Source organism: Luteibacter sp. (assembly GCF_036500425.1).
GTDB lineage: Bacteria > Pseudomonadota > Gammaproteobacteria > Xanthomonadales > Rhodanobacteraceae > Luteibacter.
On record NZ_DASYCB010000058.1, the window covers coordinates 1 to 57,671 of the forward strand.

Annotated in this window: 52 protein-coding genes (1 of these 52 running past the window's edge); 40 read left to right on the forward strand and 12 right to left on the reverse strand. The window is 64.4% G+C overall.

Annotated features, from left to right (window positions below):
* The first annotated feature begins 423 nt into the window (after positions 1-423).
* The 35 genes from VGN46_RS14590 (at position 424) to VGN46_RS14760 (ending at position 32,754) form a co-directional block, all read left to right on the forward strand.
* Positions 424-1,848, forward strand: a complete 1,425-nt coding sequence (locus tag VGN46_RS14590) for a flagellin (protein WP_331644446.1) — start codon at positions 424-426, stop codon at positions 1,846-1,848.
* Positions 1,849-1,989: 141 nt separating this feature from the next.
* A complete protein-coding gene (fliD, locus tag VGN46_RS14595) occupies positions 1,990-3,348 on the forward strand; it encodes a flagellar filament capping protein FliD (RefSeq protein ID WP_331644447.1) in 1,359 nt (452 codons plus the stop codon).
* Between the two features lie 20 nt (positions 3,349-3,368).
* On the forward strand, positions 3,369-3,785 hold the full coding sequence (gene fliS, locus VGN46_RS14600) for a flagellar export chaperone FliS (RefSeq protein WP_331644448.1): 417 nt from the start codon (positions 3,369-3,371) through the stop codon (positions 3,783-3,785).
* Positions 3,782-4,078 (forward strand): flagellar protein FliT, encoded by a 297-nt coding sequence (locus VGN46_RS14605; protein WP_331644449.1) that lies wholly within the window; start codon positions 3,782-3,784, stop codon positions 4,076-4,078. The genes fliS and VGN46_RS14605 overlap by 4 nt, the downstream gene beginning before the upstream one ends.
* A gap of 22 nt (positions 4,079-4,100) precedes the next feature.
* Positions 4,101-4,661, forward strand: coding sequence for a PilZ domain-containing protein (locus VGN46_RS14610; RefSeq protein WP_331644450.1), 561 nt, complete (start codon positions 4,101-4,103; stop codon positions 4,659-4,661).
* A 285-nt stretch (positions 4,662-4,946) separates the two neighbouring features.
* Positions 4,947-6,362, forward strand: a complete 1,416-nt coding sequence (locus tag VGN46_RS14615) for a sigma-54 dependent transcriptional regulator (protein WP_331644451.1) — start codon at positions 4,947-4,949, stop codon at positions 6,360-6,362.
* Positions 6,363-6,431: 69 nt separating this feature from the next.
* A complete protein-coding gene (fliE, locus tag VGN46_RS14620) occupies positions 6,432-6,761 on the forward strand; it encodes a flagellar hook-basal body complex protein FliE (protein WP_331644452.1) in 330 nt (109 codons plus the stop codon).
* A gap of 36 nt (positions 6,762-6,797) precedes the next feature.
* The gene (gene fliF / locus VGN46_RS14625; RefSeq protein WP_331644453.1) at positions 6,798-8,507 is read left to right on the forward strand and encodes a flagellar basal-body MS-ring/collar protein FliF; all 1,710 of its coding nucleotides are present in this window, start codon (positions 6,798-6,800) and stop codon (positions 8,505-8,507) included.
* A gap of 10 nt (positions 8,508-8,517) precedes the next feature.
* Positions 8,518-9,507, forward strand: a complete 990-nt coding sequence (fliG, locus tag VGN46_RS14630) for a flagellar motor switch protein FliG (RefSeq protein WP_331644561.1) — start codon at positions 8,518-8,520, stop codon at positions 9,505-9,507.
* Positions 9,507-10,190, forward strand: coding sequence for a FliH/SctL family protein (locus tag VGN46_RS14635; protein WP_331644455.1), 684 nt, complete (start codon positions 9,507-9,509; stop codon positions 10,188-10,190). Before fliG ends, VGN46_RS14635 begins: the two co-directional genes overlap by 1 nt.
* Entirely contained in the window at positions 10,187-11,548 is a 1,362-nt protein-coding gene (gene fliI, locus VGN46_RS14640; RefSeq protein WP_331644457.1) for a flagellar protein export ATPase FliI, read from the forward strand. The genes VGN46_RS14635 and fliI overlap by 4 nt, the downstream gene beginning before the upstream one ends.
* The gene (gene fliJ / locus VGN46_RS14645; protein WP_331644459.1) at positions 11,548-11,973 is read left to right on the forward strand and encodes a flagellar export protein FliJ; all 426 of its coding nucleotides are present in this window, start codon (positions 11,548-11,550) and stop codon (positions 11,971-11,973) included. The genes fliI and fliJ overlap by 1 nt, the downstream gene beginning before the upstream one ends.
* Before the next feature lie 58 nt (positions 11,974-12,031).
* Positions 12,032-13,204, forward strand: a complete 1,173-nt coding sequence (locus VGN46_RS14650) for a flagellar hook-length control protein FliK (RefSeq protein ID WP_331644461.1) — start codon at positions 12,032-12,034, stop codon at positions 13,202-13,204.
* Between the two features lie 206 nt (positions 13,205-13,410).
* Entirely contained in the window at positions 13,411-13,902 is a 492-nt protein-coding gene (locus VGN46_RS14655; protein ID WP_331644463.1) for a flagellar basal body-associated FliL family protein, read from the forward strand.
* 16 nt (positions 13,903-13,918) lie between these two features.
* Positions 13,919-14,938 carry a flagellar motor switch protein FliM gene (fliM, locus tag VGN46_RS14660; protein WP_331644465.1) on the forward strand — a complete coding sequence of 340 codons (1,020 nt, stop codon included), beginning with the start codon at positions 13,919-13,921 and terminating at the stop codon, positions 14,936-14,938.
* A gap of 310 nt (positions 14,939-15,248) precedes the next feature.
* On the forward strand, positions 15,249-15,581 hold the full coding sequence (fliN, locus tag VGN46_RS14665; protein WP_331644467.1) for a flagellar motor switch protein FliN: 333 nt from the start codon (positions 15,249-15,251) through the stop codon (positions 15,579-15,581).
* Positions 15,582-15,590: 9 nt separating this feature from the next.
* Positions 15,591-16,007 carry a FliO/MopB family protein gene (locus VGN46_RS14670; RefSeq protein ID WP_331644469.1) on the forward strand — a complete coding sequence of 139 codons (417 nt, stop codon included), beginning with the start codon at positions 15,591-15,593 and terminating at the stop codon, positions 16,005-16,007.
* The gene (gene fliP, locus VGN46_RS14675) at positions 16,004-16,753 is read left to right on the forward strand and encodes a flagellar type III secretion system pore protein FliP (protein WP_331644471.1); all 750 of its coding nucleotides are present in this window, start codon (positions 16,004-16,006) and stop codon (positions 16,751-16,753) included. Before VGN46_RS14670 ends, fliP begins: the two co-directional genes overlap by 4 nt.
* The gene (gene fliQ, locus VGN46_RS14680; RefSeq protein ID WP_331644473.1) at positions 16,750-17,019 is read left to right on the forward strand and encodes a flagellar biosynthesis protein FliQ; all 270 of its coding nucleotides are present in this window, start codon (positions 16,750-16,752) and stop codon (positions 17,017-17,019) included. Before fliP ends, fliQ begins: the two co-directional genes overlap by 4 nt.
* Positions 17,019-17,786, forward strand: a complete 768-nt coding sequence (gene fliR / locus VGN46_RS14685; protein ID WP_331644475.1) for a flagellar biosynthetic protein FliR — start codon at positions 17,019-17,021, stop codon at positions 17,784-17,786. Before fliQ ends, fliR begins: the two co-directional genes overlap by 1 nt.
* A gap of 3 nt (positions 17,787-17,789) precedes the next feature.
* Positions 17,790-18,935, forward strand: coding sequence for a flagellar biosynthesis protein FlhB (flhB, locus tag VGN46_RS14690; RefSeq protein ID WP_331644477.1), 1,146 nt, complete (start codon positions 17,790-17,792; stop codon positions 18,933-18,935).
* A 5-nt stretch (positions 18,936-18,940) separates the two neighbouring features.
* A complete protein-coding gene (gene flhA / locus VGN46_RS14695; RefSeq protein WP_331644479.1) occupies positions 18,941-21,052 on the forward strand; it encodes a flagellar biosynthesis protein FlhA in 2,112 nt (703 codons plus the stop codon).
* Between the two features lie 100 nt (positions 21,053-21,152).
* A complete protein-coding gene (gene flhF, locus VGN46_RS14700; protein WP_331644481.1) occupies positions 21,153-22,499 on the forward strand; it encodes a flagellar biosynthesis protein FlhF in 1,347 nt (448 codons plus the stop codon).
* 69 nt (positions 22,500-22,568) lie between these two features.
* Positions 22,569-23,444, forward strand: a complete 876-nt coding sequence (locus tag VGN46_RS14705; protein ID WP_331644483.1) for a MinD/ParA family protein — start codon at positions 22,569-22,571, stop codon at positions 23,442-23,444.
* Entirely contained in the window at positions 23,441-24,172 is a 732-nt protein-coding gene (locus tag VGN46_RS14710; RefSeq protein ID WP_331644485.1) for an RNA polymerase sigma factor FliA, read from the forward strand. Before VGN46_RS14705 ends, VGN46_RS14710 begins: the two co-directional genes overlap by 4 nt.
* Before the next feature lie 30 nt (positions 24,173-24,202).
* Positions 24,203-24,604, forward strand: coding sequence for a chemotaxis response regulator CheY (cheY, locus tag VGN46_RS14715; protein WP_331644487.1), 402 nt, complete (start codon positions 24,203-24,205; stop codon positions 24,602-24,604).
* Positions 24,605-24,613: 9 nt separating this feature from the next.
* Positions 24,614-25,255 (forward strand): protein phosphatase CheZ, encoded by a 642-nt coding sequence (locus tag VGN46_RS14720; protein ID WP_331644488.1) that lies wholly within the window; start codon positions 24,614-24,616, stop codon positions 25,253-25,255.
* A gap of 8 nt (positions 25,256-25,263) precedes the next feature.
* The gene (locus tag VGN46_RS14725; protein ID WP_331644490.1) at positions 25,264-27,351 is read left to right on the forward strand and encodes a chemotaxis protein CheA; all 2,088 of its coding nucleotides are present in this window, start codon (positions 25,264-25,266) and stop codon (positions 27,349-27,351) included.
* Between the two features lies 1 nt (position 27,352).
* Positions 27,353-28,093: a flagellar motor protein gene (locus tag VGN46_RS14730; protein ID WP_331644492.1), complete on the forward strand. Its 741-nt coding sequence runs from the start codon at positions 27,353-27,355 to the stop codon at positions 28,091-28,093.
* Positions 28,090-28,983, forward strand: coding sequence for a flagellar motor protein MotD (gene motD / locus VGN46_RS14735; RefSeq protein ID WP_331644494.1), 894 nt, complete (start codon positions 28,090-28,092; stop codon positions 28,981-28,983). Before VGN46_RS14730 ends, motD begins: the two co-directional genes overlap by 4 nt.
* Positions 28,983-29,771 (forward strand): ParA family protein, encoded by a 789-nt coding sequence (locus VGN46_RS14740; RefSeq protein WP_331644496.1) that lies wholly within the window; start codon positions 28,983-28,985, stop codon positions 29,769-29,771. The genes motD and VGN46_RS14740 overlap by 1 nt, the downstream gene beginning before the upstream one ends.
* Positions 29,768-30,349 (forward strand): hypothetical protein, encoded by a 582-nt coding sequence (locus tag VGN46_RS14745; RefSeq protein WP_331644498.1) that lies wholly within the window; start codon positions 29,768-29,770, stop codon positions 30,347-30,349. Before VGN46_RS14740 ends, VGN46_RS14745 begins: the two co-directional genes overlap by 4 nt.
* On the forward strand, positions 30,346-30,795 hold the full coding sequence (locus tag VGN46_RS14750) for a chemotaxis protein CheW (protein ID WP_331644500.1): 450 nt from the start codon (positions 30,346-30,348) through the stop codon (positions 30,793-30,795). The genes VGN46_RS14745 and VGN46_RS14750 overlap by 4 nt, the downstream gene beginning before the upstream one ends.
* Before the next feature lie 118 nt (positions 30,796-30,913).
* Positions 30,914-32,251 (forward strand): HipA domain-containing protein, encoded by a 1,338-nt coding sequence (locus VGN46_RS14755; protein ID WP_331644502.1) that lies wholly within the window; start codon positions 30,914-30,916, stop codon positions 32,249-32,251.
* A gap of 80 nt (positions 32,252-32,331) precedes the next feature.
* Positions 32,332-32,754, forward strand: coding sequence for a DUF2802 domain-containing protein (locus VGN46_RS14760; RefSeq protein ID WP_331644503.1), 423 nt, complete (start codon positions 32,332-32,334; stop codon positions 32,752-32,754).
* A gap of 136 nt (positions 32,755-32,890) precedes the next feature.
* On the opposite strand, the gene VGN46_RS14765 is transcribed toward VGN46_RS14760, so the two are convergent.
* Entirely contained in the window at positions 32,891-33,058 is a 168-nt protein-coding gene (locus tag VGN46_RS14765; RefSeq protein WP_331644505.1) for a hypothetical protein, read from the reverse strand.
* Positions 33,059-33,378: 320 nt separating this feature from the next.
* On the opposite strand from VGN46_RS14765, the gene VGN46_RS14770 reads away from it, so the two are divergent.
* A complete protein-coding gene (locus VGN46_RS14770) occupies positions 33,379-34,458 on the forward strand; it encodes a M35 family metallo-endopeptidase (RefSeq protein WP_331644507.1) in 1,080 nt (359 codons plus the stop codon).
* Between the two features lie 62 nt (positions 34,459-34,520).
* Here the strand turns inward: VGN46_RS14770 and VGN46_RS14775 are convergent, their stop codons facing one another.
* The 4 genes from VGN46_RS14775 to VGN46_RS14790 all read right to left on the reverse strand — a co-directional run bounded on the left by VGN46_RS14775 (position 34,521) and on the right by VGN46_RS14790 (position 43,338).
* Positions 34,521-38,270, reverse strand: a complete 3,750-nt coding sequence (locus VGN46_RS14775) for a translocation/assembly module TamB domain-containing protein (RefSeq protein ID WP_331644509.1) — start codon at positions 38,268-38,270, stop codon at positions 34,521-34,523.
* Positions 38,271-38,281: 11 nt separating this feature from the next.
* The gene (locus tag VGN46_RS14780; RefSeq protein WP_331644511.1) at positions 38,282-40,051 is read right to left on the reverse strand and encodes an autotransporter assembly complex family protein; all 1,770 of its coding nucleotides are present in this window, start codon (positions 40,049-40,051) and stop codon (positions 38,282-38,284) included.
* A gap of 24 nt (positions 40,052-40,075) precedes the next feature.
* Positions 40,076-42,676, reverse strand: a complete 2,601-nt coding sequence (locus tag VGN46_RS14785) for a glycosyltransferase family 2 protein (RefSeq protein ID WP_414675261.1) — start codon at positions 42,674-42,676, stop codon at positions 40,076-40,078.
* A gap of 194 nt (positions 42,677-42,870) precedes the next feature.
* Positions 42,871-43,338: a Dps family protein gene (locus VGN46_RS14790; protein WP_331644515.1), complete on the reverse strand. Its 468-nt coding sequence runs from the start codon at positions 43,336-43,338 to the stop codon at positions 42,871-42,873.
* Between the two features lie 117 nt (positions 43,339-43,455).
* Between VGN46_RS14790 and hrpA the strand changes: the two genes are divergently transcribed.
* Together hrpA and VGN46_RS14800 are read left to right on the forward strand one after the other, a co-directional pair.
* Positions 43,456-47,424, forward strand: coding sequence for an ATP-dependent RNA helicase HrpA (gene hrpA, locus VGN46_RS14795; protein WP_331644517.1), 3,969 nt, complete (start codon positions 43,456-43,458; stop codon positions 47,422-47,424).
* Entirely contained in the window at positions 47,421-49,544 is a 2,124-nt protein-coding gene (locus VGN46_RS14800) for a bifunctional (p)ppGpp synthetase/guanosine-3',5'-bis(diphosphate) 3'-pyrophosphohydrolase (RefSeq protein WP_331644519.1), read from the forward strand. The genes hrpA and VGN46_RS14800 overlap by 4 nt, the downstream gene beginning before the upstream one ends.
* Positions 49,545-49,601: 57 nt before the next feature.
* Here VGN46_RS14800 and VGN46_RS14805 read toward each other — a convergent pair whose 3' ends face one another.
* Both VGN46_RS14805 and proC read right to left on the reverse strand, forming a co-directional pair.
* Positions 49,602-50,177 (reverse strand): YggT family protein, encoded by a 576-nt coding sequence (locus tag VGN46_RS14805; protein ID WP_331644521.1) that lies wholly within the window; start codon positions 50,175-50,177, stop codon positions 49,602-49,604.
* The gene (gene proC / locus VGN46_RS14810; protein WP_331644523.1) at positions 50,174-50,998 is read right to left on the reverse strand and encodes a pyrroline-5-carboxylate reductase; all 825 of its coding nucleotides are present in this window, start codon (positions 50,996-50,998) and stop codon (positions 50,174-50,176) included. The genes VGN46_RS14805 and proC overlap by 4 nt, the downstream gene beginning before the upstream one ends.
* A gap of 117 nt (positions 50,999-51,115) precedes the next feature.
* On the opposite strand from proC, the gene VGN46_RS14815 reads away from it, so the two are divergent.
* Positions 51,116-52,153 (forward strand): type IV pilus twitching motility protein PilT, encoded by a 1,038-nt coding sequence (locus VGN46_RS14815; protein ID WP_331644525.1) that lies wholly within the window; start codon positions 51,116-51,118, stop codon positions 52,151-52,153.
* A gap of 158 nt (positions 52,154-52,311) precedes the next feature.
* Positions 52,312-53,475, forward strand: coding sequence for a PilT/PilU family type 4a pilus ATPase (locus VGN46_RS14820; RefSeq protein ID WP_331644527.1), 1,164 nt, complete (start codon positions 52,312-52,314; stop codon positions 53,473-53,475).
* A gap of 149 nt (positions 53,476-53,624) precedes the next feature.
* On the opposite strand, the gene VGN46_RS14825 is transcribed toward VGN46_RS14820, so the two are convergent.
* The 5 genes from VGN46_RS14825 to VGN46_RS14845 all read right to left on the reverse strand — a co-directional run.
* Positions 53,625-53,996, reverse strand: coding sequence for a BON domain-containing protein (locus tag VGN46_RS14825; RefSeq protein WP_331644529.1), 372 nt, complete (start codon positions 53,994-53,996; stop codon positions 53,625-53,627).
* Between the two features lie 246 nt (positions 53,997-54,242).
* On the reverse strand, positions 54,243-55,991 hold the full coding sequence (locus tag VGN46_RS14830; RefSeq protein ID WP_331644530.1) for a hypothetical protein: 1,749 nt from the start codon (positions 55,989-55,991) through the stop codon (positions 54,243-54,245).
* Positions 55,992-56,067: 76 nt separating this feature from the next.
* The gene (locus VGN46_RS14835; RefSeq protein ID WP_331644532.1) at positions 56,068-56,994 is read right to left on the reverse strand and encodes an aspartate carbamoyltransferase catalytic subunit; all 927 of its coding nucleotides are present in this window, start codon (positions 56,992-56,994) and stop codon (positions 56,068-56,070) included.
* Between the two features lie 38 nt (positions 56,995-57,032).
* Complete coding sequence (ruvX, locus tag VGN46_RS14840; protein WP_331644534.1) at positions 57,033-57,452, reverse strand: Holliday junction resolvase RuvX; 420 nt, start codon at positions 57,450-57,452, stop codon at positions 57,033-57,035.
* 3 nt (positions 57,453-57,455) lie between these two features.
* A protein-coding gene (locus VGN46_RS14845; RefSeq protein WP_331644536.1) for a YqgE/AlgH family protein crosses the window boundary here: on the reverse strand, positions 57,456-57,671 show its final stretch. Its footprint extends 351 nt past the window's final position; 216 of the gene's 567 nt are visible here — the last part of the coding sequence; the start codon falls outside the window, past its right edge; it ends in the stop codon at positions 57,456-57,458.

A 57,671-nucleotide genomic window follows, 5' to 3' on the forward strand; every position in this document is an offset into this window, starting at 1 on the left:
CGCGCGATCGCGCGCAAGCGCGCTCCTACAGGGGCCTAATGGCAGAACGCGTAAGACGTTCACTATGGATGGTTTTGCCGGGCGGTCGCCACCACGCCCCGGATTCTTGCAGCACCTTGGGTTGACCTTTCCACCAACGGCACGGTTGCCGGCCGGGACCCCCTGGCCGGATTTCCACACAAGGAAGCGAAAAATGGCCCTAAACCCCGGCGCATTCGTGCCGATACCTCCCTCGACAGTGGCTGGGCAGGGCTCCTTTCACGCCCCGTCAAGAAATAACTGTTGACAGGTAGAAAAAGTTCTCAAGTTTCCTCCCGGCGTGCCGTAAACCTCTCTGAGGCGGAAGGCTTCCCTTACGGAACCCCGCCGGAATACGCCGCACCTACTCCGGCAATTCGGTTCCGCTACCAAAGGATCAAGATCATGGCTTTGACCATCAACACCAACATCATGTCGCTGAATGCTCAGCGCAACCTGACGACCTCGCAGACGAAGCTGTCTTCGGCGATCGAGCGTCTGTCGTCGGGTAACCGCATCAACAGCGCCAAGGATGACGCCGCGGGCATGGCGATCTCCACCCGCATGACCACCCAGATCAACGGTCTGAACCGCGCGGTCCAGAATGCCAACGACGGCATCTCGCTCTCGCAGACGACCGAGTCGGCCCTCGACGAAGTCACCAACAACCTGCAGCGCATCCGCGAGCTGGCCGTGCAGTCGACCAACGCGTCGAACTCGCAGAGCGACCGCGCCGCACTGGACGCCGAAGTGCAGCAGCGTCTGTCGGAAGTGACCCGTATCGCGACCCAGACCAACTTCAACGGCATGAAGGTCCTCGACGGTTCGTCTCAGAACCTGAGCTTCCAGGTCGGTGCGAACGTCGGTGAAGTCATCAACGTCAACCTGAACCAGGGCATGAAGGCCACCCAGATTGGCCAGACCGCTGGCCAGTCGATCGACCTTGCTTCCTCGTTCACCGCCGCTGTTGCCGCTGTCCCGGGCACCGCCGGTTCGGTCGAGAGCTCGGCTGCCTTCAGCCTCACGGCGGCTTCTTCGTTCAGCGTCGACGGCAAAGCCGTGACGACCGGTACGACCTACGCCGATGCGGACGCTCTCGCGGCCGACGTGCAGACCCAGCTCGGTTCGAACTACGTTGTCGCTAACGACGCAGGCAAGCTGAAGATCTCCAATGCTGCGAACGGCGCGACCTCGCCGGCGATCACCGGCACCGACGCGGCCAAGTTCGCTGCTGGCGTCGCTGGCACGGCCGACACCGCAGCTGTCCCGTCCCAGCTGGTCATCGCTGGCGGCACCGCTGGCGTCAACATCAAGGTAGGCGACACCTCGTTCAGCCTGGCTGGCACCTATAAGGACACCCAGTCGGTCGCCGACGCGATCAACTCGCACTCCAGCACCGGTATCAGCGCTTACGTGGGCACCAATGGCAAGCTGAACATCGCTTCGACCAGCGGCTATACGGTGACGGGTACCCAGGCGGGCACGATCGGCATCACCGACCAGGCCACGACTTCTGGCTCGCTCGACGGCTCCAGCGTCGCGACGGCTGACGCCGCGAACGCCACGATCGTCCGCATCGACGCTGCCCTGCAGTCGGTTTCCGACCTGCGCTCGGACCTCGGCGCGGTGCAGAACCGCTTCGATTCGACCATCTCCAACCTGTCGAACATCTCGCAGAACCTGACCTCGTCGAAGTCGGCCATCACCGACGCCGACTTCGCGATGGAGACGGCGAACATGTCCTCGGCGCAGATCCTGCAGCAGGCCGGTGTCTCGGTGCTCGCCACCGCGAACTCCTCGCAGCAGATCGTGACCAAGCTCCTCGGCTAATCGCCCGGAGCTCCGCCTCTCCCGAGGTTAGCCTCGGGGTTGGCAGGGTAATTGCTTAATTGCCACGGGTGGCCCTGTTTCCAGGGTCACCCGTCGGCAAATTGGCGCCCAGGGCAGTGAGGCGTCTTCACGGAGATTCTCATGGCCACTAATCCGATTACCCTGGGTTCCAGCTCGATCGACGTCGCGTCGATCGTTTCGAACCTTGTAGCAAACAAGCGCGCCGCGAAAGACAAACAGCTTTCCGACGCCAGCACAGCCAACACCACCCAGATTTCGGCGGTCGGCAATTTTACGTCCTCGCTGACCAGCCTGCAGAGCGCCATCAAGGCTTTGACCAACGGCTCCGCGTTCACCACGCAGAAGACCTCGGTCGGCGACAACACGATCCTGACTGCCTCCGCCGATAGCACCGCGGTCCCGGGCAACTACAACATCGTGGTGAGCAAGCTCGCAGCGGCTCAGAAGACTACCTCAACCGCCATTGCCAGCTCGACGGCTGCCGTGGGCACGGGCACATTGACTATCGCAATCGGCGACAAGTCCATGAGCCTGGATATCGGTACGACGGGCAATTCGCTTCAGGATATCCGCGACAAGATCAACAAGGCTTCCGATAACCCCGGAGTCACGGCGAGCATCGTCACCGGTAAGGATGGCGCGCACCTGGTGTTGTCTTCCTCCACCACCGGTGCTGCGAATGCGTTTTCGGTCAGTGCCAGTGGCGGCGACGGCGGCCTTTCGACGCTCGCGTTTGACCCGGCAACCGGTACCCCGACGACGAAGGCGCAGGATGCCGAGTTCTCGATCGACGGCACGGACGCGACCAGCGCCACCAATACCGTGGCAGATGCCATTGACGGCGTTACGCTTTCCCTCGTGAAGGAAGGCAGCAGCAGCGTAAGCATTACAACGGACACTTCGGCCGTGACCGCGGCCATGCAGAGCCTGGTTACCGCCTACAACTCGTTTGTTTCCACGTACCAGACCCTGACCAAGTACGACTCGACCAATAACCAGGTGGGCGCGCTGATCGGCGACGCCACGGTCATGTCGATCAAGAGTCAGGTCAGCAGTCTTCTTGGCTCGCAGGTTCCCGCCGCGAACGGCGGCCCCAGTTCGCTTAGCAACCTGGGTGTTTCCTTCCAGGTGGATGGCACGCTCGCGTTCGATTCGACCAAACTCACCAAGTTCATGGCGTCCAATCCCAAGGAGACGCAGAACCTGCTCAGCGGTGACAACGGCATCGCGCCCAAGCTCGACAAGCTGATCACCGGCTGGACCTCCAGCTCCGGCATCCTCACTCAGCGCACGAACAACCTGAATCAAAAGACGAAGGATATCGCGCAGCAGCAGTCCGACTACGACGTGCAGATGCAGGACTACACCAAGCGTCTGACCACGCAGTACACCGCGCTGGACACCATGATGACCAAGCTCAGCAGCACGAGCAGCTACCTTCAGCAGCAGTTCGATTCGCTGAACAACTCGAACAAGTAAGCCGGCAGGAACGATAAGACATGGCACTGGGATACTCCCGCGGCGCAGGCGCCTACCAGCAGGTTCGTACCGGTGGTGGCATCGAAGCGGCCGACGCGCACGGCCTGATCACCCTGCTGATGGATGGCGCCCTCGAGCGAATCCGCCTGGCGGTCGCATGCATCGCCACCGGCAATGTTGCCTCGCGCGGCGAGGCCATTTCCAAGACCATCGAGATCATCGGTGGCTTGCAGGCGGCCCTGAACCACGAGATCGAGACCTCGCTGGTCGAGCGCCTCGATGCCCTTTACGACTACATGAGCCGTCGGCTGCTGTTCGCCAACATGCACGCCGATACGCTGGCCCTCGATGAAGTGGCGACCCTGCTGGGCCAGGTGCGTGATAGCTGGGTGGCGATCCCGGCTGAACACCGTAAGGTTGCCGGGGCAGCGGTATGACTGCCATCGCGTTCTGCGACCTCGACCGCGTCCTGACCCTGACCGAGGCAATGCACGCCGCCGCCTCAGAGGGCCGCTGGGATGACCTGACTGGCCTGGAAGCCGAGCGTGATCCCGTGCTCCACGCCGGGACCATGCGTCCGGCACCGGAAACGCTGGAATCGCTCAAGTCAATCATGCTCATAGATAACCTGATCAAGGACCTGGTCTCGGCCGCCCGTGACGAGACCTCGCTGGCCCTGGGCACCTCGCGTCGGGTTCGCCAGGCGGTGGCTGCGTATACTTCGTTCTGATCTTCCCAACGGTGGCAGGCCCATGAGCGAAGAAACATGGAAAGCCTTTTCGGAGCGTGTCACCTGGGACGCCCGGTTCCACGCCACCTGCGAGCCCGGCGAGCGCCTTGCGCCCGCCGCGCTGGCCTCGGTCAATGACCGTAACGCCAACGTCCTGGTGGCGGTCGCCGCCCTCATGGACCGACGCGTCGATACGGGCGAGGACGACAACGCCCTGAGCCAGGAAGTCGGCCGGCTCGACGCCAAGCTCAATATCCTGATGGAAATCGTCAACCGGCTGCTGCTGCCGCAATCGGCCCTGCCGCCGCGCATTTCCCTGCGCTTCAACGGCCTTGGGGCGGTCCTGCCCTGGGAGGGCCTGCCCCCGGTCGGCCAGCCCGTTCTGCTGAAGCTGCACTTCGACGTGGTCCGCGCGCTGCCCCTGGAACTGCCGGGTGTCCGCCATGCCGGGCCGTTGGACGGCAAGGGTTTCGTGGCCTTCGAGGGCCTTTCGGAGCCAGTCCGTGACGAGATCGAGCGGCTGGTGTTCCGGCAGCATCGGCGCCAGATCGCCGAGGCAAAGGCCCACGCGACCCAAGGGTGACCTTTTACGTCACGTGACGTAAGAACGTCGCGTGTCTTCCTGCGTCACATTCGTGACGCGTGTCGTCAGCATTGACACTGACGCTCACCTCCGCGATTTCATACGTTGCCGAAAAGGTTTTCCCTACGCAGCAACTACCCGTTCCCTGACACGGATTTCAGGCTTCTTCCGTCGGAAATCCGACGTTGGCACGCTCCTTGATTGATATCTTGCAACGAAGGCGACGGGATTCCAGCACGGACCCGCCGAGGGGCCTTCGAACTTTCTCCACGCGAGGTATATCCGGTGAAGTCGTCCAACTTTCTCGTCGTCGAATCTGACCCGTCCCGCGCTGATGCCGTCGGTTCGGCGCTGGCCTTCCTGGGCTACCGCCCGGTGCTGGCCAGCCGCATGCATACGGCCGAAGCAGGTGAATCGTGGCGCGGCGCCTACATCGGCACCGTCGATGACGACGTGGAACTGGATGCCTTCCTCGCGCCGTTGGGCCGCCAGGGTCGCGACCTGCCGATGCTCGTGGCAGCCGATTCGCCGATCGCTACCTCGCTGATCGCCGACGACACCAACCAGAACGTTGAACTGATTGACATGCCGCTGCGCTATGAGCGCCTCTCCGAGGCCCTGCGCACCCTGCAGTCGCGGATGCAGTCGGTCCCGTCGAACCTTCGCTTCGTTGGCCAGTCCGGCCCGATGCAGCGGGTGAACGCGCTGATCCGCCAGGTCGCTCCATTCGATTCCAGCGTGCTGGTGCTGGGTGAGTCCGGTAGCGGCAAGGAACTGGTCGCACGCACCATCCATGATTGCTCGCCACGTCGCGACAAGCCGTTTGTTGCGATCAACTGCGGCGCCATCCCGGCCGAGCTGCTCGAAAGCGAATTGTTCGGCCATGAGAAGGGCGCATTCACCGGCGCCATCAGCTCACGCAAGGGCCGTTTCGAGATGGCCGAGGGCGGCACGCTGTTCCTCGACGAAATCGGCGATATGAGCCTGCCGATGCAGGTGAAGCTGCTGCGCGTCCTGCAGGAGCGCGTGTTCGAACGCGTGGGTGGCAACCGCGCCCAGCGCTGCGACGTGCGCATCATCGCGGCCACCCACCGTGACCTGGAAGGCTCGATCGAGCGCGGCACGTTCCGTGAAGATCTCTTCTACCGCCTGTCGGTATTCCCGCTGGAAATGCCGCCGCTGCGCCAGCGCCTGGAAGATCTGCCGGCCCTTATCGGCGAGTTCAATCAGCGCCTGGTCCAGCGTGGCCTGTCGTCGGTGCGTTTCACCCCTAGCGCCATGAACGCGCTGTGCCAGCATGCCTGGCCGGGTAATGTGCGCGAGCTGTCGAACCTGGTCGAGCGCATGGCCATCCTTATGCCCCAGGCCGACGTCCGTGCCGCCGACCTGCCGGAAAAGTACCGCGGCGCCACGCCGGTGGAAGAAGTATCGGGTACGGCGCTCATCGCCATGATGGAAGCCGAGCCAGACGTCACCGAGAGCTTCCGTTATGGCGGCGAAGGCGATCCCTCGGTCCTGCCGCAGGGTGGTCTGGACCTGAAGGATCACCTTGCCGGCATCGAGATCGGTCTGATCCGCCAGGCCCTGGATTCCGCCAACGGCGTCGTCGCCCACGCGGCCAAGCTGCTCCGTGTCCAGCGCACCACGCTGGTGGAGAAGCTGCGCAAGTACGGCTTGTCAGAGGCTGCACAGGCGGGTTGAATCATCTCCACCGTTGGCATGGGTCGTGCTTGAAGTGTCGGTAAGACGAATACGCGTTGGAAAACCGTCATGACCACGATCGACGTCAACAGCCTCCTGCTCCAGATGCGCCGCATCAGCGCGCAGACCGACATGCCCGCCATGCGTGGCGTGGGTGAGACCACCCCCGCCCAGAAAGGCACGTTCGGTGATCTGCTCAAGCAGTCCATCGATGGCGTCAACGAAACCCAGACGAAGGCCAGTCAGCTCTCGACCGCCTTTGAACGGGGTGACCCGGGCGTCGATCTTGCCCAGGTGATGATCCAGGGGCAGAAAGCCGACCTTGCGTTCCGCGGCATGACCGAGGTGCGCAACAAGATGGTCGATGCCTACAAAGAAATCATGAACATGTCGGTCTGACCGACTTGCCACGCATCCCAGGACTGAATTCCCACCATGGCTGATAACGGCGTCGCTAACACGGATGGCAACTCGGCTTCGCGCATGCACTCGCTGAAGTCGCTTGCGCAGACGCCGGCCGCGCGCCAGCTCTTCATGCTGGCGGGTATCGCAGGCGCCGTCGCCATCGGTATCGCCGCGGTCATGTGGTCGCGTGCCCCGAACTACGGCTTGCTCTATGGCGGCCTGGAACAGAAGGATGCGGCGGCGGTCACCCAGGCGCTGCAGACGCAGAACGAACCGTACACACTGAGCACCGATGGCAGCTCGATCTTCGTGCCGGTGGCCGATGTCGCCGCGGTGCGCCTCAAACTCGCTGGCCAGGGCTTGCCGCAGGGCTCGGCCAATGCGCAGCCGCAGGCGGATTCCCCGTTCGGCATGAGCGACATGGCCGAGCGTTCGCGTTACCAGTCGGCGCTCGAGGCCGACCTGGGCAACACCATCGCCGGGTTGCAATCGGTGCGCGCGGCTCGCGTGCATCTGGCGCTGCCGAAGCCCTCCGCCTTCATTCGCGACAACAAGCCGGCCAGCGCGTCGGTCGTGATCACGCTTTACCCAGGTCGCCAGCTCGACCAGGGCCAGGTCGCCGCGATTGCCCACCTCGTGGCCGCCAGCGTACCGGACCTGGATACGCGCAACGTCTCGGTGATCGACCAGGGTGGCAACCTGCTGACCCAGAACGACCCGGATAGCCCGGCCGCCATCGGCGACAACCGCCTGCGCCTGTCGAACCGCATCGAAGCGACGTACACCCAGCGCGTGGAAGACCTGCTGGCGCCGCTCGTCGGTGCAGGCAAGGTGCGCGCCCAGGTCTTCGCCGATCTCGACTTCTCATCCACCGAGAAGGCCAGCGAGACCTTCAACCACGACAACCCGGCGCTGCGCAGCGAACAGACCAGTAGCGACACCCGCACCGATCCTGCCAGCAATGGCGGCGTGCCGGGCGCACTGAGTAACCAGCCACCGAACGCCGGCGGTAATCCGACCGCGGCGAATCCCGCGGCAGGTAAACCGGCGGCGCCTGGCCAGGCCGCGACGACGCAGACTGCGCAGTCGCCCACGCAGCAACAGCAAAGCGCCACGCGTAACTACGAACTTGATCGCACGGTGAGCCACGTGACCGATCCGGCCGGCAAGGTCGCCCGCCTGACCGTCGCCGTAGTGGTCGATAACAAGACCGTGCCCGACAAGGACGGTAAAACCAAAAGTGTCCCGTTTACGCCGGAAGAGCTTCAGCGCCTGACCGAACTCACCAAGAACGCGGTGGGCTTCAGCTCGGCGCGCGGTGACAGCGTCAGCGTCATCAACGAACCGTTCCATGGGGTCACCGCCGAGGACGCACCGCAGAGCCCCGCGTTATGGGAGCGCCCGGGTATGCTTGACCTGATCAAGCAGGGTCTTGGCGTCATGGTGGCCTTGATCGTCGGCTTCTTCGTACTGCGCCCGATGTTGAAAGGCTTGCTGAAGCCGGCGCCGGTGACGGAGCAGGGCATGGCGCTGGCCGGCCCGATGCCTACGGTGTCGGTCATGGTCGATGATGACGACATGTCGCCCGAGCGTTCACGCGGCGGGTCCCACGTCCAGCTTGGCGCACCGGCGCTGCTGGCCTATGAACAAAAAGTCGGCCTTGCCAAACGGATGGCGGCCGAGAATCCGAAGCAGGTAGCGCAGGTCGTGAAGAGCTGGGTATCCGACGATGGCGGCTGATAAAGAGGTCCTGACGGGCGCGCAGAAGGCCGCGATCCTCCTGCTCACCCTGGGTGAGGAAGATGCGGCTTCGATCCTCAAGCATCTCGGCGCACGTGATGTGCAGGCGGTAGGTACCGCCATGGCACAGCTGAAGAACGTCTCGAAGGAGCAGGTGGAGGTTGTCCTCACCAAGCTGCAGGAAGACGTGGGCCAGCACACGGCCATCGGCGTGGGCACCGAAGACTATATCCGTCGCATCCTGGTGAATGCGCTGGGCGAGAACAAGGCCGGCGGCCTGATCGACCGCATCCTCCTGGGCCGCAGCAGCAAGGGCCTGGAATCGCTGAAGTGGATGGAAAGCCGCGCCATCGGCGAGATGATCAGCCAGGAACACCCGCAGATCATCGCGTTGGTGCTGGCGCACCTCGAGCCTGACCAGGCCGCTGAAGTCATCGGTTACCTGCCGGCGCGTACACGCAGCGATGTCGTCATGCGCATCGCCACGCTGGATGGCGTGCAGCCGCACGCGTTGAACGAGCTCGACGAAATCATGGAGCGCCAGTTCTCCGGCAATTCCAACAAGCTCAAATCGGCCACGGTGGGCGGCCTCAAGGCGGCCGCCGATATCCTCAACGCGATGGAAACGGCACGCGAGGCCGAGCTGATGAGCTCGATCCGCGGCATCGACACGGGTCTCGGCGACCGCATCGAAGAACTCATGTTTGTCTTCGACGACCTTGCCGAACTCGATGATCGCAGCATGCAGGTGCTCCTGCGCGAAGTGCCGTCGGCCCGCCTGATCACGGCTCTGAAAGGCTCCGATGTCGCCATTCGCGAAAAGATCTTCGCCAACATGTCCAAGCGCGCCGCGGACATGCTGCGCGACGACCTGGAAGTGAAGGGTCCCGTACGCCTGTCCGAAGTGGATGCGGCGCAGAAGGAAGTGCTGGCTACCGCGCGCCGCCTGGCTGACGCGGGCCAGATCAATCTCGCCGGTGGCGGGGAAGAATTCGTCTGATGAGCCTGACCTCGATCCTTTCCCGCGAGCGCATCGAACAGTTCGAGCGTTGGGAGCTGCCTGTTGTCGGCGGCTCCGACGTGCGCCACGTGGAGGATGTCGAGGAAGACGATGTCCCGCATCGTCCGACCGTGGCCGAGATCGAGGCGATCGAACGCCAGGCGCGTGAAGAAGGTTTCAATGCGGGCGTGAACGAAGGCCGTGCGATGGCCAGGCGCGAACTCACCGAAAAGGTGGCGCGGCTGGATGCGCTGTTCGCGGCAGTGGAGCGCCCGTTCGCTGACCTTGATGGTGACGTGGCAGGTGATCTCGCGGCACTGGCGACGCTGATCGCCGAACGCGTGTTGGGCTATGAGATTGCCACGCGTCCCGAAAAAATCCTGGATGTCGTCCATCAGGCCGTTGATGTCCTTCCGGCCGGCTCGCGCCATCTGAAAATTCACCTTAATCCGGTCGATGCGGCGCTGGTGCGCGAGCATCGCTCGTCGCTCGACCACGAAGGCGCAGTCATCGATGATGCCGCGCTGGAGCGTGGTGACGTTCGCCTGGAAAGCGAGCACTCGCGGCTCGATGCCCGCGTGCGCACTCGCCTGGCCGCCGTGATCGATAGCGTGCTGGTAGCCCCCCTGGTCGACGACAGCGCGAATGATAGCGATGTGGCCGACGAGAACTCGGCATCGTGAGCGCCGACAACCACAAGGCAAGTCGCACCGCGCACTGGCGTGATGCGCTAGCCGTACAGCGCGCCAATGTCGAACGGGTGCGCCCGATGCAGGCCGAGGGCAAACTGCGTCGCGTTGTCGGCCTCACGCTTGAGGCGGTTGGCTGCGAGGCACCGGTCGGTTCGCGCTGCATGGTGGCGGGCGCGGACGGCAAGCAACTTGAAACCGAGGTGGTTGGCTTTTCCGATGGCCGCTTGCTGCTGATGCCTACGGGTGAAATGCACGGCGTGCTGCCCAACGCGCGCGTCACGCCGGTGGCTTCTGTCTCGGGCGTTCCCGTGGGCGACTCACTGCTCGGCCGTGTTATCGGACCGGATGGTGTGCCACTGGATGGTATGGGCCCGCTGCTGGCGCGCGACCGTGCGCCGCTCCGCCGCGATCCCATCAACCCCATGCAGCGCCAGCCGATCGATACGCCGCTCGATACAGGCGTGCGTGCGATTAACTCCCTGCTTACCGTGGGACGTGGCCAACGCATTGGCTTGTTTGCCGGCTCGGGCGTGGGTAAATCCACGCTGATGGGCATGATGACGCGCTTCACCGACGCCGACGTGGTGGTGGTGGGGCTGATCGGCGAACGCGGCCGCGAAGTAAAGGAATTCGTTGACCACACGCTGGGCGAGGAGGGCCGCCGCCGCGCCGTGGTCGTCGCCGCGCCCGCCGATGCGCCACCGTTGTCGCGCCTGCGTGGCGCCCAGGTGGCGACCGCCGTGGCCGAGCATTTTCGCGATGAAGGCAAGCGCGTGCTGCTGCTCATGGATTCGCTAACCCGTTACGCCCAGGCCCAGCGCGAGATCGCACTGGCGATTGGCGAGCCGCCGGCGACCAAGGGCTATCCACCATCCGTGTTCGCCATGCTGCCAGCTTTGGTCGAGCGCGCAGGTAACGACGCGGAAGGCCGCGGTTCGATCACGGCGTTCTACACCGTGCTCACCGAGGGTGATGATTACCGGCATGATCCGATCGCGGACTCGGCGCGCGCCATCCTCGATGGCCATATCGTGCTGTCGCGCGACCTGGCCGAGGCAGGGCACTACCCGGCCATCGATGTCGAGGCATCGATCAGCCGCGTCATGCCGTCAGTGGTAAGCAAGGACCACATGCGTGCCGCGCAGCGCTTCCGCCAGGTCTATTCCGCCTACCGCCAGCAGCGCGATCTCATCGCCGTTGGCGCCTACAAGCAAGGCAGCGACCCGCGCACCGACGAGGCGATCGCGCTGTACCCGAAACTGTCGGCCTTCCTCCAGCAGGAAACCGACACGCCGGTCTTCCTCGATGAGGCTGAGGCTGGCCTCGTCGATGCTGCGAGGGCCGGCTGATGCCGTCGCGCGCCGATCGCCTGCAACCGGTCGTGGATCTCGCCGCCGAGAAGGCGGAGGAGGCCACGCGCATGCTCGCTACGCAGCAGCAGGCGCTGGCCGATGCCGAACACCAACTGGTGGAGCTGCGCCGGTACCGCAACGAATATGCCGAAATGCCCTCGGGCATCGGCGTGGCTGAACTGCTGAATCGCCAGCAGTTCCTGCAGAAAATCGACATGGCGATCGTGCAGCAGCTCGGCGAGGTGCAGCGCCGCGAACGCGCGCTTGAGCGCGCACGCGGCGACTGGACCGAAGCGCGTGGACGTGCCAAGGCACTGGACACCGTGACGGCGAACTACCGCGAGCAGGAGCGCAAGCAGGAGGATCGTCGCGAGCAGGAGCAGGCCGACGAACGTTCGCAGTACCGCAAACATCCCAGGTGAGGGGCCTGATGTGGACCACGCCGCGCCTCCCACCGATCGACCTTATCGAGCCAAACGCATGAATAACGCTTCGCTTCTCCTGAATGCCGCCCGGCCCTCGGCCCCCGCGCATGCCGCCTCACCGGCGGTAGCACCGGCTGGGTCGAGCGCGGCGTCGTCGGCGACATCGGCGGCGGATACCGTGGCCCCGCAGAAGCACTTCGGCCACGCGATGGACGCGGCGCGTGCGGATACGCAGGGCCGCAAGTCCGCGGGTGCCGATCACGAGGCAACGACGGCGGCGAAGGCGCCCGCGAAATCCTCGGACGACAAGGATCCCAAGGCCGCCGCGGATACGAAAAAAGACGACCCGTCCGCCACGAAGGACGATGACGCGGACACGAAGGATGCGGCGAACGCCGATAGCGACAACACCTCGCTCGCAGCCTCCATGCTGGCCCTTATTGGCGTCCCGGTTCAGGTGACGCAGATCGCGGCGAAAGGGCTTGGCCTGGCCAAGGATGTAGCGACCGGGAACGCCGGTGCGGCCCTCGCCGCGCTTACTGGTGCCAAGGGCGACACAACCGATTCGGCGGCTGCGGCGCAGGGCACCGGTCTCGACGCACTCACGGCGGCCACGGCCACTGGCGCCGTCTCTGCAGCCCCTGGCGCGGCCACGGCATCGCCGTTCGCCGCGTTGCTGGCGACGGAAGGTGCAGCCACCGCCGTGACCAAGGACGACGCCAAGGGGATCGACCTCGCCGCGGCCGGCCCGATGCCGCTCGCCCATGCACCGGCGGCAGGTGACCTCGGTAGCGTGACCCAGCTCCAGGCCACCCAGGCCACGACGTCGCCACAGTTTTCCCAGGCCCTGGGAGAACAAATCGCGTGGATGAGCTCCGCCGCCGGCGATATCAAGGAAGCCAGGATCAAGCTGCACCCTGAAGAGATGGGCAGCATGGATGTCCGCGTGAACGTCGATGGCGGCAAGGTGAATGTCGCGATCATGGCGCAGCATCCGGCCGCCGTGCATGCCGTGCAGCAGACGCTCTCGAACCTGGACAGCATGCTGGCCCACCACGGTCTTTCGCTTGGCCAGGCCGAGGTCAACCAGGGTGGCGCCCAGCAGCACAACGACAACCAGGGCCAGGGGCGGGGCAGCGGTTCGGCTTCGCCCGATGGTGGTGACGACACGCTCATGACCGCCGCCACGTCGCGCGTCTCGCGTGGCCTGGTCGACGAGGTCGCCTGAGGCCTCCGCGCGATGTGACGTAATGACGTCGCGCGTCAATTTTCCGCCTTCTTCGTCATGACCTGCCCAAGGGCGTAAACCTCGCGAAAAAAGGGGTTTACGCCGCGACAACCTACTGTGCGTGATGGCACGCCGCTTGCAACAATACCCGCGGGGCCCGTAGGGGCCAGCCATATCCGCATTCGCATCAACGAGGTTCCACCCGCATGGCCACGGCAAAGAAAGACGGCGACGAAGGTAAGAAGAAGGGCAAGGGCAAGGTGCTGCTGATCGTTGGCGCGCTCGTCCTGGTCGCTGGCGGCGCTGGCGCCTTTTTCATGCTGAAGGGTGGCCACCCGAAGAGCGCCGAGCAGGCCGCTATCGAGGCCGCCAAGGCCAAGCCTGCCGTTTACCTGCAACTGGATCCGGCGTTCGTGGTTAATTTCCAAGATGACACCGCCCTGCGTTTCCTGCAGGTGGGGGTCAACGTGATGTCGCACGACCCGGAAGCCGTTGCGGCGGCCAAGGAAGCCGATCCTGAAATTCGCAACGCGCTGCTCATGCTGTTCTCGGCGCAGGATGTGAAGACCCTGTCCGATGTGAAGGGCAAGCAGAAGCTCCAGGCGGCTGCGCTAGCGGAAGTCCAGCGCGTGCTGAAGGAAAAGATTGGCCGTCCGGGCATCGATGCCCTGTATTTCACCAGCTTCATCATGCAGTGACGGGAGCCGTCCGGCCATGAGCGATATCCTCACCCAGGAAGAAATCGATGCGCTGCTGGCGGGCGTGGAGGGCGGCTCCGTCGAGACGGAGCTCGAGCCGCCACCGCTGCCGGGCTCCATACTCGATTACGACTTCACCCAGCAGGACCGCATCGTCCGCGGCCGCCTGCCGACGCTGGAAATGGTCAACGACCGTTTCGCCCGTTATTTCCGCGCCAACCTGTTCAACGTGCTGCGGAAATCGTGTGAGGTCTCGGTGCTTGGCGTGAAGATGACCAAGTTCAACGAGTACGTCCATTCACTGGCCGTGCCGAGCAACCTGAACCTGGTCCGGATCAAGCCCCTGCGCGGCACCGCGCTCATGGTGTTCGAGCCGCGCCTCGTCTTCACCGTGATCGATAACTTCTTCGGTGGCGATGGCCGCTTTCACGCGCGTATCGAGGGCCGTGATTTCACGCCCACCGAAAACCGGGTGATCCAGATCGTCCTGGCCGAAGCGTTCGGGGCCATGGCTGAGGCCTGGTCGCCGGTGTTGAAGATGCAGTTCGAGTTCCTGAACTCCGAGATCAACCCGCAGTTCGCCAACATCGTGAGCCCCACGGAAACCGTGGTGGTATCGCGCTTCCACGTCGAGCTGGATGGCGGTGGCGGTGAAATCCATCTCACCCTGCCGTACTCCATGGTGGAGCCGATCCGCGAATTGCTGGATGCCGGCGTGCAGAGTGATCGCGCCGAGCGCGATGAGCGCTGGATCCAGAACCTGCACGAGGAGATCCTCGACGCCGAGGTAGAGGTCACCTCCATGCTGGCCGAGGCACGCCTGACCATTGGCGATTTCCTGCACCTGCGCAAAGGCGATGTCATTCCGATCAGCCTCCCGGACCTCGCGACGGTCTTTGCCGAAGACGTGCCGATTTTCCGCGGCCGCATGGCCAACGCCGCCGGCAACAAGGCGGTGCAGTTCGAATCGCACATGCGCCGGCCTTCCATCAAGAACCCCGCGCCCACGCCGTCACCGGCCGCCGAACCCGCCTGACGTACCCCTGTAGGAGCGCGCAAGCGCGCGATGGGTGCTTGCCGCAAGCCCCCATCGCGCGCAAGCGCGCTCCTACGTTCGTTTTCGGCAAGGGAAAACGTGACGTCAAATGACCGTCATGGTGACTAACTGCCGTCGAGCGTCAGGTTTCCGGCGAGCCACCGTCGAAAGGCCTGCATAGGGGAGGGTGATAACCTTCCAAGCCTATGAAATAAATAGGGAAAATCAGGGTTCCGCCACGTGCCAAAAGCATGGCACGCCGTTTGCTTCCTTGGATGGGTCATCCCAGCAACGCACCGGATACTCGGACATGAACGAACCCACCATCCTCGAACCCGTCGACGGCGCCGCCGATCTCACCAAGAACCTTGGCCTGGGCAGTGACGTCAACCTCGATGTCATCCTCGATGTCCCGGTCACCATGGCCATGGAAGTCGGTCGCACCAAGATCAGTATCCGCAACCTGTTGCAGCTCAACCAGGGCTCGGTGGTCGAACTCGACCGCGCCGCCGGTGAGCCGCTCGATGTCTTCGTGAACGGCACGCTCGTCGCTCATGGCGAGGTGGTGGTGATCAACGAGAAGTTCGGCATCCGCCTGACCGACGTGATCAGCCCGGCCGAACGCGTCCGCAAGCTCCGCTGAGGGCCGTCCATGCGCCGCATCGCCGCTGCCCTCGCGGGTGGCTTCCTCCCCTGCGCCCTGATGGCCGCCCCCGTGGCTGCCGCTCCGGCGGTGGACTCGGGCGCGGAGATCGTTCGTGTCCTGATCAGCCTGCTCGGCGTCGTGGCACTGATCTTCTTCGTTGGCTGGCTGGGCCGCCGTGCCCAGTCGCGGGTGCGCCCGGGCGGGCGGAAGATTCGTCTCATCGAGAGCATGCCGGTAGGGCTCAAGGACAAGGTCATGCTGCTCGAAGTGGGCGGCAAGCAGCTACTCGTGGGCGCCTCGCCGACCGGTGGCCTGCGCACCCTGCATGTGCTGGAAACCCCGGTCCAGGAAGACACCACCCCGTCGGATACCCCGGCGATCCGCGGTTTCCGCGACATCCTCTCCCAGTGGAAGCGTCCATGAAGTACGTGAAGTGGGGGCTGCTCTTGCTCCTCCTCCTCTCGCCGTTCGCCGCCTTCGCGGCCGAACCGCCGGGCATCCCGCTGATCAACGTGCAGCCGGGCGCCAATGGCGGCCAGCAGTGGTCGCTGTCGATCCAGACCCTGGCGCTGATGACCGCGCTGACGGTGATCCCGGCGATCCTGCTGATGATGACCTCGTTCACCCGGATCATCATCGTCCTGGGCTTCCTGCGCCAGGCGCTGGGCACCAACAGCACGCCGCCGAACCAGGTGATCCTGGGTCTGTCCCTGTTCCTTACCCTGTTCGTGATGTCGCCGGTGCTGAACAAGGCCTACGACGCGGGCGTGAAGCCCTACATGGATGGCCAGATGAGCGTGCAGGATGCGCTGCCCCTCGCGGCGGCGCCGTTCAAGCACTTCATGCTCGAGCAGACCCGCGAGCCGGATCTGCAGCTCTTCACCAAGCTGGCCAATGAGCAGCCCTACGCCGACAAGGAAGCCGTACCCTATCGCGTGGCGTTGCCGGCGTTCCTTACCAGCGAGCTGAAGACCGCGTTCCAGATGGGCTTCCTGCTGTTCATCCCGTTCCTGATCATCGACCTGGTCGTCGCTTCCGTGCTCATGTCCATGGGCATGATGATGGTCTCGCCGGTGATCATCTCGCTGCCCTTCAAGATCATGCTGTTCGTGCTGGTCGATGGGTGGACCTTGCTGCTCGGCACGCTGGCCGGGAGCTTCTACCAGTGACGCCCGAATCGGTCATCAACTTCGGCCAGCAGGCCCTGCACATCGCCATGCTGGTCGGCGCGCCGCTGCTGCTCACCGCGCTGGCGGTGGGTCTCATCGTGGGCATGATCCAGGCCGCCACGCAGATTAACGAGCAGACCCTCAGCTTCATTCCGAAGCTGATCTGCATGGCCCTCGTCGGCATCATCACCGGCCCGTGGATGCTGCGCACCATGGTCGATTTCACCCGCACCCTTATCGAAAGCCTGCCTCAGGCAGTACGTTGATGCCGCTGGATCTCGGCCAGCTCGAGGGGTGGGTCGGGAGTGCCTGCTGGGCGCTCGCCCGGATTACCGGACTGATGCTCATGGCGCCGATTTTCAGCTCCACGGTCATCCCGGTGCGTATCCGGTTGGGCATCACGCTCATGCTGACGATCGTGCTGGCGCCGTTGGCACCGCTCGCGATCCGCCCGCTTTCCGCCGAAGGCGTGGCCACGCTGGCCCAGCAAATCCTGATCGGCGCGGCGCTCGGCTTCGTACTGAAGCTGGTGTTCGAAGCCGTTTCGTACGCGGGGCAGTTCGTATCCCAGGCGATGAGCCTCGGCTTCGCCGAGGTGGTGAACCCCGGCCTGGGCGGCACCACGCCCGTCCTCGGCCAGCTGTACTCCATGCTCGTCACGCTGATTTTCCTGGTCCTCAACGGCCACCTGCAGTTGATCGACCTGCTTGCGGAGAGCTTCCGCAGCATGCCGGTCGGGCAGGGCGGCATCGGCACCGATGGCGTGTGGGGCGTGCTCACCTTTGCCTCCCACCTGTTCAGTGGCGCGGTCCGCGTGGCGCTGCCGGCGCTCACCGCGTTGCTGGTGGTGAACTTCGGCTTTGGCGCCATCAGCCGCTCGGCACCGTCGATGAACCTGTTCGCTGTCGGCTTCCCGATCACCATCTGCCTCGGCATGATCGCCGTCTGGTTGTCCTTGCGTGGCTTGCCCAGCGCCTGGGATTCGCTCACCACGGCCGCATGGGGAACCATGCGCCAGCTCATCGGGAGGTAGGCCGTGAGCGAAGGCGCAGACAAGGAAGACAAAACCGAAGCCCCAAGTGACAAACGACTTCGCGAATCCCGTGAAAAGGGCGAGCTGCCGCGCTCGCGCGAGCTGTCCACCGCCGTCGTGGTGTTCTCGGGCGTGGCCATGCTCATCGCCTCGCGCGCTGAGATGGCGAAGCACGCCGCCAACATCATGCACGTGGGCCTGAACTACGGGCGCGAAGACCTGTTCGCCGTCAACGGCCTGCAGCGGGCGCTGATGACAGCCCTGCTGGAGGCCCTGCGCATGCTGGGCCCGCTGTTCGCGGTGACCATGGCCGCGGCGATCGCCGCCCCCGCGCTGATGGGCGGGCTGAATTTCTCGTTCCAGGCGCTGACGCCCAAGTTCGACCGCCTGAACCCGATCCAGGGTCTTTCCCGGCTGGTCTCGAAGAATGGCCTGGTCGAGCTCGGCAAGTCCATATTGAAATTGTTCGTCATCGGCGGCGCGCTGGCCTGGTACCTGCGCAAGAGCACGGTCGAGATGTATGCCGTGGGCTCGGGCTCGGTGGAGGAGGGCATTGCCCACGCCTTCGGTATGTTCGGCAGCGCCTCACTCATCTTCGCCATTGCCATGGGCGCCATTGGCCTGGTCGATGCGCCCTGGCAGAAGTACAGCTTCCTTTCGAAGATGAAGATGACCAAGCAGGAAGTGAAGGACGAGCACAAGGAAAACGAGGGCTCGCCGGAACTGAAGTCAAAAATCCGCCAGATGCAGCACCAGATGGCCCGCCGCCGGATGATGGAAGACGTGCCCTCGGCCGACGTCATCATCGCCAACCCGACGCACTTCTCGGTGGCCCTCAAATACGACGAAACCCGCATGGGAGCGCCGCGCGTGGTGGCCAAGGGCATGGACGTGATCGCCCTGCAGATCCGCCAACTGGGTACCGAATCGAAGGTGCCGGTGGTCGAGGCGGCTCCGTTGGCACGAGCCTTGTATCACACGACGGAAATCGGACGTGAAATCCCCTCGGCCCTGTTCGTGGCCGTGGCCCAGATCCTGGCCTACGTGTTCCGGTTGAAGCAGGCGATCGCTATGGGCGATCTCCCGCCCGACATGCCCCAGCAGGATATCGATCCGGAGCTGATGGGCCCTTACCGCATGGATAAGTGAGACAGATGGCAGCCTCCCAGAACTTGATGGGCACGTTCCGGCAGATCGGCCGACGCGGCGTGGCCGCGCCGATCGCTATGCTGATCATGCTCGGCATGATGATGCTGCCGCTGCCGCCGTTCATGCTGGACCTGCTGTTCACGTTCAACATCGCGCTGTCGCTGGTGATCCTGCTGGCCACCATGTACGTGATGCGCCCGCTGGAACTGGCGTCGTTCCCGACAGTGGTGCTGTTCGCGACCTTGCTGCGCCTGGCCCTGAATATCGCCTCCACCCGCGTGGTGCTGCTGCACGGCCATAACGGCCCGGGTGCGGCGGGCAAGGTCATCGAGGCGTTCGCCGAGTTTGTCATTGGCGGCAATTTCGCCGTCGGCTTCGTCGTGTTCGCCATCCTCACCATTATCAACTTCGTGGTGGTGACCAAGGGCGCCACCCGCGTGTCCGAAGTGACGGCACGCTTCACCCTCGATGCCATGCCCGGCAAGCAGATGGCGATCGATGCGGATCTCAATGCCGGCCTGCTCACCCAGGAACAGGCCCGCGAGCGCCGTCAGGAAGTGCGCGAGGAAGCCGATTTCTACGGCTCGATGGATGGTGCCTCGAAGTTCGTCCGTGGCGATGCCACCGCCGGCATCCTGATCCTGGTCATCAACATGCTCGGTGGCTTCTTCATCGGCATGTTCCAGCACGGCCTCTCGGCCGGCGAAGCTGCGCACACCTACACGCTGCTGACCATCGGTGATGGCCTGGTCGCCCAGGTGCCGGGCCTCATGCTCTCGATCGCCACGGCGGTCATCGTCACCCGCGTGTCGAAGTCGCAGGAAATGGGCAAGCAGGTATTCGGCCAGCTGTTCAGCCAGCCCAAGGCGCTGGCGGTGGCGGCCGCGGTGCTTGGCGTGATGGGCCTGATCCCGGGCATGCCAAATATTCCGTTCCTCCTCCTGGCAGGCATCGCAGGCTTCGGTGCGTGGAAGCTGCAGCAGCGCAAGGATTTGCCGGCAGGCGCCACCGCTGGCACGCCGGGCGTTCCGGGTACCGAGCTGGCCGCGCTCGACGCTACACCGCCGGCCGAGCGCCTGGAACTGTCGTGGGAAGACGTGGCCCAGGTCGACACGGTCGGCCTCGAAGTCGGCTACCGCCTCATTCCGCTGGTCGACAAGGCGCAGGGCGGTGAGCTTATGGCGCGGATCAAGTCGGTGCGGCGCAAGCTCTCGCAGGAACTGGGCTTCCTCGTGCCTTCCGTGCATATCCGCGACAACCTCGACCTGGCGCCGCACGGCTATCGCATCTCGCTGATGGGCGTCCCCATGGGCGAAGCTGAAATCCATACCGAGCGCATGCTGGCGATCGACCCGGGCCGCGTGCACGGCACCATCAACGGTATCGCCACCCGTGACCCCGCCTTTGGCCTGGACGCGGTCTGGATTGAGCCGGGCCTGCGCGAACACGCGCAGACCCTCGGCTACACCGTGGTCGATCCGGCCACGGTCATCGCCACCCACCTTTCGCACATCCTGCAGAACCACGCGCACGAACTCATCGGTCACCAGGACGTGCAGCAGCTGCTCGACCGCCTGGCCCAGCAGACCCCGAAACTGGTGGAAGACCTGGTGCCGAAGCGCCTCTCGCTCGGCGCGGTGGTCAAGGTGCTGCAGAACCTGCTCGCCGAGCGCGTGCCTATCCGCAACTTCCGCGGCATCGTCGAATCGCTGGCGGAGAACGCGGGGCAGAGCCAGGATCCGGGCGTGCTTGCCGCCGCGGTACGCGTCGGCCTGGGTCGCCAGATCGTGCAGGAGATCGCCGGCCTCGGCACGGAAGTGCCCGTCATTACTTTGGCACCCGAACTCGAACAGATCTTGCTCCAGTCGCTGCAAGGTAGTGGCCCCGCTGGCGCGGCAGTCGAGCCGGGCCTGGCCGATCGCTTGCAGAAGAACGTCGCCGACGCGGCTCGCCGCCAGGAGGCCGCCGGCGAACCCGCCGTCCTGCTGGTTTCTCCTGCGCTTCGTCCGTGGCTTTCGCGCTTTACGCGGCATGTGGCCCAAAACCTGCATGTACTTGCCTACAACGAAGTTCCGGACAACCGCCGCGTCAAGCTGGTGACGGCCCTGGGACGATAGGAATGAGACACCGCTCGGGGATTTGCCCCGGCGGACGTGACAGAACAAGGTGGCGGCCCAGGGGAACCGGGCGCCGATCGATGAAGACAGGATCGAACGCATGAAAATCAAACGATTCGTTGCTCCCGACATGCGCCAGGCCATGCGCCAGGTCCGTGATGAGCAGGGTCCGGACGCCGTGATCCTGTCCACGCGCCGGATGGACGACGGCATCGAGATCATCGCCGCGCTCGATTACGACGAAGCGCTGGTGCGCGAAGCCGGCTTTGCCTTTGAGCCGCCGACCGCGGACGAAAAGGTCGAGTCGATCCGCGCCACCCGCGACCATCGCGAGGCCGAGCGCATCGCCCGGGTCGACCAGGCCCGCGCCGCCACGGCTGCCGCCGTCGAACGCGCCACCAGGGGTATCGCAGAAAACACGAACGCGCCGCAGCGCCAGTCGTCCGCCGCGCTGGCCGCCAGCGTCGCCGACGTGGTCCGCGCCGCTACGGTGGGCGGCCCGCAGAACGATGTTGCCGTCAACGGCATGCGCGCCGAGATCAACAACCTGCGCGAAATGCTGGAAGTGCAGCTTTCCGCGCTGGCCTGGAACCAGATGGATCGCGTGCAGCCGCTGCGCGCCCGGGTCCTTCGTGAAATGACCCGTCTCGGGATCGACGGTGATGTGGCCCGCGCGCTGTGTGCGGAACTGCCGGACAACATGACCGCGGAGCAGGCACGTTACCTGCCGCTGGGCATTCTCTCGCGCAACATCCGCACCAGCGGCCGCAACTTCGATACGGTCGGTGGTGGCGTTACCGCCTTCGTCGGCACCACCGGCGTCGGCAAGACGACCAGCATCGCCAAGCTGGCGGCGCGTGCGGTACTGCGCCACGGTGCCTCCAACGTCGCGCTGATCAGTGCGGACCAGTACCGCATCGGTGCTGGCGCGCAGCTTGAACACTACGGCCGCCTGCTCGGGGTCCGCGTGTACAACGCGCTTGATGCGCAAAGCCTGCGCAATGTCCTGTTGCAGCTGCGCGGCAAACACACGGTGCTGATCGATACGGCGGGACTCGCCGGCAACGATCCGAAGCTCCAGCAGCAATTTGAAACGCTGCGCGCCATGGCCGATGTGCGCGTCTGCCTGGTGGTCGCGGCCAACGCGCAGGCGCAGGCGATCGACAACGCCGTGCGCGCCTATGCACCGCTGAAGCCGCAGAGCGCGATCCTGACCAAGCTCGACGAGACACCGCTGCTGGGTGGCGCGCTTTCAGCGTTGATCCGGCACGGCATGCCACTCGACTACACGACAGATGGACAGCGCGTCCCGGAGGACATCGCGTCCGCCGACGCACGCAAGCTGGTTTGCCTCGCCGCCCAGATGCTCAAGCAACGCAACGAAGAGCCAGACGACGCCGTGCTCGCCGATCGCTTCGGCTTTGCCTCCGCGCCGACCCTGGCCTGATCGCAGCATTTCACGAACGTGCCTACCGCAACCGCAACCGCAACTTCTTCACCGGCAGTGAATTCCTTCATGACCACACACGTCGACAACTCGCAGGCCGCCAGCCTTAACTGGCTCGCCGACCGCCGTCCTACGCGCAGCATCGCGATCGCGGGCGGCAAGGGCGGTGTCGGCAAGACCACGGTGGCCGTGAACCTTGGCATGGCCCTGGCCATGGGTGGCCGCGACGTCATCCTGCTGGATGCCGACCTCGGCATGGCCAATATCGATGTCCTGCTGGGGCTGCAGCCCACGCGGCACCTCGGCCACATGCTGGAAGGCGCCTGCACCATTGAAGACCTCGTGTTGCAGGCGGCGCACGGGCTCAAGGTGATCCCGGCCACGTCGGGCACCCGGCGTATGGCCCAGCTACCGAACATTGAGCATGCCGCGGTCATCCGTGCCTTCGACGAATACCCGCTGGCGCCCGAATACCTCATCGTTGATACCGCCGCCGGCATCTCCGACAGCGTGTCGATGTTCGCCGCCGCGTCCGACGAGGTAGTGGTGGTGGTCTGCGACGAGCCGGCCTCACTCACCGACGCTTATGCCCTGATCAAGGTGCTGTCGCGCGAATTCGCGGTTAATCGCTTCCGCATCGTGGCCAACATGGTCCGCCATGCGCAGGAAGGCCGCCAGCTGTTCGAAAAACTCTCGCGGGTGACCAACCGGTTCCTGGATGTCTCCCTCGATTTCATGGGCATGGTGCCGCACGACGAGTACCTGCGCCAGGCGATCCGCCGCCAGTCGGCGGTGGTTGATGCCTGGCCGAGCAGCCGTTCGGCGGTGGGATTCAAGAATTTGGCCAGGTCGGTCGATACATGGGGTGAACCCGAACCCCGTGGTCAGGGTCGGATCGGCTTTTTTGCCGGCCGCGAACACGTGGGGGGAGGGCTGCCGTTGTGAGCGTCGCGAGCGAATACCTTGAAATCACTAAGGTTCCGGCCGATCAACTGGTAAGAACGCATGCGCCGCTGGTGCGCCGGATCGCCTATCACCTGATGGGCCGCCTGCCGCCTAGCGTCGATGCAAACGACCTCATGCAGGCCGGAATGATCGGTTTGCTTGAGGCGGCAAGGAATTATTCGCCGACTCGCGCGGCCAGCTTCGAAACCTATGCGGGTATCCGCATACGTGGCGCCATGCTGGATGAACTGCGCAAGACGGATTGGACCCCACGCAGCGTCCACAGGAAATTGCGTGAGGTGGCTGAGGTAACGAGGCAGATCGAGAACGAAACCGGTGGCGACGCCAACGACGTGGAAGTGATGAAGCGTCTCGGCATCGATGCCATGGAATACAACCAGATCCTGGCGGACGCGGCGAGTGCGCGGTTGCTGAGCCTGACGGCGCCGGAAGGCGACGAAGGTTCCGCGATCGACGTAGCCGACCCGGATGCCACGGGCCCCGATGGCCTGTTCGAGAAGGATGGCTTGCGCCACGCGCTCGCCGATTCGATCGATGGCTTGCCGGAGCGCGAAAAGCTGGTGATGTCGCTGTACTACGATGAAGAACTCAACCTGAAGGAAATCGGTGCGGTGTTGGGAGTAAGCGAATCGCGCGTGTGCCAGATCCACGGCCAGGCCCTGATCCGTCTCCGCGCACGCATGTCGGGTTGGAAAGACAAACACTAAGAACTACGCGGCTGTAGGGCGGAGAACGCTTTGGACAAGAACATGAAGATCCTCGTGGTGGACGATTTCTCCACCATGCGGCGTATCGTCCGCAACCTGCTGGTGGAGTTGGGTTTTACCAACACGCTGATCCAGGAAGCGGAAGACGGCAACGCGGCCCTGACGCTCCTGCGCTCACAGCCGATCGACCTGGTGGTCACCGACTGGAACATGCCGAACATGACCGGCATCGACCTGCTGCGTGCCATCCGCGCGGATGCCAGCCTGAAATCCTTGCCGGTACTAATGGTGACGGCCGAGAACAACCGTGACCAGATCATCGCGGCCGCCCAAAGCGGCGTGAATGGTTACGTCGTGAAGCCGTTCACGGCGGTCACGCTGAAGGAAAAACTCGACAAGATCTTCGAACGACTCGCTGCGGCCGCCGGCTAAGGGACTGACATGAATACGATGATTTCCTCTGGCCAGGACGTGGCACCCGAACTGCGCGAGCTCTTGGATGCCGACGACAGCGCCGCCTTCGAACATGCGCTGGATCGCCTGATCCGCAGCCGTGAACAGCATCTGTTCCTGGCCCTGGGCCACCTGGCGCGCGACCTGCACGAATCCGCCCGCCGCCTCGCCTCGGATATTTCCAGCGACGGCGTGCCGGGCACGATGAGTGACGCGCGTAAGCACCTGCGCGATGTCCTTGAGATGAGCGCGACCGCGGCCCATCGCACGCTCGACTTCAGCGAAAAGCTGCGCCCGCAGGCCCAGTCGCTGGCAAAGCAGGCCGATGAACTGCTCGTGCTCGACCAGGCTGACCCTGCCTTCGCGGTCAACGCCACGTCGCTGGCGGTACGCGTCGGCGATTTCGCGCAGAGCTGTGATATCGGCTTTGGTGAAATGGTCGAAGCGCAGTCCTGGCAGGATCTTTCCGGCCAGCGCGTCGCCCAGGTCGAGGCGTTCATGGCCAAGGTCGAATCTTCACTGGTGGAACTGGTGCGTCTCACCGGTTCGCTAGCGGGCGCGAACGCGCCGGCGGCGGATAAGGTCAGCCAGGACGAAGTAGATCGCCTGCTCAGCGAATTTGGCTTCTGAGCCCCGCCATGAGCGTGGAGCTGGACAATGAGCTGCTCAACGTCTTCCTGATCGAGGCACGCGAACTGCTTGAGACCCTGGGCGAACAGCTCGTGGATCTCGAGGCCTCGCCAGAAGATAGCGAGCTCCTGAACGCGGTATTCCGTGCGTTCCACACCGTAAAGGGCGGGGCGGGCTTCCTTGGCCTGAACGCCATGGTGGAACTGTGTCACCGCGCAGAAGATCTCCTGAATGAGGCGCGCAACGGCGCCATCATCCTCAATGCGGGCCTCATGGACGCGTTGCTGGAGTCGCTCGACCTGCTCAATGACATGATGCGCGCAGCGGATGCCGGTGTGCAGGCCGAGCCTGCGCCGCGTTCGTTGCTCGATCGTCTTGTCGTGCCCGGCCGCATCGCATCGGCTGCGCCGGTGGCGCTCGCGGTGCCGGTCAGCGCACCCAGGGCTATCGCCGCGACAGCTCCCGCCAAGTCCTACGATCCGATCGAAGATGAGTTCGAGGCGCTGCTGGATGCCGCGCGCACCGAGCGCGCACCGGCCGCCGCGCCTTCAGGCACCATCTCCGACGATGAGTTCGAAGCGCTGCTCGATTCACTCTATGGCACTGCCGCACCCGGCTCCGAAGGTGCCGTCGATGCACCGGCCGCGCCAGTCGTCGCCGAAACCGCGACGCCCGTCACCGCCGATAGCAACACGATCAGCGACGACGAGTTCGAAGCCCTGCTTGACCAGCTCTACGGCACCGGCGCCCCCAGCGGCTCCGCCCCGGCCGAGCCCGCCACCGCTCCTGCTCCTGCTCCTGTAGGAGCGAGCTTGCTCGCGATTCCCGAAGCCGAAACACCACCCCCCGCCGCATCCCAGCCGACCGCCACCAAAGCAAAACCGGCTGCAGCCCCCACAGAAAAACGCCAGCCCAGCGCCACTGCCGAAACCACCGTCCGTGTCGATACCCATCGCCTGGATAGCCTGGTCGACGCCGCCGGCGAACTGGTCCTGGTCCGCAACCGCCTGACCAACCTCGCCCCGCGCGGCAGCAACGATCCGATGGAGCGCGCCATCGGTGAACTCGAGCGCGTGGCCGAAGACCTGCAGAACGCCGTGCTACGCATGCGCATGCAGCCGGTCGGTAAACTGTTCTCGCGTTTCCCGCGTATCGTGCGCGATCTCGCCCGCCAGCTCGGCAAGGAAATCGAACTCGTTACCGAGGGCGAAGAAACCGATATCGATCGCACCGTCGTCGAGGCGCTGGCCGATCCGCTGGTGCATCTGCTGCGCAATTCGGTGGACCACGGCATTGAAATGCCCGATGTCCGCGAAGCCGAAGGCAAGCCACGCCTCGGCACCGTACGCCTCGCCGCCGGCCAGTATGGCGATCGCATCGTTATCACCGTAACCGACGATGGCAAGGGCATGGATCCCGAGGTCCTGCGCCGCAAGGCCGTCGAGAAAGGCCTGATGGATGAAGAGCAGGCCGCCCGTCTCGACGAGCGCGAATGCTACGAAATCGTCTTCAGGCCAGGTTTTTCCACGGCCAGCCAGGTGTCGGATATCTCCGGCCGTGGCGTGGGCATGGATGTCGTAAAGACCAAGATCGTCGAACTTGGCGGTACCCTGTCGATTGATTCGCGGGTCGGCCACGGCAGCACGGTACGCCTCTCGGTGCCGTTGACACTCGCGATCCTGCGCGTGCTGATGGTGCGCGTGGGCAACCGCTTGCTGAGCCTGCCGATGTCGAATGTCGCAGAAGTCTTTGAACTGGCCGACGGCCAGGTGCAGGAGCTGGATGGTCGGATCGTCGCCGCCCATCGCCAGCGCGCGCTACCGCTCGCCGATCTCGGCAACTGGGCTGGCGCCAAGGGCCGGGGCGGGCACGTCGTCGTCGTGCAGATCGGCCACCAGACCCTGGGTTGCCTGGTCGATGAAGTGCTCGGCCGCGAAGATGTCATGGCCAAGCCGCTTGGCCCGTTCCTGAAAGACGTGCCAGGCGTCGCCGGTGCGACCATCACGGGCGACGGTCGCATTTCGCTCGTGCTCGATCTCGCCGGCCTGGCCGACGATAGCGGCCAGGTGCTGCCCAGCCTGAGGATGGCCGTCTGATATGGATATCGTGAGCGTTGTCGGTACGATCCTGGCCTTCCTGGTCATCATCGTGGGAACCATCCTCAAGGGCTCGAGCCTCGACGCCCTGTGGAACCCGGCTGCGTTCGTCATCGTCTTCCTTGGCACCTTCGCCGCGCTGCTCGTGCAGACGCCTGGCACGGTGCTCAAGCGGGCCTGGGCCATGCTGCCCTGGGTTTACCGGCCACCGGATATCGAATCGGAGAACCTTGTCAGCCGCATCGTTGGCTGGAGCGAGATCTCCCGCCGCACGGGCTTGCTCGGTCTTGAACCGGCGATCGAGCGCGAACAAGACCCCTTCATCAAGAAGGGGCTTCAGCTTTTGGTGGATGGCACCGAGCCGGACGCGATGCGCTCCGTGCTCGAGGTCGAGGTCTTCACCCGCGAACATATTGATATCGAGGCGGCGAAAGTCTTCGAGAACGCGGGCGCGTATTCGCCCACGATGGGTATCATCGGCGCCGTGATGGGCCTGATGGCCGTCATGCAGAACCTGGCCGACCCGAGCAAGCTGGGCCACGGCATCGCGGCCGCCTTCGTCGCCACCATTTACGGTATCGGCCTCGCCAACCTGCTGGCGCTGCCGATGGCCGCACGCCTCAAAGGGCTGGCTCGCCAACGCTCGCAGATGCGCGAGATCCTGGTCGAAGGCCTTGTCTCGATCGCACAGGGCGATAACCCGCGGCACATCGAAAGCAAGCTGCAAGGGTTCCTGCAGTGAAGCGCCGCCACCACGAAGAACATATCAACCACGAGCGTTGGGCCATCCCCTATGGTGACCTGATCACGTTGTTGCTGGCGCTGTTCGTGGTGATGTACGCGGTATCCGCTGTCAACGAAACGAAGTTCCGCGTCATGGCGGCGTCGATCAACGAAGCCTTCAACGGCACCGGCAAGGTAATCGAACCGATCCGTGACAACGCGCCGGCTACGCAGGTGCCGCTGCCTAACCAGACGCGTTCGCCGACGGCCAGCCCTATCGCCAAGATCGATGTGCCTATTCCGCCGCGCAACCTGCCATTGCCGGGTCACGAAGGCGCCGCGGCTGAACGCCAGCCGGGCGAGAAGCGCCAGACGGCGCCGGCCGACAACAGCACGGTCGGCAAGACCGATGAGGCGAGCCTCAGCCAGATTTCAAAGGAAGTGCAGCGCGCCATGAAGCCGCTGATCGACAAGAGCCTGGTCAGCGTGCGGCAGACGCCGGACTGGCTTGAGATCGAGGTGCGCACGGATATCCTGTTCCCGGTAGGCGTCGCGAAGTTGCAACCTGCCGCGCAGGATGTCCTGCGTAAGCTAGCGAGCATCCTGGCGCCGTTCCCGAATGCCATGCGGGTCGAGGGATACACCGACAACACGCCGATCGCCACGGTCACGTTTCCTTCAAACTGGGAACTGTCCGCGGCGCGTGCCGCGACCGTCGCCCGGTTGCTTACCGAGCAGGGTGTGGACCCACACCGGGTCGGCATCATGGGGTGGGGTGAGTACCGCCCGACGACTTCGAACGCGACCGACGATGGGCGCAACCGCAATCGGCGCGTCGTGATCGTGGTGATGAGCGATAAGACGTCGCCGTCACCGTCGCCGTTGCCCACGACGGGAGTGGCGCCCTGATGCAGGTATGGGCTATCTCCAACCAGAAGGGCGGCGTCGGCAAGACCACTACGGCCATGTCGCTGGGCAGCATGCTGGCGGCCGACGGCAAGCGTACGTTACTGGTCGACATGGATCCGCACGCGTCGCTTTCCGGCTACATCGGCGTCGAAGGCGGCGCGCACGGTAGTGTCTTCGATCTCTTCGGCGTGAGCGGCAATCCGTTGCCCGCAGGCACCCTCGTGCATGCCACGCAATGGGATCGCCTCAGCGTGTTGCCTGCGTCGGCGGCCATGATCACGCTTGATCGGCACCTCGGCACCAAGCCCGGCATGGGCCTGGTGCTAAGCGCCGCCTTGGCCGAACTCGCGCCGGATTTTGACCATGTCCTGCTCGATTGCCCGCCGACGCTGGGCGTCCTGATGGTGAACGCGCTGGCGGCAAGTGATCGTCTGCTGGTGCCCACGCAAACCGAGGCGCTCGCCCTGGCGGGCCTCGAGCGGATGCTGCGCAGCCTGTCCATGATCGAACGCTCGCGCGGCAAGCCGATGCCGCGGACGATCGTGCCGACGCTGTTTGATGCGCGTACCCATGCATCCCGTGCTTGCCTGGTGCAATTGCGGGAGCAGTACGGTGATCTGGTCAGCGAAGCCGTCATTCCTACCGATACGCAGATTCGCGAAGCGAGCGCAGCGGGCGTGCCGCTGGCGTCATGGCCGGCCGCGCGTCGAGGCGGCCACGCTTACCGGCAACTGCTCGCCGAACTTCTCGCGAAGTCGGCCTCGTCCGTTACGGATGCGGCAGCGTGATCGGCAACATGAACGACGCCGAGCAAATCGTCGCCGACTACCTTGCCGAGCTGCTGACGCCGGCACCTGTCGTGGCGGACGAGTCGCCGGCCCAGGTCCAGGTGGTCGCCATCGAATCGTGGCGTAACACGGCGCCGGTGCAGGAGTCCGAAGCGGCATCCCAGCCGCCGCGTTATCTTTTGTGTGTAGCCGCCGGAGTCAAGGTCGCGGTCGCCATGGCGGACATCACGCACATGTTGCCGATGCCGCCGCTCACGCCGCCGCGAAATACGAATCCCGTATGTCTTGGCCGCTGGCGCCACCCTAGCGGTGAAGCACGGGTCGCCGATCTCGCCGCGATTCTCTCGCCGGATATGGCCGGCGCCCATGCACCCACGCTGGTGTTGCTCGGCGATCGGCGCTGGGCGCTGGCGTGTGAAGTGACGGACGAGCCGGTCGAGATCGACAGTGCGAGCGTGATGTGGCGTGATGGCGCCGCCACCCGACCCTGGCTCGCGGGTATGTCCAAAGAACTGCGGTGTGGCGTCATCGGCACCACCGCCCTCATCGCATGGCTGGAACAGGAGCTTGGCCCGTGAGCGCTGTAAAACCCGAAGGCCAGGGTCCCTGGCTTGGCTTCTCCCTCAAGGGGCAGCAGTACGCCGTGTCGTTGACCGCCGTGCGCGAAGTGATCCGTCCCGGCGATATCACACCCGTGCCGGGATCGCCGTCGGATGTGCTCGGTATCGTCAACCTGCGCGGCCAGATCGTGCCGGTGCTCGACGGCCGCCGCCGGTTTGGCCTGGATGGCGAAGCGGCCGCTGACGAGCTGGATGCCCAGCGGGTGATCGTATTCGACGACGCCGGTACGATTGTTGGCCTGCGCATCGACGTCATCGGCGACATGCTGCAGTTCGACCCGGCGGCGATCGCGCCCCCTCCGCCCGGCCGCGCGGCCCGCCGCGACGACCCGGTCAGCGGCGTCATCACCCGCGACGATGGCTTCATCGCCCTGGTCGACGTAGGCCGCCTCTGCCGCGCCTGACAAAAATAAACAAATACTGAATAAAAACGGTCGGAAAAATCATCTTCCGACAAATCAGCGGTAGCCTATTGTCCGTGAAGGAGTTTTTCATCGACCTCTTGCGACAGGATCGGCCGCCATGTCTGCTATTACCGATGCTCTGAACCGTCGGGGCGCCTTGCCTGCAGCCGAGCTCTATCGGCTGGTCGCCGAAAGTGTCGGCACAGAGCGCAGTTTCCAGCGCGCGGTAAAGGCTGAGCCAGACGTACTTCGAATCGGTCAAACGACCCGTCGTGTCTATGCCGTGTCTCGCCCGGCCATCCAGCCAGCGCCCATCGTGATCCGGGACGAAGAGGGCGTAGACCGAGAAGTCGCTACGTTGGTCGCCCTCGCGGCTGGTCAGTGGTGGGTGAACATGGCCTCCGGTGCGCCCGACTGGATGCGCATAGGTGAACGGGAAGGGACTTCCGGCGTGTTCCAGGGGTTGCCCTGGTATCTCGAAGCCTTCCGCCCCGCCGGCTTCCTTGGCCGCGCGTGGGTGCGCGAACATGCTCACGCACATGGATGGACGCTCGACGTCAATGCCTGGACGGAAGACCAGGTGGTGTCGGCCGCGCTCCAGCAAGCGTGGGACTGGCGCGGAAACCTGGGTCTTGCGCGTATCGTCGAGGTGAATGACGGACCTATAGCCGCTGACGCGCGTCGTGCCATTTACGCTGAGCGCGCCAGACAAGTACTCGACGGCATCATGGTGGGTGCGTCGGCGGATGGCGAACAGCCGAAGTTCACCGCCGTGGTCGATGATGGGGTGGGCTATGCGCCGCGTGCCGTCCTGGTGAAGTTTTCCCCGCCCCTTGCGAACGATCCTGCGGCACAGCGCTGGGGCGACATCATGGTCACGGAAGGCATTGCGGCACAGGTCATGGCATCGCACGGCGTGAATGCTGCGCCGACCCAGGTCTGGAAGCACGATGACCGGATCTGGCTTGAGACAGATCGATTCGACCGGGTCGGCAAGCACGGCCACAAAGGCATGGCATCCCTAAGGTCATTGGCGCAGACCCTGGGCTACATGGGACCCCAGAACGGCTGGGTCGGCGCGGCGGAACACCTCGAGCGCCGGGGCGCGATCGGTCGCGCGCAGATGGAGCAGGTGCAGCACCTTGCATCGATCGGTCACCTGCTGGCGAACACCGACATGCACATGGGCAATCTCTCCTTCCTGCTTTCGAGCAAACACGCGCCGCTTCTATCGGTAGCCCCCGCGTATGACATGACACCCATGCGCTGGGTACCCGCCCCGAGCGGCAATGTTCCAGCCCTTGTGCCAGAGCCCCCGCCCAGGGTGGACGATCCGAAGGCCTTGCTGATTGCACGCGACGTATGGGACGAGACGGCGCGCCATGAACTGGTTAGCGCGGACTGGTCGAAATGGGCCGCCGACCGCGCGGCCCGCTTGAAGGCTTTGCTCCAGTAGGAACTTGCTCGCGCGCGATCCCTAGTGCGCCACGATTCAATGCGCTACCGTGTCCCCGTTATCCCGGAGCCCACACCCGCATGAACGCTGCCGTCATTGGCTACGTGCTGATCGCACTCGCCGCCCTGAACCTCATCGGCCTGCTGCTCGTGTTCCGCCGGTTGGGCCATGCGCCCGTGCAGGCTCCGAAGCCGGTGGTCGCCATGGACCCGGAAGTGACCGAGCCCGAGCCGACGCCGGCCGCGGTCGCCCCTGGTGTTCAGCCAGACCAGCTGGTAAACATGCTTCGCCGTCTGGAAAACCGCCTCGGCGATATCGAAGATCAGGTCCGTCGTACGCCGGCCGTTTCGATCGCCTCCGAACCCGGCACCGCCAGCGACCGCGCCCTCGCACTCGCGCAGCGCCTCGCCCGCCAGGGCGCATCACCGCAGGATATCGCCGAAACCTGCGGCATCTCGCTAACGGAAGCCGAGCTGTTGCATCGTCTGCACTCCGCGCGCTAATTGCTCGTTGTGGGAGCGCACTTGTGCGCGACATCTTTCGCGACGGCGCAGCGGGGCCCGTGGCGTTCCCACGCGCGGCAAACCGCGTGAAAACTCAGAATTCTTCTATCGACGTCGATCTACCCGTCCGCCTTAGCTACCGCTCCAACCGATAATTCAAACTCGTCCGGCTGAAATCGGTCGCGTTCTGCGCTTCGAAGTTCCAGCGGTGGCTGAAAAGGTAACGCAGTGTGATCACCTGGCCGGGATCGAACAGGCCGGCGCCATCGTGAGATAGAGGCGGCGCGAATTGACAGTGCACCATCACTCATGTCGATAGCTCAATCCTCCGGCATCGAACGTGTGATTTTGATCACATGTGCGGAAGATCGCACGAAAACTCAGAATTCTTCTATTTTCACACCATGAAGCTGGCCGCTATCTTGCGCACCCTTTCTCACGGAGTGCGATATGAAGAAGCCAGTGGATGCTTGGCGCCCTCGTTGCGCAAACATTTCGATCGTCGCCTTGGCGACCCTTTGTGGTGTTCTGGCGTTTCCGTCAGCCACGTACGCAACGCAAGCGTTGAGCGTTCAACTCAGTACACCCTATCTCCACGATGCCGAGCGAGCAGCGATTGTTCACGTGGATATCGAAAATACCGGCGACGAGGACCTGACCCTTTTCGTATGGGACACGCCCTTCGCCCAGGCTGCAGGCAGGCTCCCGAAGCCAATATTCGAAGTATCCGACGCGAGCGGAAAACGCGCCTCGTACGTTGGTCGCTGGGTTAACGTCGGCCGCTTGCACGCGGAGGACTTCGTCGTGCTACATCCCGGCGAACGTCGGTCTGGCGACGTCGATCTACTGCAGGAGTACGACTACGGTAACGGAGGCGCGTTCGCCGTCCGCTACGTGCTTCCTCTTGATCGAGAGCCCGATCCGAGCGTGGTCAGTGCCCAGCAGTACGCGACGTTCCGCCACAACACACTGAAAGAGGTGATATCAAACGAGACCGTCATTCTGGTCGATGGCCCCGTCCGCCGCATAACGGCGGCTACGGGCGACGAGTGCACGCAGGAGCAGCGCGATACGATCTACTCAGCCAGGAGTCGTGCGTTTGATAGAGCGTTTGCGGCAGAGGGGCATATGTATGAGCGGTACAAGGAAATAAAAGGCCCCGACGGGAAGTACCACACCGTCTTCATGCCTCACCCGCGATACGAGCGCTGGTTCGGCGTGCACGACGACGGGCACATGCTCGATCAGGAAGGATGGCTTGAAAGCGACAACGGTCACGCATATACGACCGCGCGGAAGATTTCGAGTCGCATACTCGGTGGGCCTGGCCATCAGCTCAAGCCAAAATGCGGTTGCCCGGGATATCCGCCGACTACACCTGCTTGGGCAGAGGCGGATTCACCATACATCATTCATTTCTGCGATCTATTCTTCAGCTTGCCGGAGACGGGGTGGCCGACGTCGCGGGCCGGCACGGTCGTTCACGAGTACTCACATTTCAATGCGGGATTCGAAGGCGCGCAAGATTACGTCTATGGCGTTAGGCAAGTTGAAGAACTCGCTAAGAAGGACAGATGGAAAGCGGTGCGGAATGCTGACTCCTTTGAATTCTACGTCATGGATACAACGCCCTACGACGAGCTCGGCGAAGACGCTGACTCAGCGAAGAAAATCGACATTACCGACGAAGGTAGGTCTCGGTAGCTGACTAGCCCGTAGACCACGGATGACGCCCCGGGTGTGATGCTCCGGGGCGTTGCCCGCGTCTACCGCTCCAACCGATAATTCAAACTCGTCCGGCTGAAATCGGTCGCGTTCTGCGCTTCGAAGTTCCAGCGGTGGCTGAAGAGGTAACGCAGTGTGATCACCTGGCCGGGATCGAACAGGCCAACGCCGTAGCTGAGGTAGAGGCGGGGCGAGAGGTATTTGCCTACGGTGAAGGCGGATGTGCCGCCGAGTGCGTCGTTGTTGCTTACGCCAATGTCATCGACGCCGATGCGTGAGCCGACGCTCTTTGCGAGAAGATCGCCCGCCGCCGATCCCAGTGCCTGGGCGGCAGCGCCAACCATGTTGCCTTCGCCGCCCTTCACTTGCGACAGCGGCTTGCCGGTGACGAGATAAGAAAGTGCATCGGATTGTTCCATGACCGGGTTCGAGAACACGGTGAGTATCGGGCGACGCGCGGTGCCGGAGACATACAGGCCGACCTTCTGCCCATCATCAATGGTGGCGTTCGGGTTGAGCGTGCGCGCCGCGCGAATGTTGAGACCCGGGTTGTCGATCGGCGTGCTGGCGAACAGCAGCTGGCCCTGTTCGATGCGCAGATCCTGGCCGTAGGCCTTGTAGGTACCGTCGACGGTGACCTGGCCCTGGCCGGTCGTGGCGCGGCCGGGGCGTTCGCGTACATCGAGGATGCCGGTAATCCGGCCATCGATGCCGAAGCCGACGAGATGCAGCTTCTGGCCGAGATCGACGCTGATGTCCGCCGTGATCGGCGACGCTTCCGCTGCGGCTTCCTGAGCTTTGTCATCCACGACGACCACATCGGCCGAGGCCTTGGTGGCACCTGAACCCGGTAAGCGTTCGACGTTCACGTCAGCCAGGTCGATGCCGACCTTGCCGGTGACGTTCATGCCCTTCGTATCCTGCACGATCGTGAGGTGGGGCGAGACGATGGCTTTCGCCGCCGGGATATCGACGGCGGTGAACTTCGAGCCCTCGATGCCTAGGCGCATTTGCGCGCCAGCGCCCAGAGCGGCTGTGCCCTTGATCCCCAACGTACCATCGCCGGACCGGATCGTTCCATCGATGGCGTAGTTCGTCGCATCGGTGGTGCTGACACTGACCCGGCCGTCATGCAACTTCAAGCCGGCACTGGGCACTTCGGCGGCGAATCCCGCCAGCAAGGCCTGTCCGGTAATCGCCGGTGCGGCGACCGTGCCGCCCAGGTTGAAGTTCGCGTCGAGGCCACCCTTCACCGCATCAAGTTCGGTGGTGAATAGTTCGATGACCGAGAGGTTCTTCAGGTGCAGGGCGACATTGCCACCGAGCGCCTGCTGCGCGCCGCTCACCGTGACATTGCCCGCCAGCGTGCCGCCGTCATTGAGCGACGCATTGACAGTAACGCGCTGGTTATCCGGTGCGAGCTGGGCGTTCAGCGCCAGGTTGTCGTAGACGAGCAAGGGCTGCTCGCTGCGATCCGGGTAGATGACCGACCCATGCGGCGAGGTGATATTGGCCTGACCGGAGAGCGCGCCGGCTGCGGTACGGCGAATGGACCCATCGCCTTCGATCGTGCCGTCTGCGCGGATCGGTGTATTCCCTGCTTCCGCAGCCGTCATGATCAACGCTAGCGGTACCTTGCGTAGTCGGTAGCTAGCATCGAGGTTGCCGCCCTTGTCCTGGTTGGCGGCGACGCAGAGCAGGGGGTCACCCGCCGTGAGGCACAGGTCGCTCATGCGCATGGCGCCGTCTTTATAGGCGAGCTGGCTCGCGTTCTGCAGACGGAACTGCGGCAGGCCCTGGAACGTGATGTTCAGCGCGGAAAGCGTGCCGTTCCACGCGTTGTCCTTGTACGAGCCGGATAGCTTCAGGTCCGTAGTGAGAGGCCGGCCGCGTGCATCAATCGTTAGCTGGTGTTGCGCTTGCGTACCGTTGGCATTCACCGCAATGTGATCGAAGATCAGGCCGCCAGTATTGGCGCCGGTCGCCACGACATCGAATTTTCCGCCCGGCGCGCTGATGTCAGGAATATCTGCGTTGACGGTAAGCGCATCGACCTTCTGTCCTGCGTACACGAGGGCATTGCCACGGATGTCGGCCTTCACCGCGAGCTTGGGCACCGTGCCCTTCGCGTTGATCGTGCCCTGGACGCGACCGCCGGCGTCCGGAAGCCAATCGCCCAGCGAGGTGATCGCCAGCTTCAGCTGTGCGTCGTTCGCCGTATCGCCCTTCGCATCGAGAGAAATCGTGCTGCCACCCGAGGCGAGGTCGAGCTTGCCATTCACGACCTCGTGCGGCTTCAGTTCGAGCTTGCCGTTGCCGCGCAGCGGCCGTTGGCGCAGCGTGCCATCCAGCTTGCGCAGGTCGAGTGTGCCGAGTGGTTCGTCATTGACGAGCCGACCTTCCGTCGAAAGATCGAGGTTGAGCGCACCCGCCCATTCGGCGAGAAGCTGGCCGGGATCGAAGCGATCGCCCTTCACATCGAGCTTCCACGCGATGCCAGGCTTCAGCGTGATGCTGCCACTAGCGGCGAGGTCGCCGTTCGGCTGTTTGAGTTCGAGGGTGTGGATATCGATCACTTCGGGTTTGCCATTCACGTCGAGCGTGAACTTGCCGAGGTGATCGGGAGGCCCGATATCAACATCGCCGAGCGCGTGATAGCTCTCCGCGCCGCCTTCAAACGTGAGCTTGCCGGTGCTTGCCAGCACCTGGCCCGCGACATCTTCCGGTACGAGTACGTCCTTCCACTGCAGCTGAAGGTTCGCCGTGAGCGGGTTCGCGGCGATCTCCACCGTGCCCTTCGCGGTAAGCGAGCCCTTCACCTGCGGCGAGCCCACGGTGAGTTCGTTCAACGCGAGCCGCTTGTAATCGTGGTCGAAGGCCGCATCGATGGGGGCAAGACGTACCTGGTAGTCGTTGAGCCCGACATCGCCCGTGAGCTTCGCGCCGTAGCGGTCACCTGAGCCGCGCAACGCCAGGCTCAATGCCTCCAGGCTGCTATCGCCAAGAAGTGGCTTCGGATTGAAGCGGGGCGCGTCGATCGATGCGGTCCAGGCGAAATCGCCGCTCTGCACGAGGTTCGCGTCTACCTGCGCGACGAACGGCAGGCGTAGCTTGATGATCGTGTGCGCCTTAGCGCCGTCGCTATGCGCTTCCAGGTCGCCCGCATAGTCGATATCGCCCACCTTCCACTGGAAGCTGGCCTTGCCGTTGCCTTTATAGCCTTTGCCCACGGCGAGGTTGCCGCCCAGGTCAGCCTGGCCATCGGGCGCACGCAGGGCAAGCCGGCTTACCGCGATGCCCCTGACCGTCCACGACGCGGCGAGATCGAGTGAGTTCGATTCGAATACGGGCTGCCCCGCCTGGGTGATCTTGACGTGGCCCACCTTCGCGTTATCGAGCACGATATCGAGCGGCGGATTCAGGGAGAACGGCTCGCTGGGCTCGTTAGTGTCAGGCTTGCTCGGCGGTAGCGCTACATCGACCCCATCGACAGTGAGCGTGTACACATGCGCCGTCTTGCGGAGCAGGGCGCCGAAGGAGAAATCCACGTGCGCCGTCGCGATGCGCACATCGAGGCCTTCAGCATCCTTGTAGCGCACGCCGGAAAGATCAAGCGGCCCGGCAAGCCGGCCTTCCGCCTGCGCGACGCTGAGGGCGTTATCGGTAAAGCCACCAGCCTGGCCGAGGGCGAAGCGAAGACCGCTGGCCGTTCCGACGAGCCACCATACGCCCAGGGCGATCACCACAAGAAGGGTGGCCAGCGCGATGCCAACACGGATCAACCATTTCATACCCGCGCCCCTCACAGATCCGGCCCGATCACGACATGCAGGTGGATGCCATGCTCGTTCTTGTCCTGCACCGGCACGGCCACGTCGAAGCGGATCATGCCGACGGGCGAGAGCCAGCGTACGCCGAGGCCGGCGCCGACGCGCGGGTGGTAATCCGTGCCAGTGAAGGCGTTGCCCGCGTCGACGAACGCAGCCATGCCCCAGTTGCGGGTGAAGTAATGTTCGACCTCGGTGCTGCCGACGAGGAGGCTTTCGCCGCCGATCACGCGGCCATACGCATTGCGCGGACCAATGCTCTCAAAGTCGTAGCCACGCACGCTGCGATCACCACCCGCGAAGAAGCGCAGCTGCGGGGGCAGGGCGCTGAAATCATCCGTCCAGGTCTTACCGGCGGTGCCGCGCAGGATCAACCGGTTGCGACCCCAGAACGACTGGATCCATTTCGCATCGCCCATCACCGTGGAGAAGCGCGCATCGGACAGCAACGTGCCGACGGTGCTGCGTGCGGTCAGCGTCAGCGACCAGCCGCTGCGCACGAACGTCGGGTTGTCGCCCTTCTTCTTGCTGAGCGAGACCTCGGGGTAGAGCAGCGTGCTGCGGCCGTGCTCCAGGCCTTCGGCGTTATCGCCTTCGCCACCACGCTTGCCAACGGTGAAGGTGCCGGTGAGCGCGTTCATGCCGATCGTGCGGGTCCAGCCATGCCACAACCGCGTTTCGTTAGCGACCAGCTGCAACGTGCGCGACTTCGAGGTGACGGTGTTCGCGTCGCGGTAGTTCGCACCGAAGTTAAAGCTGCGCTGGTTGGGGCCTGGCATGGGAATCTGGTAGAGCGTGGAAAGCGTCTTCAGGCGCTGGGCCACCACCAGTTCGTTCTTCCACTTATGTCCGCGATCATTGATCCAGCGCTTTTCGATGCCACCGCGCAGGCCGACGCCGGTATCCGTGCCGAAGAACGGGCCGCCGGTATAGATGGTGCGCTTGGCCGGGGCCAGCTCGACGTTGATGTCGACCGTGCCGTTCTTTGCGTCATCCGTATCCGGGATGACGTTGACCACCGCGAAGTAATCGGCGCCATTCAACGCCTGTTGGAGCTGGAGCAACTGGTCTTGCGAAAAGTAGTCGCCGCTCTTGAACGGCAGGTAGCGGTCGAGGAACCCATCGCGGAACTGTGAATTCTTGAAATTCACCTGGCCGTAACGATAGCGCTGGCCCACCTCCCAGGCGAGGTCGACCTTCGCGCTGTGCTCGGCGCGGTTCACTTCTACGCGGTGGGTCACGAGGCGCGCGTCGAGGAAGCCGGTGGCGGTGAGCGCGCCGCTGACAGCATCACGGGCCGCATCGTACTGCCCGTCGTTCATCGGCTTGTCTTTCAGGTTGTTTACGCCGCGCAGAGCGCGGCGGATCACCGGCACCTTCGCCGCCGTGTCGTCGACGACGACATTCACCTCAGTGACTTTGACGGGCAGGCCAGGGACAACATGCAGGGTCACCTGCCAGTTGTTGCCGACCTGCTTGAGGTCGCCCGTGGCGGTGGCCTCGTAGTAGCCGTAGGGCCGCAAGGATGCCTGGACCTGCTCGGGCGCATTCGCATAAAGGCGCCGGATCTGCGCATCGGTGACATCGCGGGCGGCGTACTGGCTCAGTTCGACGCCGGCGACGACGGCGTTCTTCAGGTTCTCATCGACCCCATCCACATTCAGCACGACGCCCGCATGGGCAGCGGCGGGGAGGATGAGGAACCACGGCAGAAGCAGCAGTCCATGGCGTCTGGTCAGGCGCATCTGCGTCCTTCTGTCGTGATTGTTTTAGCCGGCTTCGTCGCCTGATTGGTGAGCGATCCATGCCCCTGCCATAGCTGAAACATACGGGATCGACTGTGCTGCGAGGATGAACATCCACAGCGTGCTTTCCACGTATTGCGTCCCGTAGTGCGTGGCCATGCCAACGATGGCGAGCAGCAGGGCCAGCGCCATGAGGACTTCCTCACGAACGGGGCTGAACGCGGCGAAGCCGCTGCCACCCATACGGCGGCTCTTGGCCGTGACCACGAACGCGGTCTTCTCCCGGGTGAGACCGTGCAGGATGCCGCGCGCGATGGCGTGCGACAGGCCCATGCTGGCCACGGAGGCCATGATCGTGTCGTACCAGCTGCATGGGACGCGGGCGCGGTACAGCACCACGCCAAAGATGGCCTTGGCGAAGAAGAACCCGATGACCGGGATCATGAACAGCTGCATGGGCAGGTTGAAGTAGTCCGGTGCGGCGATCATGCCAGCGGTCCAGAACAAGCCCATCATCGTGAAGATGTAATGCAGCGCATCCGCGAACCAGCTGAACCAGCCCGTGAGGAAATGGAAACGCTGGCCGGCCGTCAGCGGGCCCTTGCCGGTCATCCAGCGCCAGCGCCCCTTCAGGATCTGCATCGCACCGAACGCCCAGCGGTAGCGTTGGCTCTTGTAGGCCTTGAAATCCGCCGGGGTTAGGCCCTTGCCCATGAGTTCGTCGACGTACACCAGCTCATAGCCGGCGTGCATGAGACGCAGGCCGAGTTCGGCATCCTCGCAGATCGTCCATTCCGACCAGCCACCGGTGCCTTCCAGGGCCGAGCGGCGGACCATGGTCATGGTGCCGTGCTGGATGATCGCGTTGCGCTCGTTGCGATGATGCATGCCGATGCGGAAGAAGCCGTCGTATTCCCACGCGGTCATGCGCCGGAAGCGGTTCTTCTCGAAATCGCGGTGGGCCTGCGGGCACTGGACCACGGCCACCTTCGGATCGTGGAAGTAGCCGGTCAGGGTCGAGAGCCAGTCTTCACGTACCGCGTAATCGGCATCGATGACCGCCACCACGTCAGCGCGTTCGTCGGTCGCGGTGAGGCCGAAGTTCAGCGCACCCGCCTTGTAGCCCGGCCAGGGTTCAAGGTGGAAGAAGCGGAACTTCGCGCCCAGCTTCGCGCAATATTCCTCGACCGGCTTCCACACGGCTGGGTCCTTGGTGTTGTTATCCAGCACCAGGACTTCATAGTTTTCGTAGTCGAGCGCGGCCAGCGAATCCAGGGTGAGCTGGACCATCTCCGGCGGCTCGTTGTGGCAGGCCAGGTGGATCGACACGAACGGCTGCCGCTCCACCGGATCGGGCGGCAGCATGCCAGCGTGGCGGATCCACTTCCGCCGCCACAGGACTTCGGTGAACTCGAAGCCGTTGATGAGCAGGATGCTCAGGATGGCGATCTGCGCGGGGAACAGCAGGATCAGCATCGCCCAGTCGAACGGGCCGAGGTAGAAGTTGAAGGGCAGGGTGGCCGACCAGACGATCAGGCCGCAGGCCAGCTGGATCAGCCCCATCATGAACAGCAGGCCGCCCAGCTTGAAACGGCGGAAGGCGATGCCGAACCACAGCATGGGGATGAGCGCGAGCGCCGAGGCGGCAAGCGCCTTCCAGGGCCACTTCACGTCCTCGGTCACGGGCCCCTTGAACGGGAATTTCGGCTGGCGATCGGCATTGAACATGCCCCAGTACGCACCGGTGCGGCCTTCACCCAGGTTCTCCTTCCAGGGCTGGTCGATCGCTTCCAGTACGTAGTAGTCGTCGATCCCGTTGATCCGGGCCTGGTTGAAGAACGAGCGCAGGAAGATCGCCTCGTTCGACACGCTGGGGTAGGCGCGCTTGAAACGATCGCCGTTGGAGGGCCAGCCGATCTCGCCGATGACCACGTGCTTGCCGGGGAAGCGCGCCTTGAGGGCCTTGTAGCTCTCAATGGCATCGACCACGCCGTCACGGGCAGGGATACCGTTCCAGTACGGGAACAAGTGGACGGTGATGAAATCGACGTGGTTGGCGAGCTCGGGGTTGAGCAGCCAGATATGGAACGGCTCGGCGACCGATACCGGCTGCTTCACGGCGGCGCGGACGCGATCCAGGTAACCCATGACCTGTTCGGGCTTGAGGTCGCCGCGGAACAGCACTTCGTTGCCGACGATGACCCGGGTGATGGTCTTGGGATAACGATGGGCCTGGGCGATCAGCGCATCGATTTCACGCTCGTTATTTTCCAGGCGCGCATCGATAAGAGCGCCCGCCATGAGGTCGAGGCCTTCCTTGTCCGCGAGCCGGGCGACCTGCGGGTTCTCCAGTACGGAGTAGGTGCGGATCCGTGGCGAGTACTGCTTGATCAGGCGCAGGTCGCTATCGATTTCCGGGTCGGTCGAAACATCGCCCTTCATCGGGTTCTGGTAGCGCTGGTACGCGGTGAACGCGAAGCCAGGGACCGGCGCATTCCAGTCGGCGGGGCCGTTCGGCAGGTTGGCCACGAGCCACAGGCCGAAGTTCAGGCCGGCGACGACGATCGCCAGGATCACCGCGACAAGGATGGGGTGGCTTCGGTCGGTCGTGGTCGCAGCGCTCAAAAACATTCCCCGGACCGGTCGGCCCCCGAGTGGCTTTCAACAAGGTAACCGGGGGAGCTTAACGAACGGTGCCGAATGGCTCAACGCCGGGATGAACGGCTGGTCAGGCTGGCCTCAGTGAAAATGGGGTTAAGCGACATAAAAAAGGGCCCGGCGGTGAGGCCGGACCCTGATCGCGCAAGCGCGCTCCTACATTATTTCAGGAGGGAGCGGAGCATCCAGGCGGTCTTTTCGTGCTCCTTCAGGCGGCCGGTCACCATATCGGCGCTGCCCTCGTCGCCCGCTTCGTCGGCGGCCTTGATCACCTCGCGGGAGGTGGCGGCGGCGATCTCGTGGCCCTCGACCAGTTGGGCGACCATGTCCTTCCACTCGGGCACGCCCGATTCTTCCTTGATCGAGGTCAGTTTGGCGAACTGGCTGTAGGAACCTGGGGCGACGATATCGAGGATGCGGATGCGCTCGGCGATTTCATCCGCCGCCAGCCACAGCGCGTTGTACTGCACTTCGAACATGGTATGCAGGCTGTTGAACTGGGGGCCGGTGATGTTCCAGTGGAAGCTGTGGGTCTTCAGGTAAAGCGAATAGGTGTCCGCCAGCAGCTTGGAAAGGTGCTTGGCGACCGCTTCGCGGTCCTTCTTGGCAATGCCGATATCGATGGCCATGTGTCGACTCTCCTTGGTTTTTTCAGTGGTTGGCGAGCATGTTAACGAGCGTCGCAACGGTCGTGAAATGAAACGTTCCGATCCCATTGATAGGCACACGCTATCATTACCGTCCCCATGAGTACCTCCAAGACCCCTGTTCGCCACCCGCCCAGCGACCCGCGCCTGAAAGAGTTGCGCGATGCCCTGGGGCGCGTCTCCAGCCGCGACTTCGGGCGCCTGCTGGCGCGCTGGCGTGGCTTGTCGCGCAAGCCCGATACCGGCCGCATCGACCAGCTAGGCCAGGACATCGCGGCCTCCATGGCGCGCCGTGCGGCCCGGGCCGCAACCAAACCAGCGATGACGATCGATGCGTCACTGCCGATCGCGGCCCGTGCCGACGACATCATCAAACTGATTCGCGAGAACCAGGTCGTGGTGATCGCGGGCGAAACCGGTTCCGGCAAAACCACCCAGTTGCCGAAGCTGTGCCTGGCTGCGGGCCGTGGCGAGGCCGGCCTGATCGGCTGCACGCAGCCGCGCCGGCTTGCCGCGCGCTCGGTGGCGACCCGCGTGGCCGAGGAACTGGCGACGCCGTTGGGCGACAAGGTCGGCTTCCAGGTGCGTTTCACGGAAAAGGTCTCCGACCAGGCGCTGGTCAAGTTCATGACCGATGGCATCCTGCTGGCGGAAACCCAGGGGGATCCCTGGCTGTCGGCCTACGACACCATCATCATCGACGAGGCCCACGAGCGCAGCCTCAATATCGATTTCCTGCTTGGCTACCTGAAGCGCCTGTGCGAACGCCGGCCGGACCTCAAGGTCATCGTGACCTCGGCCACCATCGATACCGGGCGTTTTGCCGAGCATTTCGGCAGTGCGCCGGTGATCGAGGTGGAGGGCCGGACCTTCCCGGTTGAAGTGCGCTACCGGCCACCGGGTGAGAAGGGCGAGGGCAACCTCTCGCAGCAGATCGCCGATGCGATGGACGAGATCACCCGCGAAGATCCACGTGGCGACGTGCTGGTGTTTCTCCCTGGCGAGCGTGAGATCCGCGACGCGCACCTGCTGTTATCGCGGCGGCAGTATCGGGAGACCGAAGTACTCGCGTTGTACGCGCGCCTATCGGCCAACGAGCAGGATCGCGTGTTCCGGCCGGGTCCGAAGCGACGCATCGTGCTCGCCACGAACGTCGCCGAAACCTCGCTGACGGTGCCGCGCATCCGCTACGTCGTCGATCCGGGCACCGCGCGGGTCAAGCGCTACAGCCAGCGCGGGCAATTGGAACGGCTGCATATCGAGCCGATCTCGCAAGCCGCCGCCAACCAGCGCAAGGGGCGCTGCGGCCGTGTCGGCCCCGGCATCTGCTACCGGCTGTACGAGGAGCAGGAATTTCTCCTGCGCCCGGAATTCACCGATCCCGAGTTGCTGCGCTCGTCGTTGGCCAACGTCATCCTGCGCATGCTGGCGCTGGACCTTGGCGAGGTCGAAGACTTCCCATTTCTGGAAGCGCCCGACCCGCGCGTGGTGGCCGATGGTTACCGCCGCCTGGCCGAGATTGGCGCCATCGACGATGACCGCCGCCTCACCGGGATCGGCCGTACCGTCGCCCGCCTGCCAATCGACGTGCAACTGGCGCGCATGCTGGTGGAGGCGCGCCGGCTGGGCAGCCTTGCTGACCTGATGACGATCGTCTCGTTCCTGTCGATCCAGGATCCGCGCGAGCGTCCGCCCGAGGCGCGTGGCCAGGCCGATGCCGCGCACGCGCAATTTGCCGACCCGAAGTCCGACTTCGTCGGTATCGTGAACCTGTGGAAGGCCTACCTCGCGGCGGCCGAGGAACTGACCTCATCGAAGCTGCGCGACTGGTGCGCTCGGCATTTCCTGTCGTTCATGCGCATGCGCGAGTGGCGCGAGCTGCACCGCCAGCTGACGCTGGTCACGCGTGAAATCAGTTGGGATACGGCAGTGGCCGATCCCGCGCCTGTAGGAGAGCGATCGCGCGCGATCGCGCGCAAGCGCGCTCCTACAGGGACTGACGACGTGGCTGTCGCGCCGACGGGCGATGCGTTGTTCGAATCGATCCATCGCAGCCTGCTGGCGGGCCTGCCTACCCAGGTCGGACACAAGGATGAGAAGGGTGTATTTCGCGGGACGCGCGAACGCCGCTTCCAGGTGTTCCCGGGATCGGCGCTGGCCAAGGCGCCGCCCGCATGGCTCTTCTCGGCACAGATTATCGATATCGGTGGCCGCGTGTGGGCCATGATGAATGCGCGCATCGATCCGGCATGGGTCGAACAGCAGGCCAGTCACCTGGTGCGCGCCACGGCACGCGATGCGCACTGGTCGCGCAAGCGCGGTACGGTGGTCGCCTACGAGCAGGTGACCCTGTTTGGCCTGGTCCTCGTCGAGCGCCGTGCGGTGACGTTCCACAAACAGGACCCGCGACTCGCCCACGAGATCTTCGTGCGCGAAGCGCTGGTCCGGGCGGATATCGATAGCCGTGCCGATTTCGTGCGCGCGAACCAGCGCGTGCTTGAGCAAGCCCACGATATCGAAGCCAAGCAACGCCGTGCCGGCCTGCTGCGCGCTGACGAAGACCTGGCCGCTTTCTTCGATGGCAAGCTACCCGAGTCCATCGCCGACACCCGCGCACTCGACGCCTGGTTCCGCAAGGCATCGCCCGGCGAACAGGCCGCCCTGCGCTGGACGCTGGCGGATGTCATGGATGCCGGTTCGGGGCTCGACCCCAAGGCTTTCCCGGCATCAGTCGACATCGGCCAGCACCGCTATCGCCTCGAATATCGCTTCGTGCCCGGTGATCCGGCCGATGGCGTCACGATCAACGTGCCGCTCGCCTTCCTCAATGCCGTGCCTGCGGCGCGGGGTGAATGGCTGGTCGGTGGCCTGCTCGCCGACAAGGTGGCGGAATTGATCCGTGGCCTGCCCAAGCCACTGCGGCGCAATTTCGTTCCCGCACCGGATTTCGCCCGTGCCTTCAGCGAAGCCGAAGGCCCGCGCGACGAGTCGCTGGCCAAGGTCCTCGCGGCCTTCCTCAAGCGCACCACCGGCGTGGATATCGACGCTGCGGCCTTCGCCGACGCGGAGGTGCCTGCGCACCTGTTGATGCGCTACCGCGTCCACGATGAGAACGGCCGCACGGTCGCCGAAGGTCGTGACCTGGCCGCCATCCGTGCGCAATGGGAAGGCAAGGCGCGCGAAGCGTTCTCGCGCAAGACCGATATCGAGCTGACCCGCGAAGACATCCTTACCTGGGATTTCGAGTCGATCCCGACCGAGGTTCGTTCCGAGGCGGGTCTGAAGGCGTATCCCGCGCTGGTGGACCTTGGCGAAGCGGTGGCCCTGCGCGTGTTCGAGCGTGCCGACGAGGCGGCCGAGGCCCACGTGGGCGGCGTGGAGCGCCTGTTGCGCGGTGCGCTGGCCCCCGAGCTCAAGCGCGCCCGCCGGCAGTTGCCGATCAGCAACCCGCTATCCCTGAAGTACGCCCCGCTGGGTAGCGTGGATGCGTTGCGTGAGGACCTGGTGGAAGGTGGCTTCGCCGACCTGCTGGCCGAGGCGAACCTCAACGTCCGGACGTTGGCCGATTTCGAACACCTGAAGGGCGGATTCGGGCGCGCTCTGTTCGGTGCCGCCGTGGTCCGGCAGAAGCTCGCCGAGCCCATTATCGAGGCCCAGGCCGAGGCCAAGCCCTGGCTGGAGCCGCCGCTGATGGGCTTTGCCAAGGCCAGCTACGATGATCTGCGCGAGCAAATGGCAGGGCTGACCCAGCCGGGCTTCCTGCGTGAACTGCCGACGAGCCGTCTCGCCCATATCCCGCGCTACCTGAAAGCCATGCGCCTGCGCGGCGAACGTCTGCGCCAGGACCCGCAGCGCGACCAGTCGCGTATGCTGCAGGTGCTGCCGTACTGGCGGGCGCTGTTGAACGCCGGTGGCACCGCGCTGGATGCGCAGGCCTGGGTTGAATTGCGCTGGCTGGTGGAAGAGTGGCGCGTGTCGCTCTTTGCGCAGGAACTGAAAACCGCCGAGCCCGTCTCGGCCAAGCGCCTGGCCAAGGCGCTGGAAGCTGCCCAGGCCCACACCGCATGAAACATTCGCAGGCCAATGCAGGTTCGGAAAACGTGCCTGCCCCCACCGCACGCTTGCCGCTGATCGAGCAGGCCCGCGAGGCGTGCGCCGTGTTGCCGGCTTCCGCGCGTGCCGAAGCCGAAACCATCATCGAGTTGCTGCGCCTGCTCGGTTGCGATGACGAAACCTGCGCCTCGGCCATGTGGTTCACGCTGATGCGTGGCATGCCCGGCGCGGCGGATGAAGCCGCGGCGAAATGGCCAGCCTCGATGAAGCGCCTGGTCGATGGGCAGGGTGAGGCCGAAAAGGTCTGGACCCTGCATGCGCAGCGTGGCCCCGCGACCGGTTCGGAAGGCCTGCGCCGGTTGCTGCTCGCGATCATCCGCGACCTGCGCGTGGTTTTCGTGTTGCTTGCGCGCCAGCTGGCCGCGATGCGCACCGCCATGTCGCTGCCGGATGCCGAGCGCCGCGAACTCGCCCAGCTCACCGCCGATATCCATGCACCGCTGGCCAACCGCCTGGGTATCTGGCAGCTCAAGTGGGAGCTGGAGGATCTGGCCTTCCGCTACCTTGAACCGGAGACCTATCGGCGGATCGCGCGGCTGCTCGACGAGCGCCGCGCCGATCGCGAACGCTTCATCGCCGAAAGCCTGGCCGAGTTGCGCGATGTGCTCGGTCACGCCGGTATCCAGGCCGACCTGGCCGGTCGGCCCAAACACATCTTCTCCATCTGGAAGAAGATGAAGAAGAAGGGTCTGGAGTTCTCCGACCTCTATGACATCCGTGCCGTGCGCATCCTCGTTGACTCCGTAGCCGATTGCTACGCCGCGCTAGGCCTCGTGCATAGCCTGTGGCCGCATCTGCCAGGCGAGTTCGATGACTACGTCGCCCGGCCCAAGGGCAACGGCTACCGCTCGTTGCATACTGCGGTGATCGGCCCGGAAGGCAAGACGCTCGAGGTGCAGATCCGCACGCACGAGATGCATCGTGCCAACGAACTGGGTGTCGCCGCCCATTGGCGTTACAAGGAAGGCGGTGGTGCGGACGCCGAGTTCGAGGCCAAGATCGCCTGGATGCGCAAGCTGCTCGAGCCGCGTGGCGAGGACGATGCGGAACTGGTCGCCGGCTTCGAAACCGAACTGATGGAAGACCGCGTGTATGTGCTTTCGCCGAAGGGCGAAGTCATCGACATGCCACGCGGCGCCACGGTGCTGGATTTCGCGTACCACATCCATACCGAAGTGGGTCATCGCTGCCGCGGTGCCAAGGTCAACGGCCGCATTGTGCCGCTAACCACCCAGCCACGCAGCGGCGAGCGGGTCGAGATCCTCACCACGAAGATCTCGGAGCCGAGCCGCGACTGGCTCTCGGCGCACCACGGCTACCTCGCGACATCGCGTGCGAAGGAGAAAGTGCGGGCGTGGTTCCGTCGGGAAGCGCACGAAGCCAACATCGTCGCAGGCAAGGCCACGCTGGAAAAGGAGCTGCGTCGGCTCGCGGTGGACGACGTGGACCTGGCCGCGTTGGCGACGCATTTCCGCCTGAAGAGCATCGACGACCTGTTTGTCACCGTGGCCCTGGGCGAGGTTTCGCTCGGCCAGATCGCGCGTCACCTGCAGGAACCGGCAGAGCCGGAATTCACCCAGTCATCGTCGCCGATGACTGCGCGCGAGGCGCAGCACGATCGTGGTGCGCTTTCGATTGAAGGCGTCGGCAACCTGCTCACCACCCTGGCGCGCTGCTGCCAGCCGCTGCCCGGCGACCCGGTGCGCGGGTTCATCACCCGCGGACGTGGCGTTTCGGTACACCGTACCGATTGTGCTTCGTTGGCGCGGCTGGCCCGCAAGGATCCCGACCGCGTGATCGAGGTGAGCTGGGGCAGGGTGGAAGTTCAGAACTACGAGGTGGATATCGAGTTGCGCGGCTACGACCGTAAGGGCTTGCAGAAGGATGTGGCAACGACGATCAACAACATCGGCCCGCACATCGTCGCGTCGTCCAGTCGCGTGAATACGCGCACCAGCGAGGTGGATATGCGTTTTACCCTGCGCGTGCGCGACTACGAGCAGCTATCGCTGTTGTTGGGCCGGCTCTCAGCCCTGCCCAACGTCACCGACGCACGCCGCCTGGGCGGCCGTTAGAGGGTCATCGCTGCCCTTGTAGGAGCGCGCTTGCGCGCGATCCACGGCCCGAACGCGCTACAGCCCCATCAGCAAGCGACCGCCCAGATCCTGCAGCGGCTGAGCAATAAGAATGCGGGCAAGGAACAGGCCGATGAGCACCACCGTCGGCGAGAAATCCAGTCCGCCGATGGTCATGCGACCCCGCAGCGGCCGCACCAGCGGCTCGGCCAGGGCGGTGACGAAGCGCGCCACCGGGTGGTAACGGTCGGTGGAAAGCATGCTCATCAGCGACCACACGAACACCACGACGATCCAGGTGAGCAGCAGGAAGTCGAGCAGTTCCGCGATCGCCATCACCAGGATGCCCAGCGGGGACATGGGCAGGCCGGCCAGCAGCACGATGAACACGACCTTCACGCATTCGATCAGCAGGGCGATAACCACCGCAGCCAGGTTGATCCGGCGGACGCTGGGCAGCGCCTTGCGCAGCGGAGCCACCACCGGGTTGGTGAAGCGATACAGGAACTGGCAGATCGGGTTGTTGAAGTCGGCCCGGTTGGCTTCCGCGAGCAGGCGCAGCACGAAGAGGGCGACGAGGGCGCCAAAGACGATGTTGAGCAGCAGGCCGCCCGCATTGGTCAGGTAAGTCACGAGTTCGTTTCCATGTGTTCGGAGAGTTCCACGCCGCGGCGGCGGGCGGCATCGACCGCGCGCGCCACGATGGCGGGGAAGTGGTCAGCCTGGAAACTCTCCAGGGCGGCCTGGGTGGTGCCATTGGGTGAGGTGACGTTCTTGCGCAGGATGGCGGCGGTGTCGCCGCTTTCCACCAGCATGCGGCCTGCGCCAAGCGCGGTCTGCGCGGCCAATGCCCGTGCCGTCTCGCGGGAGAGGCCTTGGGCGACGGCGGCGTTCTCGAGCGCTTCGACCAGAAGGAAGAAGTAGGCCGGCCCGGAACCAGACAGGGCGGTAACGATATCGAGCTGGTCCTCGTCGGGTACCCAGACGGTCAGGCCGGCGGCATCCAGGACGTGCTGGGCCTCAGCCCGTTGTGGGGCACTGACCCGGGGATTGGCGAAGAGGCCCGTGGCGCCCGCGCCGAACATGGCCGGGGTATTCGGCATGCAACGGACCACCGGCAGGGCGGCATCCAGCCAGCGCTCGATCTGGGCGATGCGGATGCCCGCGGCGATGGATATGACCATGGGGCGGTACTGCTGGACCACCGTACGCAGGCCCCGGCATACCTCAGCCAGCATCTGCGGTTTGACCGCAAGCACGAGCAGGCTCGCCCCCTCGGCTGCGGCGGCGTTATCCGTATACGTGGCTACGCCGTACTGGCGCGCCAGTTCCTGCAAGGCCTCGGCACGTGGCTCGGCTACGGCGATCCCGCCGGGCTGGGCGCCGTGGCGGACCAGCCCGGCGACCAGGGCCGTGGCCATGTTGCCACCACCGATGAAGGCGATCCGGTTCATGGGGGTTTTCGCTCCGTTCGCGACGTCTTTCACATACCTGCGAAGCATATATGGTGCGCCGCCTTGCGCCGACCCCCGGGGGTGGTTACCTTTGGCCCACAAAGAAAGGGGACCCTAATGGATATCGCCGAACTCCTTGCCTTCTCCGTGAAGAACAAGGCCTCCGACCTGCACCTTTCCGCAGGCCTGCCGCCCATGATCCGCGTGGACGGTGACGTTCGACGGATCAACATCCCGCCCCTCGAGCACAAGCAGGTGCACTCGCTGATCTACGACATCATGTCGGACAAGCAGCGCCGTGACTACGAAGAATTCCTTGAGGTCGACTTCTCGTTCGAGATTCCCGGCCTGGCCCGTTTCCGCGTCAACGCCTTCAACCACAACCGCGGAGCCGGCGGCGTCTTCCGTACCATTCCATCGGAAGTGCTTACCCTGGAAGACCTGGGTGCGCCGAAGATTTTCCGCGAGCTGATCGAGCAGCCGCAGGGCCTGGTCCTGGTCACCGGCCCCACGGGTTCGGGCAAGTCCACGACCCTCGCGGCCATGGTCGATCACATCAACAAGAACGAATACGGCCATCTGCTCACGGTCGAGGATCCGATCGAATTCGTCCACACCTCGCAGAAGTGCCTGGTGAACCAGCGCGAGGTCCATCGCGATACCCACGGCTTCAACGAGGCGCTGCGTTCGGCGCTCCGCGAAGATCCCGATTACATCCTGGTCGGCGAGCTTCGCGATCTCGAGACCATCCGCCTGGCGCTGACCGCCGCGGAAACCGGCCATCTCGTGTTCGGCACGTTGCATACCTCATCGGCTGCCAAGACCATCGATCGCATTATCGACGTGTTCCCGGCGGGCGAAAAGCCGATGGTCCGCTCGATGCTCTCGGAATCGCTGCGCGCGGTGATCTCCCAGTCGCTGCTGAAGAAGGTCGGCGGCGGCCGCCTGGCGGCCCACGAAATCATGGTGGGCATCCCGGCCATCCGTAACCTGATCCGCGAGGACAAGGTGGCCCAGATGTATTCCGCCATCCAGACCGGCCAGCAGTACGGCATGCAGACGCTCGACCAGAACCTGCTCGACCTGGTCAAGCGCGGCCTGATCACCCGCCAGGAAGGCATGATGTACGCCAAGAACAAGGAAGGCTTCCGCTAAGCGGCGGTTCCCCCGCCGGGGCGCCCGTCCCAGGGCCGCCCCTGTAGGAGCGCGCTTGCGCGCGACACCGGTGTGACTACCGTCTCTGCATCCGTAACCGGGCAGGTATATGATCCGCCCAAGGGTGCCGGCCCATCCCGGCAACGGGGATCCAGGCCATGAGCGAGTTCGATTTCACCTCCTTTCTTAAGCTGATGGTGCATAAGCAGGCGTCCGACCTGTTCATCACCGCCGGCGTCGCACCCTCCATGAAGGTGCAGGGCCGTATCGTGCCCATCACCCAGAGCCCCCTGTCGGCGCAGCAGTCGCGCGACATGGTGCTCAATGTCATGACGCCTGCACAGCGCGAAGAGTTCGAAAAGACCCATGAGTGCCAGTTCGCCATCAGCGCATCGGGCGTGGGCCGTTTCCGTGTGTCGTGCTTCTACCAGCGCAACTGCGTCGGCATGGTCCTGCGCCGCATCGAGTCGAAGATCCCGACGCCGGAAGAACTGAATCTTCCGCCGATCATCAAGCAACTGGCGATGACCAAGCGCGGCATCATCATCTTCGTCGGCGGTACCGGTACCGGTAAGTCCACGTCGCTCGCCTCGATGATCGGCTACCGCAACCAGAATTCCACGGGTCACATCATCACGATCGAAGACCCGATCGAGTACGTGCACCGCCACGAGGGCTGCATCGTCACCCAGCGTGAGCTCGGCATCGATACCGATAACTGGGAAAACGCGCTGAAGAACACCCTGCGCCAGGCGCCGGATGTGATCATGATCGGCGAAGTGCGTACCCGCGAGACGATGGAACATGCCATCAACTTCTCCGAGACGGGCCACTTGTGCCTGTGTACGCTGCATGCGAACAACGCCAACCAGGCTCTGGATCGCATCCTTCACTTCTTCCCGGAAGATCGCCGTGGTGCGTTGCTCATGGATCTTTCGCTGAACCTGAAGGGCATCGTGGCCCAGCAGCTCATCCCCACGCCCGATGGCAAGGCCCGTCGCGTGGCGATCGAAGTGCTGCTTGGTACCCCGCTCGCACAGGACTACATCCGCCAGGGTGAGGTCCACAAGCTCAAGGAACTGATGCGCGACTCGAACCAGCTCGGCATGCGCACCTTCGACCAGAGCCTGGTCGAGCTGTACCACGCAGGCGAAATCTCATACGAAGACGCACTTCGTCATGCCGATAGCTCCAACGAAGTACGCCTGCGCATCAAACTCGCCCAGGGCGGCGACGCGCACACCTTGTCGCAGGGCCTGGAAGGCGTCGAGATCGACAAGGCCAACGACAAAAACACGTTCGGCGGGATGCTTCACCGCTAACACGCGTCGCGTTAACGCGCGTCTCCTGTAGGAGCGCGCTTGCGCGCGATGGGTGCTCGCCGCAAGTTCCATCGCGCGCAAGCGCGCTCCTGCAAATGACGAAAAAAGGGAGCCAGAGGCTCCCTTTTTTCGTCTAGCTGCGAAGCAACTTACTTGTCAGCGGCAGCGGCCGATACGGTCACGCCGCTGGCATCCACGCTCTTCACGCCCTTGATTTTCTTGGCGATCGCTTCGGCGTGGCTCTTTTCCTTAGCGGTAGCAACCGTACCCGTCAGGGTCACGACGCCTTCGGTCGTGCTTACCGAGATATCGGTCGCCTTGACGCTCTTGTTGGCAGCGAACTCCGACTTCACCTTGGTGGTGATCCACGTATCGTCGGCCTTGCCGGCGACCGTCTGGTTATCACCCTTTGAGGCGGCGGCCGCGGAGTCCTGGGCATATACCTGGGCGAACGGCGCCGCGCCGAGACCGGCAACAAGGGCGGCAGCAAACAGGGCCTTGCGAATGTTGGCGTTGTTCATGGGGAACTCCTTGGTTTGGCATCTATGGTGGGGCGGCGACCGGCGCCACGCGCTGGGCTGCCGTTGTCGCGGTGGCCATAACACCAGCGCATCCGTGAACGATTCGTGCGCGGAAAAGTGGATGGTTCAGCTTTGCGGAGGTGGTCTTCACAATGCGTGATGTAGCGCCGCTCGGAAATGCGCGAAGCAAAAAAATGGGGACGCCGAAGCGTCCCCATCTGTCATCCAGGTAACCCGCAGAACGGCTTACTTGTACTCGACCGCGCCGGAGATCACGAGGCCCTTCTCATCCATGTGCGCCTCGCCGCTGACCTGCACGACGCGTGCGGCCTGCGCCTTCATCGCCTCGAACTGCGCCTTCGAACGCTGCGCCGTCGCCGTGTCCGACGCCTGGTCAGCCGGGGCGCCGTCCGCGGTCGCGGCTTCAGCCATGGCCGAGGCATACGCCTGGGCCTTCTCCGACATCACATCCACCCACGTGCGGTACATATCGCCATTGAGATGCAGGCGGCTCAAGCGGCCGGCATCGCCGGTGCTGCCCATCAGCACGTCATCCAGCTTATTGTCCTCGCCCGCGCCCAGGCCAATCGCGATCGCCTGGCCGTTCATGGCAGCCCAGGCCGGCATGCCCAGCGACTGGGTCAGGTTGGCCGGCAGCGGAGCCGGCTTGCCATCAGCAGCCAGCTTGAACTCGCCACCCAGCACGGCCTGGCTCATCGCCAGCAGGCCCGCCGGGTTACGCGTCGCCAACACGATGCGACCGTTGATCTGCGGAATCACAGCACCCGGTGCGCCCGGCTTGTACGAGTCGATGATCAGGCGCACGCCGCGGATGTCGCCGAACGGCGGAATCGCCGCCTGCTGCATGGTCGAGCCCATCTTCGCGAAGCTGTCGTTGAGGCTGGCGAACGCCGGGCAGGCGAACGGCTTGGCCGCCACGGCTTCCGACTGCGCGGTGAAGAACGTGCGCAGTTGCTCAACCGGCAGTGCGATGCTGGCATCGAACGGACCGGTCGCATCGCTGCCGAGGCCCGGCAGTTCCACCTTCAGGCCGGAGAAGGCGCTGGTGATGTCGCTGGCCATCGCCACGTCCACGCGCTGCTCCACATGGTGCAGATCAAGCTTGGTGTAGCCAAAGCTGAAGGACGGCACGCGGGCGGCGACCCGAGTCGCTTCTTCCTGGCAGCTGGCCGGGATCTGCGGAGCGGGTTCGCCGGTCTTCTGCGACTGGTGCTTCAGGAAAGTCGCAAAGAGCGGATCCTTGCCGGCGGCGACAAGCGGCAGCAGGCGGGTGAGATCCACCTGGCCGACGACGTAATTCTTGTAGCCCTTATCCTTTGCCAGGTCGGCGAGGCGACCATCATCCTGCAGGTTCTTTTCCGGACGATCGGCGCCCAGGGCCTGGCGGATGAGCGGCTGGCCGGCGTCGGCCGGGAGCAGTGCGGCGACCGCATCCTTGCCCACGGTCGCGATGATCAGCTGCGTGCCAGTATCACCCAGGGCGACATGACGGTAGGCCTGGCCACCGGCGTCGGCGGTATCGAGCTTCTTGCCGTAGGCGGTTTCAAGGCGGCCTACAAAGGCGTTCCACGCCGCCGGATCGGCCAGCGCGGCGCGGGCGACGGGGCTCAGGCCCACGCCATATATGGCCGAACCCGTCTTCAGGTCGACGCCGACGTTCTTGAGTACCGTTTCGGCATTCTTGCCGTCGAGCTCGGCGACCAGCGCGCGCAGAAGGCGAGCGGCGTCGGCATTGCCCTTCGCCTCGAACTCTTCGGCGTAGGACTTCAGCTGGGCGACCTGGCCCGGGGCCTCGGTGTTGAGCTGGGCGAGCACCGCCTCGTACGTATCGTCGTCCAGCTTGTCGAGGCTGGCCACGACGTACGGCGTATCAGCCGGCACGAAAGCCAGCGGGGCATCCTTGTCCTTGTGGCCGCAGGCCGCCAGCAGCACGCTGGCGACGCCGAGCGCGAGGAGTCGCTTCGTCGGTCGCATTCTGTATCCCGTTGTTTGATCCCTTGGAACCGCCATTATGCCGGAACCCGCGGCGTGGCGCGGCCCGGCATGTTCTTCACCGCCCCATCACCTCGCATAGCACGGCCATACGCACGAAGACACCGTTGCCGACCTGCTCGAGGATGCGCGACTGGGCGCCGTCGGCGACCTCCGGGGCGATTTCGATGCCGCGGTTGATCGGGCCGGGATGCATCACGAGGGCACCCTTGGCAGCACGCGCCAGGCGTTTCGTATCCAGGCCATAGCGTTCGAAGTACGCCGCTTCATCCGGAAGGTCGGTGGATGCCATGCGTTCTTTCTGAAGGCGCAGCATGATCACGGCGTCGACGCCCTCGATCGCCGCATCAAAATCTTCGTGCAACGTGACGCCCTTGAGCTCACCCTCGGCCGGAAGAAGGCGTGCCGGGCCAACGATGCGGACATCCTTCGCGCCCATGGCCGTCAGCACATGCACATCGGAACGGGCGACGCGCGAATGACGGACATCACCGCAGATCGCCACCTTCAGCTTGCGAAAATCGGGGTGGTGGTTGCGGATGGTGAGCGCATCGAGCAGACCCTGCGTAGGGTGTGCGCGGTTTCCATCGCCAGCGTTCACCACGGCAACGCCGCTCATCGCGTGCTTCACCAGTTCGTCGGGTGTACCCGAGATCTTGTGGCGGACGATGATCGCATCCAGGTGCATCGCCTCAAGCGTATGCAGGGTATCGAACAGCTCCTCCCCCTTGCTGGTCGACGAGTGCCCCAGGTCGAAATTGATCACATCCGCGCCCATGCGGCGTGCGGCCAGCTCGAACGAGGTGCGGGTGCGCGTGGACGGCTCGAAGAACAGGTTGAGCACGGTGCGGCCGGTGAGGATATCGAGCTTGCGCGTGCCGTGTGCGGACTGGTCGCGTAAGTGGATGGCCTTGTCGAGCAGGCGCTCGATGGTCTCGCGCGGCAGGTTCTCGAGGGTGGTCAGGTGGCGCAGGCGGTTTGACATGACGTCCTCAAGGCTGAACAAGTGGATAGCGTGCGATTTTACGCTTGCAGCAGGTAAGACTCGAGGATGACAGCGGCAGCCTCGGCGTCGATCGATCTGGCGTCTGAACGCTTGCGGGTGCCCGCGGCGCGCGCCGCGGCGAAACGCCGGGCGGCTTCCTGGGAACTCATGCGTTCATCGGCGAACGCCACGGCAATGCCGTAGCGTTCGGTAAGCTTTTCGGCGAACCGGCGCGCGGTGCGCGTCATCGGTTGTTCCTTGCCCTCGTTATCCAGCGGCAGGCCGACCACCAGCTCGGCGGGAAGCCACTCGCGGCGGAGATGGTCGAGTGCCTGCCAGTCGGGCTGGCCATCACGGACAGGCAGTGCAGCCAGCGCGCGGGCGGTGCCGGTCAGGCGATTACCGACGGCGACCCCGACCACCTTCGTGCCGACATCAAAACCGAACAGGCAGCTCATGGATCAGGCGTGCCCGGCGTAGCCGGTGAGCTGCGACGGATCGCGTACGCCCATCTTGCGTGTCGCCGCGAACCAGCGCTCTTCGATCGGCGTCTCGAAAATGATACGTTCGTCCGCTTCGCTATTGAGCCACGCGTTTTCCATGACTTCCTGCTCGAGCTGGCCGGCTTCCCACCCGGCGTAACCGAGCGTGACAACGGCGCGGCGCGGGCCATCGCC

Excerpts from the sequence above, each read along its gene's own strand:
- VGN46_RS14775 (WP_331644509.1), bottom strand. The coding sequence starts at position 38,270 with ATGAAATGGTTGATCCGTGTTGGCATCGCGCTGGCCACCCTTCTTGTG.
- VGN46_RS14605 (WP_331644449.1), top strand. The coding sequence starts at position 3,782 with ATGACTGCCATCGCGTTCTGCGACCTCGACCGCGTCCTGACCCTGACC.
- fliD (WP_331644447.1), top strand. The coding sequence starts at position 1,990 with ATGGCCACTAATCCGATTACCCTGGGTTCCAGCTCGATCGACGTCGCG.
- VGN46_RS14830 (WP_331644530.1), bottom strand. The coding sequence starts at position 55,991 with ATGCGACCGACGAAGCGACTCCTCGCGCTCGGCGTCGCCAGCGTGCTG.
- hrpA (WP_331644517.1), top strand. The coding sequence starts at position 43,456 with ATGAGTACCTCCAAGACCCCTGTTCGCCACCCGCCCAGCGACCCGCGC.
- flhA (WP_331644479.1), top strand. The coding sequence starts at position 18,941 with ATGGCAGCCTCCCAGAACTTGATGGGCACGTTCCGGCAGATCGGCCGA.
- fliJ (WP_331644459.1), top strand. The coding sequence starts at position 11,548 with ATGCCGTCGCGCGCCGATCGCCTGCAACCGGTCGTGGATCTCGCCGCC.
- VGN46_RS14825 (WP_331644529.1), bottom strand. The coding sequence starts at position 53,996 with ATGAACAACGCCAACATTCGCAAGGCCCTGTTTGCTGCCGCCCTTGTT.
- VGN46_RS14760 (WP_331644503.1), top strand. The coding sequence starts at position 32,332 with ATGAACGCTGCCGTCATTGGCTACGTGCTGATCGCACTCGCCGCCCTG.
- VGN46_RS14835 (WP_331644532.1), bottom strand. The coding sequence starts at position 56,994 with ATGTCAAACCGCCTGCGCCACCTGACCACCCTCGAGAACCTGCCGCGC.
- VGN46_RS14740 (WP_331644496.1), top strand. The coding sequence starts at position 28,983 with ATGCAGGTATGGGCTATCTCCAACCAGAAGGGCGGCGTCGGCAAGACC.
- fliM (WP_331644465.1), top strand. The coding sequence starts at position 13,919 with ATGAGCGATATCCTCACCCAGGAAGAAATCGATGCGCTGCTGGCGGGC.
- VGN46_RS14820 (WP_331644527.1), top strand. The coding sequence starts at position 52,312 with ATGAGCGAGTTCGATTTCACCTCCTTTCTTAAGCTGATGGTGCATAAG.
- VGN46_RS14790 (WP_331644515.1), bottom strand. The coding sequence starts at position 43,338 with ATGGCCATCGATATCGGCATTGCCAAGAAGGACCGCGAAGCGGTCGCC.
- VGN46_RS14705 (WP_331644483.1), top strand. The coding sequence starts at position 22,569 with ATGACCACACACGTCGACAACTCGCAGGCCGCCAGCCTTAACTGGCTC.
- fliE (WP_331644452.1), top strand. The coding sequence starts at position 6,432 with ATGACCACGATCGACGTCAACAGCCTCCTGCTCCAGATGCGCCGCATC.
- VGN46_RS14730 (WP_331644492.1), top strand. The coding sequence starts at position 27,353 with ATGGATATCGTGAGCGTTGTCGGTACGATCCTGGCCTTCCTGGTCATC.
- ruvX (WP_331644534.1), bottom strand. The coding sequence starts at position 57,452 with ATGAGCTGCCTGTTCGGTTTTGATGTCGGCACGAAGGTGGTCGGGGTC.
- VGN46_RS14780 (WP_331644511.1), bottom strand. The coding sequence starts at position 40,051 with ATGCGCCTGACCAGACGCCATGGACTGCTGCTTCTGCCGTGGTTCCTC.
- fliN (WP_331644467.1), top strand. The coding sequence starts at position 15,249 with ATGAACGAACCCACCATCCTCGAACCCGTCGACGGCGCCGCCGATCTC.
- VGN46_RS14725 (WP_331644490.1), top strand. The coding sequence starts at position 25,264 with ATGAGCGTGGAGCTGGACAATGAGCTGCTCAACGTCTTCCTGATCGAG.
- VGN46_RS14670 (WP_331644469.1), top strand. The coding sequence starts at position 15,591 with ATGCGCCGCATCGCCGCTGCCCTCGCGGGTGGCTTCCTCCCCTGCGCC.
- VGN46_RS14655 (WP_331644463.1), top strand. The coding sequence starts at position 13,411 with ATGGCCACGGCAAAGAAAGACGGCGACGAAGGTAAGAAGAAGGGCAAG.
- VGN46_RS14720 (WP_331644488.1), top strand. The coding sequence starts at position 24,614 with ATGAATACGATGATTTCCTCTGGCCAGGACGTGGCACCCGAACTGCGC.
- fliP (WP_331644471.1), top strand. The coding sequence starts at position 16,004 with ATGAAGTACGTGAAGTGGGGGCTGCTCTTGCTCCTCCTCCTCTCGCCG.
- fliR (WP_331644475.1), top strand. The coding sequence starts at position 17,019 with ATGCCGCTGGATCTCGGCCAGCTCGAGGGGTGGGTCGGGAGTGCCTGC.
- fliF (WP_331644453.1), top strand. The coding sequence starts at position 6,798 with ATGGCTGATAACGGCGTCGCTAACACGGATGGCAACTCGGCTTCGCGC.
- VGN46_RS14610 (WP_331644450.1), top strand. The coding sequence starts at position 4,101 with ATGAGCGAAGAAACATGGAAAGCCTTTTCGGAGCGTGTCACCTGGGAC.
- VGN46_RS14590 (WP_331644446.1), top strand. The coding sequence starts at position 424 with ATGGCTTTGACCATCAACACCAACATCATGTCGCTGAATGCTCAGCGC.
- proC (WP_331644523.1), bottom strand. The coding sequence starts at position 50,998 with ATGAACCGGATCGCCTTCATCGGTGGTGGCAACATGGCCACGGCCCTG.
- fliS (WP_331644448.1), top strand. The coding sequence starts at position 3,369 with ATGGCACTGGGATACTCCCGCGGCGCAGGCGCCTACCAGCAGGTTCGT.
- VGN46_RS14635 (WP_331644455.1), top strand. The coding sequence starts at position 9,507 with ATGAGCCTGACCTCGATCCTTTCCCGCGAGCGCATCGAACAGTTCGAG.
- VGN46_RS14755 (WP_331644502.1), top strand. The coding sequence starts at position 30,914 with ATGTCTGCTATTACCGATGCTCTGAACCGTCGGGGCGCCTTGCCTGCA.
- flhF (WP_331644481.1), top strand. The coding sequence starts at position 21,153 with ATGAAAATCAAACGATTCGTTGCTCCCGACATGCGCCAGGCCATGCGC.
- VGN46_RS14765 (WP_331644505.1), bottom strand. The coding sequence starts at position 33,058 with ATGGTGCACTGTCAATTCGCGCCGCCTCTATCTCACGATGGCGCCGGC.
- VGN46_RS14800 (WP_331644519.1), top strand. The coding sequence starts at position 47,421 with ATGAAACATTCGCAGGCCAATGCAGGTTCGGAAAACGTGCCTGCCCCC.
- VGN46_RS14815 (WP_331644525.1), top strand. The coding sequence starts at position 51,116 with ATGGATATCGCCGAACTCCTTGCCTTCTCCGTGAAGAACAAGGCCTCC.
- VGN46_RS14650 (WP_331644461.1), top strand. The coding sequence starts at position 12,032 with ATGAATAACGCTTCGCTTCTCCTGAATGCCGCCCGGCCCTCGGCCCCC.